The 56320-nt window shown below is 71.4% G+C and carries 52 protein-coding genes, 1 tRNA gene, 1 other RNA gene and 1 pseudogene (1 of these 55 cut by a window edge); 35 read left to right on the forward strand and 20 right to left on the reverse strand.

The window, feature by feature from the left end; genetic code table 11:
* The coding region (locus HG542_RS15810; protein WP_171081902.1) for a DNA polymerase III subunit gamma and tau at positions 1 to 1291 on the reverse strand (1291 nt) is incomplete at its 3' end.
* 84 nt (positions 1292 to 1375) lie between these two features.
* An RNA gene (ffs, locus tag HG542_RS15815) (signal recognition particle sRNA small type) lies at positions 1376 to 1470 on the reverse strand.
* A gap of 111 nt (positions 1471 to 1581) precedes the next feature.
* Between ffs and HG542_RS15820 the strand changes: the two genes are divergently transcribed.
* From HG542_RS15820 to rfbB, 4 genes are all read left to right on the forward strand, one after another.
* Positions 1582 to 1669 (forward strand) — tRNA-Ser (locus tag HG542_RS15820).
* 125 nt (positions 1670 to 1794) lie between these two features.
* Entirely contained in the window at positions 1795 to 2880 is a 1086-nt protein-coding gene (locus HG542_RS15825; protein WP_229922668.1) for a PP2C family protein-serine/threonine phosphatase, read from the forward strand.
* A gap of 150 nt (positions 2881 to 3030) precedes the next feature.
* Complete coding sequence (locus HG542_RS15830) at positions 3031 to 4098, forward strand: glucose-1-phosphate thymidylyltransferase (protein ID WP_171081906.1); 1068 nt, start codon at positions 3031 to 3033, stop codon at positions 4096 to 4098.
* Entirely contained in the window at positions 4095 to 5075 is a 981-nt protein-coding gene (rfbB, locus tag HG542_RS15835; RefSeq protein WP_171081907.1) for a dTDP-glucose 4,6-dehydratase, read from the forward strand. The genes HG542_RS15830 and rfbB overlap by 4 nt, the downstream gene beginning before the upstream one ends.
* Positions 5076 to 5121: 46 nt before the next feature.
* On the opposite strand, the gene HG542_RS15840 is transcribed toward rfbB, so the two are convergent.
* From HG542_RS15840 to HG542_RS15860, 5 genes are all read right to left on the reverse strand, one after another.
* Positions 5122 to 6513: an NDP-hexose 2,3-dehydratase family protein gene (locus tag HG542_RS15840; protein WP_229922667.1), complete on the reverse strand. Its 1392-nt coding sequence runs from the start codon at positions 6511 to 6513 to the stop codon at positions 5122 to 5124.
* 93 nt (positions 6514 to 6606) lie between these two features.
* Entirely contained in the window at positions 6607 to 7251 is a 645-nt protein-coding gene (locus HG542_RS15845; protein ID WP_171081909.1) for a response regulator, read from the reverse strand.
* Positions 7252 to 7294: 43 nt separating this feature from the next.
* On the reverse strand, positions 7295 to 8593 hold the full coding sequence (locus tag HG542_RS15850; RefSeq protein ID WP_171081910.1) for a sensor histidine kinase: 1299 nt from the start codon (positions 8591 to 8593) through the stop codon (positions 7295 to 7297).
* Positions 8551 to 9390, reverse strand: a complete 840-nt coding sequence (locus tag HG542_RS15855; RefSeq protein WP_171081911.1) for an ABC transporter permease — start codon at positions 9388 to 9390, stop codon at positions 8551 to 8553. The genes HG542_RS15850 and HG542_RS15855 overlap by 43 nt, the downstream gene beginning before the upstream one ends.
* Entirely contained in the window at positions 9387 to 10202 is an 816-nt protein-coding gene (locus HG542_RS15860) for an ABC transporter ATP-binding protein (RefSeq protein ID WP_229922666.1), read from the reverse strand. The genes HG542_RS15855 and HG542_RS15860 overlap by 4 nt, the downstream gene beginning before the upstream one ends.
* A 301-nt stretch (positions 10203 to 10503) precedes the next feature.
* Between HG542_RS15860 and HG542_RS15865 the strand changes: the two genes are divergently transcribed.
* Positions 10504 to 11262 (forward strand): NAD-dependent epimerase/dehydratase family protein, encoded by a 759-nt coding sequence (locus tag HG542_RS15865; protein ID WP_171081912.1) that lies wholly within the window; start codon positions 10504 to 10506, stop codon positions 11260 to 11262.
* Positions 11263 to 11283: 21 nt separating this feature from the next.
* Here HG542_RS15865 and HG542_RS15870 read toward each other — a convergent pair whose 3' ends face one another.
* Positions 11284 to 12438: a class I SAM-dependent methyltransferase gene (locus HG542_RS15870; protein WP_171081914.1), complete on the reverse strand. Its 1155-nt coding sequence runs from the start codon at positions 12436 to 12438 to the stop codon at positions 11284 to 11286.
* Positions 12435 to 15596 carry an AMP-binding protein gene (locus HG542_RS15875; RefSeq protein WP_171081916.1) on the reverse strand — a complete coding sequence of 1054 codons (3162 nt, stop codon included), beginning with the start codon at positions 15594 to 15596 and terminating at the stop codon, positions 12435 to 12437. The genes HG542_RS15870 and HG542_RS15875 overlap by 4 nt, the downstream gene beginning before the upstream one ends.
* A 283-nt stretch (positions 15597 to 15879) precedes the next feature.
* On the opposite strand from HG542_RS15875, the gene HG542_RS15880 reads away from it, so the two are divergent.
* Positions 15880 to 16326 (forward strand): enediyne antibiotic chromoprotein, encoded by a 447-nt coding sequence (locus HG542_RS15880; protein WP_171081918.1) that lies wholly within the window; start codon positions 15880 to 15882, stop codon positions 16324 to 16326.
* 227 nt (positions 16327 to 16553) lie between these two features.
* Entirely contained in the window at positions 16554 to 17291 is a 738-nt protein-coding gene (locus HG542_RS15885; protein WP_218039041.1) for a class I SAM-dependent methyltransferase, read from the forward strand.
* 60 nt (positions 17292 to 17351) lie between these two features.
* Here the strand turns inward: HG542_RS15885 and HG542_RS15890 are convergent, their stop codons facing one another.
* From HG542_RS15890 to HG542_RS15905, 4 genes are all read right to left on the reverse strand, one after another.
* Positions 17352 to 18320, reverse strand: a complete 969-nt coding sequence (locus tag HG542_RS15890) for a Gfo/Idh/MocA family protein (RefSeq protein WP_229922665.1) — start codon at positions 18318 to 18320, stop codon at positions 17352 to 17354.
* Positions 18317 to 19537 (reverse strand): cytochrome P450, encoded by a 1221-nt coding sequence (locus tag HG542_RS15895; protein WP_171081920.1) that lies wholly within the window; start codon positions 19535 to 19537, stop codon positions 18317 to 18319. Before HG542_RS15895 ends, HG542_RS15890 begins: the two co-directional genes overlap by 4 nt.
* A 132-nt stretch (positions 19538 to 19669) precedes the next feature.
* On the reverse strand, positions 19670 to 20350 hold the full coding sequence (locus HG542_RS15900; protein WP_171081922.1) for an SDR family NAD(P)-dependent oxidoreductase: 681 nt from the start codon (positions 20348 to 20350) through the stop codon (positions 19670 to 19672).
* Positions 20347 to 21225 carry an LLM class flavin-dependent oxidoreductase gene (locus tag HG542_RS15905; RefSeq protein WP_171081924.1) on the reverse strand — a complete coding sequence of 293 codons (879 nt, stop codon included), beginning with the start codon at positions 21223 to 21225 and terminating at the stop codon, positions 20347 to 20349. Before HG542_RS15905 ends, HG542_RS15900 begins: the two co-directional genes overlap by 4 nt.
* 292 nt (positions 21226 to 21517) lie before the next feature.
* On the opposite strand from HG542_RS15905, the gene HG542_RS15910 reads away from it, so the two are divergent.
* Complete coding sequence (locus HG542_RS15910) at positions 21518 to 22540, forward strand: tyrosine-protein phosphatase (protein WP_171081926.1); 1023 nt, start codon at positions 21518 to 21520, stop codon at positions 22538 to 22540.
* 10 nt (positions 22541 to 22550) lie between these two features.
* A complete protein-coding gene (locus HG542_RS15915) occupies positions 22551 to 24206 on the forward strand; it encodes an FAD-dependent monooxygenase (protein WP_171081927.1) in 1656 nt (551 codons plus the stop codon).
* Positions 24207 to 24270: 64 nt separating this feature from the next.
* Here the strand turns inward: HG542_RS15915 and HG542_RS15920 are convergent, their stop codons facing one another.
* Together HG542_RS15920 and HG542_RS15925 are read right to left on the reverse strand one after the other, a co-directional pair.
* Positions 24271 to 25908: an FAD-dependent oxidoreductase gene (locus HG542_RS15920; RefSeq protein WP_171081929.1), complete on the reverse strand. Its 1638-nt coding sequence runs from the start codon at positions 25906 to 25908 to the stop codon at positions 24271 to 24273.
* A 67-nt stretch (positions 25909 to 25975) separates the two neighbouring features.
* Positions 25976 to 27028: a methyltransferase gene (locus tag HG542_RS15925; protein ID WP_229922663.1), complete on the reverse strand. Its 1053-nt coding sequence runs from the start codon at positions 27026 to 27028 to the stop codon at positions 25976 to 25978.
* 191 nt (positions 27029 to 27219) lie between these two features.
* On the opposite strand from HG542_RS15925, the gene HG542_RS15930 reads away from it, so the two are divergent.
* The 18 genes and pseudogenes from HG542_RS15930 to HG542_RS16015 all read left to right on the forward strand — a co-directional run bounded on the left by HG542_RS15930 (position 27220) and on the right by HG542_RS16015 (position 41931).
* Entirely contained in the window at positions 27220 to 28749 is a 1530-nt protein-coding gene (locus HG542_RS15930) for a peptide MFS transporter (protein ID WP_171081931.1), read from the forward strand.
* A gap of 78 nt (positions 28750 to 28827) precedes the next feature.
* The gene (locus HG542_RS15935) at positions 28828 to 29406 is read left to right on the forward strand and encodes a PadR family transcriptional regulator (protein ID WP_171081933.1); all 579 of its coding nucleotides are present in this window, start codon (positions 28828 to 28830) and stop codon (positions 29404 to 29406) included.
* A gap of 132 nt (positions 29407 to 29538) precedes the next feature.
* Complete coding sequence (locus HG542_RS15940; RefSeq protein WP_171081936.1) at positions 29539 to 29862, forward strand: TcmI family type II polyketide cyclase; 324 nt, start codon at positions 29539 to 29541, stop codon at positions 29860 to 29862.
* A gap of 47 nt (positions 29863 to 29909) precedes the next feature.
* Positions 29910 to 30335 carry a cupin domain-containing protein gene (locus tag HG542_RS15945; RefSeq protein WP_171081938.1) on the forward strand — a complete coding sequence of 142 codons (426 nt, stop codon included), beginning with the start codon at positions 29910 to 29912 and terminating at the stop codon, positions 30333 to 30335.
* Entirely contained in the window at positions 30332 to 31600 is a 1269-nt protein-coding gene (locus HG542_RS15950) for a beta-ketoacyl-[acyl-carrier-protein] synthase family protein (RefSeq protein ID WP_171081940.1), read from the forward strand. Before HG542_RS15945 ends, HG542_RS15950 begins: the two co-directional genes overlap by 4 nt.
* Positions 31597 to 32877: a beta-ketoacyl synthase N-terminal-like domain-containing protein gene (locus HG542_RS15955; protein WP_171081942.1), complete on the forward strand. Its 1281-nt coding sequence runs from the start codon at positions 31597 to 31599 to the stop codon at positions 32875 to 32877. Before HG542_RS15950 ends, HG542_RS15955 begins: the two co-directional genes overlap by 4 nt.
* Positions 32878 to 32946: 69 nt before the next feature.
* Positions 32947 to 33189 carry an acyl carrier protein gene (locus HG542_RS15960; protein ID WP_171081944.1) on the forward strand — a complete coding sequence of 81 codons (243 nt, stop codon included), beginning with the start codon at positions 32947 to 32949 and terminating at the stop codon, positions 33187 to 33189.
* Positions 33190 to 33191: 2 nt separating this feature from the next.
* Positions 33192 to 33671 carry an SRPBCC family protein gene (locus tag HG542_RS15965; RefSeq protein WP_171081946.1) on the forward strand — a complete coding sequence of 160 codons (480 nt, stop codon included), beginning with the start codon at positions 33192 to 33194 and terminating at the stop codon, positions 33669 to 33671.
* A gap of 20 nt (positions 33672 to 33691) precedes the next feature.
* Positions 33692 to 34153 (forward strand): anthrone oxygenase family protein, encoded by a 462-nt coding sequence (locus HG542_RS15970; protein WP_171081947.1) that lies wholly within the window; start codon positions 33692 to 33694, stop codon positions 34151 to 34153.
* A 53-nt stretch (positions 34154 to 34206) separates the two neighbouring features.
* Entirely contained in the window at positions 34207 to 34935 is a 729-nt protein-coding gene (locus HG542_RS15975) for an SDR family NAD(P)-dependent oxidoreductase (protein ID WP_171081949.1), read from the forward strand.
* Between the two features lie 58 nt (positions 34936 to 34993).
* A complete protein-coding gene (locus HG542_RS15980; RefSeq protein WP_171081951.1) occupies positions 34994 to 35320 on the forward strand; it encodes an antibiotic biosynthesis monooxygenase family protein in 327 nt (108 codons plus the stop codon).
* Positions 35317 to 35634 carry an antibiotic biosynthesis monooxygenase family protein gene (locus HG542_RS15985; RefSeq protein WP_171081952.1) on the forward strand — a complete coding sequence of 106 codons (318 nt, stop codon included), beginning with the start codon at positions 35317 to 35319 and terminating at the stop codon, positions 35632 to 35634. Before HG542_RS15980 ends, HG542_RS15985 begins: the two co-directional genes overlap by 4 nt.
* Positions 35635 to 35671: 37 nt before the next feature.
* Positions 35672 to 36127, forward strand: coding sequence for an anthrone oxygenase family protein (locus tag HG542_RS15990; RefSeq protein ID WP_171081954.1), 456 nt, complete (start codon positions 35672 to 35674; stop codon positions 36125 to 36127).
* Between the two features lie 34 nt (positions 36128 to 36161).
* Positions 36162 to 36899, forward strand: a complete 738-nt coding sequence (locus HG542_RS15995; RefSeq protein ID WP_171081956.1) for an SDR family NAD(P)-dependent oxidoreductase — start codon at positions 36162 to 36164, stop codon at positions 36897 to 36899.
* Positions 36900 to 36956: 57 nt separating this feature from the next.
* Positions 36957 to 37337: a SchA/CurD-like domain-containing protein gene (locus HG542_RS16000; RefSeq protein WP_171081958.1), complete on the forward strand. Its 381-nt coding sequence runs from the start codon at positions 36957 to 36959 to the stop codon at positions 37335 to 37337.
* Positions 37338 to 37370: 33 nt separating this feature from the next.
* Positions 37371 to 38255, forward strand: a pseudogene (locus tag HG542_RS36035) (NAD(P)-dependent oxidoreductase); the annotation flags it as partial.
* A 5-nt stretch (positions 38256 to 38260) separates the two neighbouring features.
* Entirely contained in the window at positions 38261 to 40786 is a 2526-nt protein-coding gene (locus tag HG542_RS16010) for a PEP/pyruvate-binding domain-containing protein (RefSeq protein ID WP_218039042.1), read from the forward strand.
* Entirely contained in the window at positions 40783 to 41931 is a 1149-nt protein-coding gene (locus HG542_RS16015) for a nucleotide disphospho-sugar-binding domain-containing protein (RefSeq protein ID WP_171081960.1), read from the forward strand. Before HG542_RS16010 ends, HG542_RS16015 begins: the two co-directional genes overlap by 4 nt.
* A gap of 64 nt (positions 41932 to 41995) precedes the next feature.
* Here HG542_RS16015 and HG542_RS16020 read toward each other — a convergent pair whose 3' ends face one another.
* Positions 41996 to 43885 (reverse strand): AfsR/SARP family transcriptional regulator, encoded by a 1890-nt coding sequence (locus tag HG542_RS16020; protein ID WP_255315957.1) that lies wholly within the window; start codon positions 43883 to 43885, stop codon positions 41996 to 41998.
* Positions 43886 to 44166: 281 nt separating this feature from the next.
* Positions 44167 to 45225 carry an NAD-dependent epimerase/dehydratase family protein gene (locus HG542_RS16025; protein ID WP_171081962.1) on the reverse strand — a complete coding sequence of 353 codons (1059 nt, stop codon included), beginning with the start codon at positions 45223 to 45225 and terminating at the stop codon, positions 44167 to 44169.
* 223 nt (positions 45226 to 45448) lie between these two features.
* Between HG542_RS16025 and HG542_RS16030 the strand changes: the two genes are divergently transcribed.
* The 5 genes from HG542_RS16030 (at position 45449) to HG542_RS16050 (ending at position 50644) form a co-directional block, all read left to right on the forward strand.
* A complete protein-coding gene (locus tag HG542_RS16030; RefSeq protein ID WP_171081963.1) occupies positions 45449 to 46639 on the forward strand; it encodes a nucleotide disphospho-sugar-binding domain-containing protein in 1191 nt (396 codons plus the stop codon).
* Between the two features lie 158 nt (positions 46640 to 46797).
* Positions 46798 to 47994, forward strand: coding sequence for a nucleotide disphospho-sugar-binding domain-containing protein (locus HG542_RS16035; protein ID WP_171081965.1), 1197 nt, complete (start codon positions 46798 to 46800; stop codon positions 47992 to 47994).
* 24 nt (positions 47995 to 48018) lie between these two features.
* Complete coding sequence (locus tag HG542_RS16040; protein ID WP_171081967.1) at positions 48019 to 48852, forward strand: class I SAM-dependent methyltransferase; 834 nt, start codon at positions 48019 to 48021, stop codon at positions 48850 to 48852.
* Complete coding sequence (locus HG542_RS16045) at positions 48849 to 49802, forward strand: ABC transporter ATP-binding protein (protein ID WP_171081969.1); 954 nt, start codon at positions 48849 to 48851, stop codon at positions 49800 to 49802. The genes HG542_RS16040 and HG542_RS16045 overlap by 4 nt, the downstream gene beginning before the upstream one ends.
* Positions 49799 to 50644, forward strand: a complete 846-nt coding sequence (locus tag HG542_RS16050) for an ABC transporter permease (RefSeq protein ID WP_171081971.1) — start codon at positions 49799 to 49801, stop codon at positions 50642 to 50644. Before HG542_RS16045 ends, HG542_RS16050 begins: the two co-directional genes overlap by 4 nt.
* A 68-nt stretch (positions 50645 to 50712) precedes the next feature.
* Here HG542_RS16050 and HG542_RS16055 read toward each other — a convergent pair whose 3' ends face one another.
* From HG542_RS16055 to HG542_RS16065, 3 genes are all read right to left on the reverse strand, one after another.
* A complete protein-coding gene (locus tag HG542_RS16055; RefSeq protein ID WP_171081972.1) occupies positions 50713 to 52002 on the reverse strand; it encodes an ATP-grasp domain-containing protein in 1290 nt (429 codons plus the stop codon).
* 116 nt (positions 52003 to 52118) lie between these two features.
* Positions 52119 to 53264: a nucleotide disphospho-sugar-binding domain-containing protein gene (locus HG542_RS16060; RefSeq protein WP_171081974.1), complete on the reverse strand. Its 1146-nt coding sequence runs from the start codon at positions 53262 to 53264 to the stop codon at positions 52119 to 52121.
* Positions 53265 to 53363: 99 nt separating this feature from the next.
* On the reverse strand, positions 53364 to 53585 hold the full coding sequence (locus HG542_RS16065; RefSeq protein ID WP_171081976.1) for a hypothetical protein: 222 nt from the start codon (positions 53583 to 53585) through the stop codon (positions 53364 to 53366).
* Between the two features lie 189 nt (positions 53586 to 53774).
* Between HG542_RS16065 and HG542_RS16070 the strand changes: the two genes are divergently transcribed.
* The 3 genes in view from HG542_RS16070 to HG542_RS16080 are tightly spaced (at most 9 nt apart) and all read left to right on the forward strand, a layout consistent with a single transcriptional unit that may run on beyond the window.
* Complete coding sequence (locus HG542_RS16070) at positions 53775 to 54983, forward strand: nucleotide disphospho-sugar-binding domain-containing protein (protein WP_171081979.1); 1209 nt, start codon at positions 53775 to 53777, stop codon at positions 54981 to 54983.
* 6 nt (positions 54984 to 54989) lie between these two features.
* Positions 54990 to 56213 (forward strand): nucleotide disphospho-sugar-binding domain-containing protein, encoded by a 1224-nt coding sequence (locus tag HG542_RS16075; protein WP_171081982.1) that lies wholly within the window; start codon positions 54990 to 54992, stop codon positions 56211 to 56213.
* 9 nt (positions 56214 to 56222) lie between these two features.
* Positions 56223 to 56320, forward strand: the 5' portion of a protein-coding gene (locus tag HG542_RS16080; RefSeq protein WP_171081983.1) for a glycosyltransferase. The gene runs 1081 nt beyond the window's last position; 98 of the gene's 1179 nt are visible here — the first part of the coding sequence; its start codon is at positions 56223 to 56225; its stop codon lies off the right edge, out of view.

The raw sequence follows: 56320 nt of genomic DNA on the forward strand, positions 1-56320 counted from the left end.
GGGCTCCCCCGGCGACGGCAGCCCGCGCCGCAGCCGGGCCCGAGAGCCCGCCGGCCGGAGCCTGCGGCTCGTGGCCCTGCGGCCCGGGCACGTACCCCATGGCCGGCCCGCCGCCCGCGAGGGCACCGGAACCGGCGCCCCGCTCCAGCCGGTCGAGCCGGGCCCGCACCGACTGCTCGTCGTCGAAGGCCGCGGGCAGCAGCACCCGCGCGCAGATCAGCTCGAGCTGCAGCCGCGGCGAGGTGGCGCCGCGCATCTCGGTCAGCCCCTGGTTGACCAGGTCGGCGGCGCGGCTGAGCTCGCTCGCGCCGAAGACCGAGGCCTGGGCCTGCATCCGCTCCACGACGTCCGCGGGGGCGTCGATGAGCCCCTTCTCCGCCGCGTCCGGCACGGCGGCGAGGATCACGAGGTCGCGCAGCCGCTCCAGCAGGTCGGCGACGAAGCGCCGCGGGTCGTTGCCGCCCTCGACGACGCGGTCGACGACCTCGAAGGCCGCGGCGCCGTCGCCCGCGGCGAAGGCCTCGACGACGGCGTCGAGCAGCGAGCCGTCCGTGTACCCCAGGAGGGACGTCGCCATGGCATACGTCACACCGTCCTCGGCGGCACCGGCCAGCAACTGGTCCATGACGGACATCGAGTCACGCACGGACCCCGCGCCGGCCCGCACGACCAGCGGCAGCACGCCGTCCTCGACGGGGATGGCCTCGCGCCCGCACACCTCGGCCAGGTAGTCGCGCAGCGTGCCGGGCGGGACGAGCCGGAACGGGTAGTGGTGCGTACGCGACCGGATGGTGCCGATGACCTTCTCGGGCTCGGTCGTCGCGAAGATGAACTTCAGATGCTCCGGCGGCTCCTCGACCACCTTCAGCAGGGCGTTGAAGCCCGCCGAGGTGACCATGTGCGCCTCGTCGATGATGTAGATCTTGTACCGGCTGGAAGCGGGCCCGAAGAAGGCCTTCTCGCGCAGCTCACGGGCGTCGTCCACGCCACCGTGCGAGGCGGCGTCGATCTCGATGACGTCGATCGACCCGCGCCCGTTGCGCGCGAGGTCCTGACAGGACTGGCACTCGCCGCAGGGCGTGGGCGTCGGCCCCTGCTCGCAGTTCAGGCAGCGCGCGAGGATGCGCGCACTGGTCGTCTTGCCGCAGCCGCGCGGCCCGCTGAACAGGTACGCGTGGTTGACCCGGTTGTTCCGCAGGGCCTGCTGCAACGGGGTGGTGACATGCTCCTGCCCGATGACCTCGGCGAAGGACTCGGGACGGTAGCGGCGGTAGAGCGCGAGGGACGACACACCTACGACGATATCGGGCCCCACCGACAAGTGGTCTCCCTCACAGATTCCCGGCCCGCGGCCCCCGTCCGCACCCCCGGAAACACAAGGGCCCCCCACGCACCCGCCAGAGCCCACTTACCCTTGCTGCCTTCCGGCCCTGGGGGAGTTCGGTGAGATAGCGCCACGTGAGGGGCTTGCCTCCACCCTAGCGGATCCCAGGGGGTGCGGAACCACCCCTCGTGCCCGAAGATCGCCTCCTCGGGGAACGGGTTCGCGAGCACTCCTCCGAGTCTTGTATTGTTTGCCGCGGAGGATTCGCCTAGAGGCCTAGGGCGCACGCTTGGAAAGCGTGTTGGGGGCAACCCCTCACGAGTTCGAATCTCGTATCCTCCGCCAGTGCCTCACCGGGCACGATGTCGAAGGGCCCCGCTGCTTGCAGCGGGGCCCTTCGGCGTTCCCCGGTCCCCGCGACCGCGCCGGCCACCGACCCATGTCCGGATTGTGTCGATATGATATGCAGCGTGATCAAGCCTGGACGGCCGCATCCCCGCCGGCCCCACGGGCGGTGGCCCCCTGTGCTGCTGTCGCCGGTGCTCCTGACCGTGGTCATCGCCAGCGTGGCCTACACCACGCCCCGGAGCATGGCCTTCAGCCGCCTGCTGCCCGCGGCCCCCGCGCTCGCCGCCGCCATGTGGCCGGTGCTGCCCACCGTGCTGCTGGGGACGGTCTGTCTGCTGCTCATGATCGGGCTCGGCATCGTCTTCCCCGACCTGGGGGTCTGGTACACGGGCGCCGGCATCGTCGCGGTCACCGTGGCGGCCGCCTACGGCAGCCACGTCCGGCTCCAGCGGGAGCAGTCCCTCCTCCAGGTGCGGCTCGTCGCCGATGCGGCGCAGAAGGTGGTCCTCAGCCCGATGCCGCGCTGCTTCCGGGAGATCCGGGTCGAGGCGCTCTACGTGGCGGCCGCGGCGGAGGCCCGGATCGGCGGGGACTTCTACGAGGCGGCCGACACCCCGTACGGGGTCCGGCTGCTCATCGGCGACGTGCGCGGCAAGGGGCTGCCCGCGGTGGGGGCGGCAGCGGCGGTCGTCAACGCGTTCCGGGAGGCGGCCTACGACGAGGACGGGCTGAGCGGCATCGCGCGCCGCCTGGAGGCCAGCAGCACCCGGTACAGCACCACGTTCGCCCCCGAGGACCTGCTGGAGCGCTTCATCACCGCCCTCCTCGTCGAGATCCCGCACGAGGGCGGCCGGATCGGCATCCTCAACTGCGGGCATCCCCCGCCGCTGCTCCTCAACCGCGGGGGGCTGCGCGTGCTGACGCCCAAGGTGCCGTCCCCGCTGCTCAACCTCGCGGATCTGATCGGCGAGCAGTACAGCGTCGACGTGTTCGACTTCACCCCCGGCGACCAGCTGCTGCTCTACACCGACGGTGTCACCGAGACCCGCAACCGGAACGGCGACTTCTTCCCGCTGACGGACTGGATGCGGCAGCAGACGGCACCCGGGCCCCGGGACCTGCTCGACCGGCTGCACCGCGATCTTCTGCAGTACGGCAACGGCCTGCTCGACGACGACATCGCAGCTCTCGCGGTGAGCCTCCGATAAGGCCACCGCGGGGCGTCCCAATTTTTCTCAAGAAGGACTCGAAGGGCGACAGGGAGCATCAGGGCGTGGCGGCGTCGGTGGAAACCCTGGTGCAGGGAGGGGATGGCCGGCATGTGCCACACGTCGATCCCTCTCGCTCTAGGAGTATCCGTGAAGGCACTCGTCCTGTCCGGGGGCGCCGGAACCCGGTTGCGCCCCCTCACGCACACGTCGGCCAAGCAGTTGGTGCCCGTCGCCAACAAGCCCGTACTTTTCTACGGCCTGGAGTCGATCGCGGCGGCGGGCATCACCGAGGTGGGCATCATCACCGGCGACACCGATCAGGAGGTGCGTGCCGCCGTCGGAGACGGTTCCGCCTTCGGGATCACGGTGACGTATCTGCGCCAGGAGCAGCCTCTCGGTCTGGCGCACGCGGTACTGACCGCGCGTGAGTGGCTCGGCGAGGACGACTTCGTGATGTTCCTCGGCGACAACTTCCTCATCGACGGCATCGAGCCGGTCGTCGCGGAGTTCACGGGCGCCCGGCCCGATGCCCAGATCCTGCTGACGAAGGTGACCGACCCGTCGGCGTTCGGTGTGGGCGAGGTCGACGGCGACGGCAAGGTCGTGCGGCTGGAGGAGAAGCCCCGGGTTCCCCGGAGCGATCTGGCACTGGTCGGGATCTATCTGTTCACACCGGCGATCCACGAGGCGGTGTCGAGCATCACACCGTCGCGCCGGGGCGAGCTGGAGATCACCGATGCCATTCAGTGGCTGATCGAGCAGGGCCGCGACGTGCGCTCCACGCTCATCGACGGGTACTGGAAGGACACCGGCACCGTCGACGACCTGCTCGAGGTGAACCGGATCGTGCTGGAGAGACTGCCCGCGCGCCATGAGGGGACCGTCGACGAGAACAGCGAGATCCTCGGGCGGGTTTCCGTCGGACCGAACGCCGAGATCCGCAACTCGCGCATCATCGGCCCTGTCGTGATCGGCAGCGGGGCCCGGATCAACGGGTCGACGGTGGGACCGTTCACGTCGGTGGCCGAGGACTGCCAGATCATCGACAGCGAGATCGAGTACTCGATCGTCCTGCGGGACTCCCGCATCGAGGGGGTCCACGGCGTCGAGGCCTCCCTCATCGGCCGCAACACCCAGGTGACGTCGGCGCCCTGGACCCCCCGGGCGCACCGGCTGGTCCTCGGCGACCACAGCACGGCTCGGATCAGCGCATGAAGATTCTCGTCACCGGCGCGGCCGGATTCATAGGTTCGCACTTCGTGCGCATGCTGCTCGATCCGACGCGGACGGACGACAGCCATCTCGTCACCGCCGTGGACAGCCTCTCGTACGCGGGAAATCCGGCGAATCTCGCGGCGGTCCGCGACAGCGAGGGATTCCGCTTCGAGCTCGGGGACGTGACGGACGCCGCGCTCATGGAGCGGGTCGTCGCGGGGCAGGACGCCGTGGTGCATTTCGCGGCGGAGTCCCATGTGGACCGTTCCATCGACGGGGCACGGGACTTCGTGCACACCAACGTTCTGGGAACGCAGACGGTTCTGAACGCGGCGCTGCGCGCCGGAGTGGGCCGGGTGCTGCACATCTCGACGGACGAGGTCTACGGGTCGATCGCTTCCGGTTCCTGGCCGGAGGAGCACCCGCTGGAGCCCAACTCGCCCTATGCGGCCTCGAAAGCGGCCAGTGACCTGATCGCACTGGCATACCACCGCACCCACGGACTGGACGTGCGGATCACACGCTGCTCGAACAACTACGGGACGCACCAGTACCCCGAAAAGATCATCCCGTTGTTCGTGACCAACCTCCTGCAGGGGCGCAAGGTGCCGCTGTACGGAGACGGGCTCAGCATCCGGGACTGGCTGCACGTCGACGACCACTGCCGGGGCATCCTGCTCGCCCTCGAGCACGGACGGGCCGGCGAGATCTACAACATAGGCGGCGGTACGGAGCTCACGAACCGGGAGCTGACCGGGTTGCTGCTCGAGGCGTGCGGAGCCGGGCCGGACCGCATCGAGTACGTCGCGGACCGCAAGGGCCATGACCGCCGCTATTCGGTCGACTGGAGCAAGGCCCGGCGCGAGCTGGGTTACACACCGCGCTACGACTTCTCACGCGGCCTCGCCGAGACCGTGGCGTGGTACCGGGACAATCGGGCCTGGTGGGAGCCGTTGCTGCAGCGGAACGGCAGGTGAGGCCCGGCGCGCCCGGCGTTCGGTACGACGCGCCGGGCCCGCCCGCCTACACCATCGGCTGCAGGCAGGCCAGCAGACTGCGGGCCTCCACATTGAGGTAGCCGCCGTGCCGCACCAGCGCGTACAGCTGGCGCAGTGCCATCCACCGGAATCCGGGCGGTGGCGTGGACGACCGCACCTCGTCATCGACTCCGACGGCGAGGTAGCGATTCTCCGCCTGGTAGAACCGGCCGCCCTCCTCGGAGAGGAGGGTGTCGTAGAGGATGTCCCCGGGTGCCGCTTCGCGGACCAGATCCAGATAGCGGGGCTGCTGACCCGCCGGCAGGCCGTGGAAGTTGTCCGGCACGCACTGGACGGTGGGCCCCAGTTCGACGACGTCCGGAGTCCCGCCCTCGGCGCGGGCGTGGACGAGGACCTCCACGTCTCCGCGGGTGCGGCAGACGAGGAAGGCGACCACGCCCCTCCCCCGGGGGGCGATCAACGGCTGTCCCCAGGACGTCACTTCACGATTCGACGCACGCACCATGGTCCCGATGACCTGGAAGTAGCGGTTCTCCTCGTGGCTGATGGCGTCCTCGGAGCGCCGCCACCGGTCCACGGAGGCGAGCGGGACGAGCCGGGAGACGAGTGACGAGCGGCTCTTGGCGTTGTTGAGCCAGCTCTGGATGGCGGCGGTCTCCGACTGCGCCGCGTCGTCGAAGGCCGCCGCGGGCGCGCTCAGGGGCAGGCAGGACAACACGGTGCGGGCGTCCATGTTGACCATGTTGTCCTCGCGCAGCAGGGCGTGGAGCTGTCCGACCGTCACCCAGCGGTAGTCGTCGTGCACGACGACGTCCTCGTCGGTCTCCACGATGATGTTGCGGTTGCGCTTGCGGTAGAAGCTTCCGCCCTGTTCCGAGTGCAGTACGTCGGCGAGCACCCGGCCACGCCCCGGCTCGGTGAAATATTCCAGGTACCGGGTGGCCGCACCGCCGTGGAGGCGCAGGAAGTTGCTGCGCGTGGCCTGCACCGTGGGCGACAGCTGCAGCACATTGATGTTGCCCGGTTCCATCTTGGCCTGGACGAGCAGGCAGAGGACGCCGTCGATCTCCTTGGCGAGCATCCCGAGGACACCCACCTCGGGCTGGTCGATGACCGGCTGGGACCAGTGCGGCACGGGGCCGTCGGCGCCCGACACGTCGAGACCGCGGATGCGGAAGAAACCGCCGCTGCGGTGCACCAGGTCGCCGGTGTCGTCCGTGAAGCGCCAGCCGTCGAGCTGCGCGAACGGGACCGGGGTCGTGGTGAATTCATTGACCCGGGCCCGTTCCTCGAGCCACTGGCGTATCTCCGGAAGGCCGCCCGTGCCCGGAGTGGTCGACGTACGGGCGGACTCCAGGCACCGCTCCGCCGTGCCCCGGGGGGTAAGCGGCTCGTGAACCGCGGGAGGGAGAACCACTGTTGCTGCACCTCTCATCATCGTCATGGGAGGTTCAGCTTCTGTCGTCCGGTTCGAAGTGCGGCGGGGAACCGATCCACCGGGGAGGCGGGCCTACCCGCGCGCCTCGAAGACGTCGGTGAGCAGGCGGCGTTGCAGGGCGACCGTGACGGCGGCGGTGCGGTCGCCGACGTCGAGCTTGGCGAAGATGCGCACGAGATGGGTCTTGACGGTCGTCTCGCCGATGTTCAGCTGCCGGCCGATGGCGGCATTGGTCAGGCCTCTCGCCACCAGCCGCAGGACGTCGAGTTCGCGGGCGGTCAGCGTCTCCTGGACGGGGGCCCGCACGTGATTGACGAGTTTCGCGGCGATGAGCGGCGGCAGGACGGTGTCGCCCTCGGCAGCGGCCCGGATGGCCGCCGTCAGGGCGTCCGGCGTGGCGTCCTTGAGCAGGTAGCCCGCGGCACCGGCCTCGACCGCGCGCACGATGTTGGAGTCCGTGTCGTACGTGGTCAGGATCAGCACCCGGACGTCCGGGCACCGGACGGAGATCTGCGCGGTGGCCGCCACGCCGTCGAGCCCGGGCATCCGCAGGTCCATGAGGACGACGTCCGGGCGCAGTTCGTCCGCGAGGCGGATCGCGGCCGTCCCGCTGTCCGCCTCGCCGACGATCTCCAGGCCGTCCTCGCCGGCCAGCAGTCCCACCAGCCCGGCTCTCACCACCGGATGGTCATCGGCGATCAGCAACCTGATGGCCACGGCCACGCCCCCTCGCTCGCGCTCTTCCCTGGACGTCCCCCGCTCACTGCTTCCAGGCCACCTCGACCGTGACGCGTGTGCCTTCACCGAGGCGGCTTTCCACGTTCACCGTCCCGTTGACCTGTTCGGCACGGGACCGCATGCCCCGCAGGCCGAACCCCTGGGTCTGTTCGGGGTCGAAGCCCTTGCCGTCGTCGGTGATCTCCAGGAGGACCGATTTCGGATGGTAGCTCAGCCGGACCCGCACGTCGCCTGCGCCGGCGTGCTTGCGCACGTTCGCGAGGGCCTCCTGGGCACACCGCAGCAGGACGACCTGGACCGCGGAGTCCAGGGGAAGGGGGGTGCCGGCGATGTGCGCCTCGGCGACGATGCCGAGTTCGTCGCCCAGGCGGGCGGTGATGTTCTTGATCGCGGTGTCGAGGGGGGCGCTGCGCAGGTGCAGCGGGCCGGAGGAGGTGACCACGGCGCGGGCTTCGGCGAGGTTCTCGCTGACGGTCTTCTGGGCGAGTGCGAGGCGTTCACGAACCCTGCCGGGGTCGCTGAACGCGGCGGCGTCGGCCGCGCGGATGAGCATGAGGGTACTGGTCAGGCCCTGCCCGATGGTGTCGTGGATCTCCTGGGCCAAGCGGTGTCGCTCGGCCATGACGCCTGCCTCGTGGTAGGCGGAGGTGAGCAGGGCACGGCTTTCCTCGAGTTGGGCGATCAGCTCGCCACGGCGGCGGTTCTCGACCAGGAGCTGGGTGACGAAGAATCCGACGAGCAGTGCGAAAAGCCAGGTCGTGGCGTTCTGCAGAGCGGTTTCGCCGATCGCCTTCGCGGCGAAGCCATGGTGCCGCAGGTAGATCGCATCGCTCAGCAGCGTCACGCCCGCGCCACAGGCAGCAGCGAGGCTGATCGGCGAGAGCAGCGCGAAGCTGATGGGGAGGACCAGGTAGAGGGCGATGGGAGCCCGGTCGTCGATCGCCGTGAGGAACAGGGTTCCCGCATAGGCGATCGCGAGGAACACCCGGCCCGACCACGGGGGCCGGGTGCCCGAGAGGGCCGGGGCGCCCAGCGTGATGTACGAGGCGGCGAGGCCGGCCAGGGCCAGGTGGGCGAACCAGGGAGCGTCATCGGCCCACAGCAGCACCTCCAGGACGATGCCCATCAACGTGAAGGAAGCGTGCCAGCCCAGAATGATGCGCAGCAGCCACCCCTGGCCGCTGTCCTCCTCGGCGGCGGCGGTGGGGGGCTGCTGCAGGTTTCCGGGAGCGGGGCCGCCCGGCCGGCCGGCCCCGTTCTCCGCGTCGGTGGGGACGGTCACCCGTCGTTGCGGCTCTTCCAGCGAAACGTCTTCAGGCATACGAGCAATCCCACTACGGCGTAGGCACCGAGCGCCAATGCGATCTGTCCGTGCCCCCAGCTGTGGCCGGGCTCATAGGGCCGGAAGGTGTCGGGGAGGAACACCGACCGCATTCCCTGGCAGATCCACTTCATGGGGAAGAACGAGGCGATGATGCGCAGGACGTGGGGCAATTGGTTGAAGGGGATGAAAACACCGGAGATGAACTGCAGCACGATGACCGGCAGGAAGACCATGGCGCCTGCGCTCTGCGGGCGCACGTAGCTGCTGTAGGCGAGACCGAGCAGGGTGCAGCTGACGATGCCGAGGACGAAGACCCAGGCGAACGTCAGCCAACGGGCGGGATCCGTGGGCAGTTTCAGGCCGAAGAACGCGGTACCGAGACCCAGCAGGATGACGGCCTGTCCCAGGCTGGAGACCAGCACCACCGCGACCTTGCCCGCGAAGTAGGCGCTCTTGGGCATGGGCGTGGAGCGCAGACGCTTGAGGGTGCCGTTCGCCCGCTCACCGACGACCTGCAGGACCATGCTCTGGAAGCTGGTCGCCATGATGCCGACGCCCAGCATGCCGGTGACGTAGATCTGCTGGGCGTCGACGCCGGTGTCGGCGATGTGCTGTTTGAAGATCGAGGCCAGCAGGACGAGCATGAGCAAGGGCATCCCGAAGGTGAAGACGACCTGGCCCTTTTCGCGGAAGAACTGTTTGATCTCCAGGGTGCTGCGTGCGACGGCCACCTTCCACAACGGCAGCGCAAGCCGCGGGGCCGTGATGCTCTCCTTGGTCGCGGACGCGCTCACGCGTTGTCTCCGATCATGTGCAGGTAGATGTCTTCCAGGGTGGGGCGCGTCACCGTGAGCTGGGGAACGTCGCCGCCGTAGCGGCCGGCGAGCTCCAGCACGGCGCCGGTGGGGTCCTCGGTCTCCATCCGGTGGGCCCCGTGCTCGTCGTTCCAGCCGACGACCGCCTTGGCCAGGTGGCGGCCGCCGAGCCGCTGCGGGGTGTCCACATCGACGATGCGCCCGGCGGAGATGACCGCGACCCGGTCGGCGAGGTGCTCGGCCTCGTCGAGGTAGTGGGTCGTGAGCACGATGGTGGTGCCCTCGCGGCGGAGATCCAGGATCAATTCCCAGAACTGCCGGCGGACTTCGGGGTCGAAACCGGTGGTCGGTTCGTCGAGGAAAAGCACCTCGGGGCGGCCGACGAGGCCCAGTGCGACATCGAGGCGGCGGCGCTGACCGCCGGAGAGCTGACGGGCGAGCTGATCCCGCTGCTCGTGCAGACCGACCGCGTGCGTCAGTTCGGCGACGTCACGGGCTCCCGCATACAGCGATGCGAAGTGCTCCAGAATTTCCCGGACGGTCAACTGCGCATAGTCCTGGGAATCCTGGAGCACCACACCGACCCGGGTGCGCCAGGCCGCCGTTGCGCGGCGGGGGTCCTCACCGAGCACGCTGAGCTCGCCGCTGTCGTGCGAGCGCAGACCCTCCAGGATTTCGGTGAACGTGGTCTTGCCGGCTCCATTGGGGCCGAGCAGCGCGAATATTTCGCCCTTTTCCACGCTGAGTTCGTCCACATCCAGGACGACACGCTCGCCATAGCTCTTTCGCACGTTTCGTGCCTGAATCACTCGGTCAGTCAACACATCAATGGACCTTAATCTTCGGTTCGGTTCGGCACAGCGTGCGGTCGAAGGAGTACCCGTGTCCTTCGATCGATGGACACGGGGCGGGGCAGGCGGGTCGTCCGGTGCGTCCCAACCGACTTGGACAAGGCTTCGAGTGCGGGGAGCCAGCATGCTGCCGAGCGCCGCCGGGTGGCGGCGCGTGCGACCGCAGGGCCGCCTCGGTGCCCGGAGGCGGCTTCCGCCCGAAGCACCCTGGCACGCCGACCTGACAGTGAGGAGCGGATCGATGGAGATCATCGGCCGGGGTTTCGTCGCCCAGAACTTTCGCACCATCGCGCACCGGCACCCGGACGTGGTGGTGTACGCCACCGGAGTCGCGTCCACCACGGCGACCTCGTCCGCCGACTTCGGCCGGGACGCGGAACAGCTCTACGAGACAATTCGCGCCTGCCGGAGTTCGGGCCGGCGGCTGGTGTTCCTCTCGACCGCCTCGTCCGCCATGTACGGAGCGGTCGAGGGCGCAGCCGTGGAGGACGGGCCCGTCTTCCCCTCGATGCCGTACGGCCGGCACAAGCTGGCCATGGAAGTGGCGGTGGCCCGTTCCGGCGTCGATTTCCTCATCTGCCGGATGACGAACCTCGTGGGTCCGTCGCAGAGGCCCCACCAGCTGCTGCCGTCCTTGGTCGCCCAGGTCCGTTCGGGACGGGTGCGCGTCCACAGCGGGGCGCACCGTGACCTGCTCGACGTCGCTCACGCCCGCGCGGCCATGGACGGTCTGCTGGAGGCGGGAGTCAGCGGGGAGACCGTCAATCTCGCCTCGGGTTTCTCCGTTCCGGTGGAGGACGTCGTGGCGTACATCGAGCAGCAGCTGGGGATGAAGGCCCGCCGGGAGACCGTTGCACCGGCGGGCCAGGGCTCTGCCGCGCCGGTGTCGATCGCGAAGCTCGCACGCCTGCTGCCGGGCATAGAGCAGCGCTTCGGGCTCGGTCCGCGGTACTTCGAGAACGTCATCAGCCGCTACCTGGACTCTCCCGTTCCCGCCTGACCGGCCCGTTCCGGCGCCGCATCACCAGTGCGGCGCACGCGGCATCCACCGTGGGATGCCGCCTTCGGCGTTGACGCCCTTCTCCAGGAACGCGATGTTGTGGTAGACGTGCATGCCCGTCAGGAACGCCTCGGTCTGGCTGAGGGCGCGGTCGGGGGCGCTCTCGCGCTCCTCGTGGTGCAGATCGTCGATGAGGGACTTCAGGAGTCCCATCATGGTGTGGGGAGCGTTCAGGTCGCGGTCGTCGCCCCCGTAGCCGGGCAGGTACGACGTCCACAGGTCCTCGATGACGTAGAAGCCGCCGGGCCGCAGGTGCGGGAAGAGCGCCGTGAACGAGGTGCGCACGTGCTCGTTGATGTGGCTGCCGTCGTCGATGATGATGTCGAAGGGACCGTGCTCCCGGGCCAGCGCGTCCAGTCCCGCGGGGTCGTTCTGGTCGCCCTGCAGGATCTGGAGGCGCGGCCCGTTGAGTGCGGACTTGTCGAAGTAGTCGAGTCCGAAGACCGTGCCGCGGCGGAAGTAGCGGCGCCACATCTTCAGCGATCCGCCACCGGACTCCTCGTCCGCGTAGCCGCCGACGCCTATTTCGAGGATGCGCACCGGAGTGTCGCGCAGGGGGGCGAAGTGCCGCTCGTAGTGCGGCGTGAACCAGTGCACCTGGCCCCACTTGTCGGAACCGTGCCGCAGCGCGAGGGTGCCGAGGTCGGGGGTGCGCGGTGACAGGGCGTCGATGACGGTCGACGTGGCGGAGGCGATCGAGGGCTGCAGTTCGCGGGGCGGGAAGTCCGTGTCATGCGCCGTGGCCAGCTCGATGCGCCGGGTCCCGGCGGTGCGGGCGAGGTCCGGACCCCACAGTTCGCGCACCAGGTCCTTGAGCCGGTAGACGATGCGCACCTCGCAGCTCTCCTGCATGCCCTCGTCCACGCGCACGGGGCGGCCTGCGGTGAGGGTCAGGGTGCGGTCGGTGGCCGTGTCGTAACCGTCGTGCTCGATGCGCAGTCCGACGCGGATCTCGTGGGGGTTGACCGGCACGTCGATGCGCGTCCGGATCTCCTCCACGGCCAGTTCGGCGGCGCGCGCCGGGCCGACGTGGTCGACGGCCCGGCGCAGTGCCCGGGGGGTGTCACCGGCGCCGGCGATGAGTTGCTGGATGTCGGCGGTCGACGTATCCGTCACCGCTCCTCCTTCAGATGGGTGTTGTCCGCTGATGTGCGGGATTCGGTGTGCTGCGGGGAGCGCTCAAGCTCTTCGCAGATGCTCAGGACCTCCGCGAGGAGACGCTCGGCGAGTCCGGCCGCCTCTGCCTCGGGGACGGCGTCCGTGCGGTACCTGAGGACTCCGCCGTCCGCCGGGGGCAGCCACAGTTCCACGGTGAGTTCCGGCAGCGCCCTCTCCGGCGCCAGGTACAGGTAGTCGGCGCTGCCGTTCCCCAACGCGAGGCGGCGGGAGGGCAGTTCGACCTGCAGCAGGTAGGCCTGCAGCAGAGGGTGGCGGTGGGAGCCCTGGGGCAGCTCGGGCATGATCGCCTCGAGCGGCACCAAGGGTGGGTGCATCGCTTCGCGCAGCTGCTCGGCCGCGCTCAGGACGAGCTCGCGGGCCGATTGCGCCGTACCGGGTGCACGCAGCGGCAGCATACTGGCGAAGCAGCCCACCACGGCTGTCGTCTCCTCGGTGAAGCGACCGGTGGACGGCACCGCCACCACGGGCTCCGGGGAGCCGGTGAAGGAGCGCAACAGCCGTGTGTACGCGGCGTGGTAGACCGCCATGCCGGTGGCGCCGACGGCGGCGGCCGCCCGGTCGACGCGGTCGCGCAGGTCCTCGGTGATCTTCAGAGGGAGTTCCGCCGCGGGACCGCTCCACGGCCGTTGCGCGCCGAGCGGGAACCGCAGTTCACCGGCTCCGCGGACGCGGTTCATCCAGGACCACACCGCCTGCGGGTAGTTCTCCCGGAAGCGGTCCCACTGGTCGGCGGCCGCGCGGTAGTAGGACGCCGGGGTGTCGGTGAAGGCGGGCAGTCCGGCGGCCAGTGCCGTGTAGGCCCGTTCCAGGTCGCGGAGAAGGAGTGCACACGACCATCCGTCGAATGCGATGTGGTGCACCGCGATCGCCAGCAGTGACTCGCCGTTCGCAACAGGGAACAGGGCGGCCCTGACGGGCAGTTCCGACGTCAGGTCGAAGGGCCGCAGCACCCACCCACGGGCGTCGGCCTCCGCCTCCGGCGATGTCGCCACCGCGGGCCGGGTGTCCAGAAGCGGTCCCGTCCGGTCGGCGGGCACGATGTGTACATCGGGCAGTCGCGGCCCGTCGGAGAAACGGGCGCGCAGCGCCTCGTGGCGTGCGACGACCGCGTCGACCGCGGCACCGAGCAGGGCCGGATCGACCTCCGCCGACAGCCGGTAGACCATGGGGATGATGTCCTCGTCGAGGTGCCCGGCGTCTCGGGACGCGGCCCAGAAGCCGCCTTGCACGAGGGGGACGCGCCGTGGCCGGCCGTCCCGTTCCGCATCGTCGGGCGCCGTGCGGGCCGTGTCCGGCGGGCATGTGTCGAGCAGGTCGGCGATGTTCCGCGGCGTGCGGGCCGTGAGCACGTCGGACGCTCCGATGCGCCGCGCGAGCCGCGAGCCCAGCCTGGTGGCCAGACGGATGGCGGTCAGGGACGTCGCCCCGCAGCGGAAGATGTCCGTGGACGGCGAGACGGGGTGGCCGAGGAGTTCGGCGACCGTCTCGAGGACGACGCCGGTCACCGTGCCGTCGCCGGACTCCCGCTCGTCCGCGTCGCCCTGACCGCCGCCCGCACCCTGCGCCACGGCTTCCAGGGCGCGCTGGTCGATCTTGCCGTTGACGCCCAGAGGCAACTCGGCAAGAGGCATCAGCAGGTCCGGCACGAATGCCGCGGGCAGGCTGATGCGGAGTGCACGGCGCACGTCGTCGGCGGGAACGGCCGCGGGTGCGCCGACGTAGAAGACGGCGAGTTGCGTCTTCGCAGGAGCGTCCAGCGGAAGTGCCAGCGCACAGGCACGGACGACACCCGGCACGGCCTCGGTCAGCCGCTCGATCTCCTCGGCCTCGATGCGCAGGCCGCGCACCTTGAACTGGCGGTCGCGGCGGCCGAGGAAGAACAGCCGGCCGTCGTCGTCCATGCGGGCGATGTCACCGGTGAGGTAGACCCGTCGGGGTCCGCCGGGGAGGGGGACGACGGGGAACCGCCGTTGCGTCTCCGCGTCGTCACCGAGGTAGCCGAGGCTCAGCCCGTCGCCGGAGACCGCCAACTGCCCTCGTTCCCCACGGGGCACGACTGCGTGCTGTTCGTCCAGGAGGTGGACGGACGTGTTCGCCACCGGGGTGCCGATGGGAACCTCGTCGGGGATGTCGCCCTCCGCGACCCACGCCGCCGTGCTGATGGTGTTCTCCACCGGTCCGTAGTCGTTGACCACCCTCAGCCGGGGGTGGGCGTCGCGGCAGCGTCCGATGTGCTCCGCAGAGGCGCGGGCACCGCCGGTCAGCAGCAGCCGGAGTCCCGTGAACGCGTCGAGGTCGTCCTCGACGAGCGCGTTGAACAACGTCGCCGGCAGGGCAACCGTGTTGACCCCGCGCCGTACATGGGCCCGCAGGTCGGCGCCGGTCAGATGGCTGCCTTCATGGATGACGCAGGTGCCGCCTCCGAGCAGCGGCACCCACAGTTCCAGGGCGAAGACGTCCCACGCGGGCGAGGCGATCTGCAGCGACACCATGGGCCCGGGCAGGACGTGGGCCGGGTCCAGTGCGGTGCGCACGATGCCCCGATGCGGGGCGAGGGCGGCCTTGGGCTCGCCCGTGGTTCCGGAGGTGAAGAACACACAGCACGCGTCGCCCTCCGCACGACGCCGTGGCGCGGTCGGCCCGAGGTCCTCCGCCGACGGGAGGAAGAGGCCGGCGATGCCCACGACGGGCACGTCGGACGGCGCCTCCGCCGGCTCGTCCGCCAGGCACAGCACCGCCCCGGTCCGGCGGAGGAGGGCGTGGTGGCGGCGCTGCGGCCAGTCCACGGGGACGCATGCGTAGGCCGCGCCCGTCATGAGGACGCCGAGCAGCACGCTCACCAGGCGCGGAGAGCGTGCTGCGCGCACGGCCACCACGTCACCGGCGCCCACCCCCAGGTCCGTGAGCCGGGCCGCAACGGTGTGGGCCTCGGCGAGGAGTTCGGCATAGGTGACGTCGGTGTCGCGCATCCGCAGCGCCACCGCGTGGGGAAGCTCCGCGGCCCGGCGTGCGACGACCTCCTCGACACGGACGCCGTCCGGATAGGCGACACGCGGCCCGTGGGACGTCGAAAGGGGTCGGTTGCCCGTCAGCATGTGGCTCCTTTCACGGGGCGCGTCCTCACCATGGGTCCGGTTGCGCCCGCATCGAGCCGACCGGGCTGCGCCGAAGCCGATGTTCGTGCGGTCACTTCAAGTTCCATTCGAAACGCCGTCTCGCAGGCCGTGCGGGCTCGGGAATCCGTGCCGACCGGAGGACACCCACGTCCTCCGGTCGATGGACCTGCGAATTCGTCCGTTGGAACCTCGTGACGCCTCCCGGTCCCGGGACAGACTCGGTTCCGCAACGCAGCACCGTCGCAGAACAGGAGTCCTTCACATGAAGCACCGCATCAAGGCCCGCACGGTCGGCAAGGGGATCGCCCTGGCGAGCGCCGGATTCGCCGCCGCCCTGGCACTCAGCACCTCGGCCTCCGCGGCGCCCTCGCTCAGCGTGAGCCCGAACTCGTCGCTGTCGGACGGCCAGTCGGTCACCGTCTCCGGAAGCGGCTACAAGCCCGGCTCGACGATCGTGCTTCTCCAGTGCGACGGGGACAAGCCCCAGGGAACGGCCTGCGACAAGCAGGCCCTGGTCGCCGCGGCGGCGGACGCCAAGGGCGGCATAAAGGCGACCTTCACCGTGCACAAGCAGTTCACCGGCAGCAACATGGCCGGCGGCAGCGGCACGTCCAAGGTCGACTGCTCTTCCGGCCACTGCTACATCGGCGCCACCGACGCGTCCCACCCCGGCGCCCAGGGTGCGGGCGTGGTGCTCACCTTCTCCTGAGGCACCACGCCCCCGTCTCCGGGGCCCCTCACCGGTTTTGCCGCCCCGACCCCCGCGGGGCGGCAAAACCCGTATACGGGCGAAAGGCCGACTCATCGAATCCCAAAGGATTTTCGAGTCCGGGTCCTCAGGATGGGCGGCGATGACAGTTGGCGGTGAGGCAACGCCCCGAGCGGCCCTCCCCGGCGTGTCAGAAGTCCACTCCACTTCGCAGAACGAGGACGATCATGCTCGCCGAGTTGCTCGCCAGGTCCGGTAAGTCGCTGCTCAAGGACGTTCCGCCGGACGGCCGCCGCTACTGGGCGGCCCGGTTCTGGGACCGGGCCGCCGCGGAGCAGCACCCACTGCTCCGCGATCACTTCCTGGAGCAGAAGGACACGATCGCCGGCTACCTCAAGCGCTACGGGACCGAGACCGGCAGAGTCCTCGAATTCGCCTGTGGCACCGGCGAGTTCACCGGGCTGGCCGCGGAGAACACCGCCGCCAAGGCCATCACGGCGCTGGACATCTCCGCTCAGGGCCTCGAGATCGTCCGCAAGCGCGTCACGCACGAGGGCCTCGAGCTCGTCTACGGCGATTTCTGGGCGGAGAACAAGGTCGGCACGGCCGACCTCGTGATGTGCGTGGACGCCATCCACCACCTCGGCGACGTGCGCCAGGTGCTGGAACGCATGAAGACCTTCGTGGCACCGGGCGGCGTGCTCGTCGGCAACCTGTGGACCGGCGATCACTTCCACGACTTCGAGCGCCGGCGGTACGGAACGCTCAACCACCTCGCTCGCACGGCCGGCTTCTTCGGCACGGCCGCGGCCATCCGGCTGTCCGGCGGGAAGCTGCGCACCGGCGCCTACCGCACCCAGCTGATCACGAGCTGGGAGGGCGCCGCGATCCTGCGCGAGGTGTTCGGCGACGTGCTGGAGCTCGATGTCCACCGTCACTTCATGTCGTTCGTCGTCAAGCCGTAGCGCAGGAAGGGCTGTGCACCATGCCACGGGGCATGGTGCACAGCCCTGTTCGCCGTCCGGTCAGCGCGCGCAGCGGGCAACGGCCTCCATGAGGGCGGCCTGCCGGACCAGTTGGCCGTGCTCGCGCTCGTGCTCGGCCGGCCGCGTCGTCAGGTCGGCGAACTTCCTGATCGTGTTGACCCACTGGTCGTCCGCCGGCAGGACGCGTTCCTCGACGTGGTCCTGCCGTTCGATCCTGAGGACGGGACGCGTCGTGGCGGGCGGGGTGAAGGCCCAGCCCAGCTGAATACGTCCCGTTTCACCCCATATCGCATAGGTGTTGCGATAGGAGTGGACGAACCCGAACGAGCACTGCGCCGCCATCCCGTTCCCATCGCCGAGCAACGCGCTGCCCGCGACATCCACTTGCGCGCACTCGTCGATGTCGAGTGTCGAGCCGAGCACGTTCGTGCTGCCGCCGAGGAAGAGCTGGGCCGCTCGAACGGGATAGCAGCCGGCATCCAGCAGGGAACCGCCGCCGAGTTCCGGGTGGTGCCGGATGGTGGAGCGGTCCGTGAGCGGGAACCCGAACTCCCCCGTGAACAGGCGGGGCCGGCCGATGGCGCCCTCCGCGACGAGCCGCCCGACCTCCGCGTGCTGGGAGTGCTGCAGAAACGTGAAGTTCTCCATGAGCAGCAGTCCGCGCTCGGCGGCCAGGCCCACCAGGCGCCGGGCGGCCCGCGGGTCCGCCGTCGCGGCCTTCTCGACCAGGACGTGCTTGCCGGCCTCCAGCGCCGCCGCCGCCCACTCCTCGTGCATGCCGATGGGCAACGGGATGTAGACGGCGTCCACGTCGTCGCGTTCCAGCAGCCGCCGGTAGCCGGCGATCGCCACGCCGCCGAACCGGTCGGCGAAGGCACGGGCCTTGTCGCCGGAGCGGCTCGCCACGGCGGCCAGACGCATGCCCGCGCCCAGGATGGCCGGGATCGTGCGCCGGGCCGCGATGTCGGCGCAGCCGAGCACGCCGATGCCGATGCCGTCCGCCGTCACCAGCGGACATCCAGTCGCTCGGGGCGCGGGAAGGCGGTCGCCAGCTGCCAGGTGAGGTTCTGGGCCGAATCGGCCAGGCGCAGGACGGCACCGCGCTGGACCAGGGCCTCCAGGAGCACCTGCAGTTCGATGCGGGCGAGCGGTGCGCCGAGGCAGAAGTGGATGCCCGCGCCGAAGGCGAGGTGCTGGTTGTGCTCGCGGTCCAGCTGCATACGGTCGGGGTCGGGGAAGACCGAGGCGTCCCGGTTGGCCGAGTTCATCAGGGGGATGACGGCCTCCCCGGCGGACACGGTCACCCCGCCCAGCTTCACATCGCCGGTCGCGATGCGCAACGAACCGAATCCCGAGGCGACTTGGCTGTAGCGCAGGGCCTCCTCGACCGCGGCGGGAATCCCCTCGGGCGCCGCCAGCAGCGCCGCGTAGCGGCTCGGGTCGTCCAGCAGGTGCAGGAGCAGGTGGGAGATCGCGGCGGTCGTGGTGTGGTAGCCGGCCACCAGCAGCGTCATGGCGAACGTGAGCAGCTCCTCGACGCTCAGGGCGTCGTCCTCCTCCTGGGCACGGAGGAGACGGGTGAGCAGGTCGTCGCCGGGGACCTCCCGCTTCGTCGCGATCAGCCTGCCGAGGTACGCCATGAGGTTGCGGGCCGCCTCCTGGGCGCCCGCGGCGTCCGCGGCGGCCGTGGGTCCGCCGCCGGCCACCAGCAGGATGCCGTCGCTCCACCGGCGGAACCGGTCCTGCTCGTGGACCGGAATGCCGAGCAGCTCGCAGATGACCCGGATGGGCAGCGGCAGGGCGAGCGCGGTCAGGGCATCGGCGGTCCCGCCCTCGGACGCCAGCATGTCGTCGACGAGTTCCGCGGCGATCTCCCGCACCCGGGGGCGGAGGGGAGCCATACGGCGCTGGGTGAACTCTCCCGACACCAGGCGGCGCAGCCGCGTATGGTCCGGCGGGTCCATGGTCACCAACGAGTTGGAGCCGCGGTGGATGGGCAGCAGACGGGGCGCGTCGGGCGCCGTGGCGGCCTGCTTGCTGAACCGGGGGTCGGTCAGGGCCGTGCGCACGTCCTCGTAGCGGGTGAGCAGCCAGGCCGTGTGGCCGCCGGGCAGCCGGACGCGGGCCACGGGCTCCTCCGATCGCAGCTGCGCGTAGACCTCCAGCGCCTCGCCGGGCGTGGCGACGTGGAAGGGGAACGCGCGGGGGGTGTCGGCTCCGGCCATGGGTCCTCCGTAACGGGTTGGGCGGGCCTGGTCACGGCCCGGCGAGCGCCATGGTCCGGTGGGCCGATCCGGATCCGTTGGAGGGCCGCTGTGGTGCCGCACCCGGCCCGGAAGCGCGCCGGGGACGCGCGTTCACCAGTCGACGCGGCGCCGTCCGCGCAGGAAGGCGCCGTGGGGTCCCGAGTCCGGCAGGGTCGCCGCCCACACGATGTCGGCGGCGGCTTCCTCGGGGTCCGTGGTCGCGGCGGGCATCATGCGCGTGCGGACCCGCCCGGGGTTGACGGCGTTGACCAGGACGCCGCTGTCGCGCGTGGCGGCGGCCAGCAGCACGGTCACCGCGTTCAGCGCGGCTTTGGAGATCGAGTAGGCGGGGGTGCCGGCGTGCAGGCCGTGGCTGAACGCACCGGTACCGCTGGAGAGCATCACGATCCGGCCCCAGCCCCGGTCGAGCATGCCGGGCAGAAACGCCTGCGACACCCGCAGCGCGCCAAGGGTGTTGACGGCCAGGGTGTCGGCGACGAGACGCGGCTGCACCCGGTGCGGCGGGGTGCCGTCGTCGAGGAGGACGCCTGCGTTGTTGACGAGGATGTCGACGGGACCGATGTGCTCGTGCGCGGCCCGCACCGACCGGTCGTCGGCGACGTCGAGCACCACGGGCACGGCACGGGGGCCCAGCCGGCGGGCGGTTTCCTCCGCGGCCGCGTGCGAGCGCGCGGCCGTGACGACGGTGTGCCCCTCCGCCAGCAGCCGGCGGCTGACGGCAAGCCCGAGACCGCGGTTGGCCCCGGTGACCAGGGCGGTACGCGGCGTCACAGGATCTCCAGGCGGTCCCGCAGCGCCTCCGTGAGCAGCGTCAGCTGTCGGAGGTCCGCGTCGCAGGGCAGGAGGATCAGCTCGTCGCAGCCCGCCGCGGCGTGCGCGGCCGCGGCGGATGCCACGGCCTGGGGCGTGGTCAGGGCCTCGGCGACGACACGGCGCAGATAGGGACCCGTACCGCTGTAGCAGGCACCGAGATAGCGCTCCACGGACGCGACGGCCCCGGCTCCCAGGGCGAAGTAGGCGAGGGCGACCACACGCGGGCGGTCGGCACGCCCCTCCTCGCGCCAGGCATGATGGAGACGGGCCAGGCGGTCGGCGAACGGTTCGGCCGATCCGCTTCCCGAGATCCAGCCCTGGGCATGGCGGGCCGACCGGCGCATGGCCGCATCGGAATGCCCCCCGATCAGCAAGGGCGGTGCACCGTCCGGCAGCGGCGGCCCGATGGGTCCGGCCCCGGCGCCCGTACCGCCCTGCCAGACGTCGCGCAGGGAGCCGATGAGCGCGTCCAGATCCCGGCCGCGCGAGCGGAACGACGTGCCGGTCGCCGTGTAGTCGTCCTCGCGTCCGCCCACGGCGAGTCCCAGCGTCAGCCGGCCGCCTGCCATCCGTTGCAGCGTCGCGGCCTGCTTCGCCAGCACCGCGCCGCTGCCGCGGGTGGCCCCCAGCAGGACGGTCGTGGTCAGCCGGATCCTGCTGGTCACAGCCGCGGCCGAGGCCAGCGTGATCAGGGGTTCGTAGTTCCCGTAGACGATCCGGTCGAGCACGCCCAGGCCGGCGAAGCCGGACTCCTCAGCCTGCATGGCCCACCCGAGGATGTGTTCCGGGCCTGCACCGGGAATCATCGCGGGCAAGCCGACACCGATCTGCATACCGAAGCTCCCGGCACTCGACGACGACGTCCGCACATCGTGCTCCCGGGGCTTCGAGTGCGCGTCGGATGCCGATCGCGGCCGCTCGCACCGGCGGGCGGACGACGACGGCGACGGCTTGACCGAGCGTGGAACCATCCTCCAAGCGCGGGAGCGATGCTGCCCCGGGCGCTGTGCGCCCTTCTCGCCGCCGCGGCATCGCCGCAACCGTGCGGCCGCGCACCCGTGCCGGACCGCACGTGTTCTGACATGTTCGGAAAGGAAAAGCACCCTCCTCATGAGGAACAGAACTGTGCCGTTCTTGAGGCGCGCCCTCGCCTCCGGAGCCGCCCTCGCCGCGCTTGCCGGCGGAGTCGCCCTGGGAGGCGCCCCGGCAGTGGCCCAGCCCCGGGCCGCCCTCGCCCACGCATCGATCCACACCGCGATCGCCGATGCCCAGGTGGTCCGTGACGCGGACGGCGTCTACCGATTGACGTGGACCGCCGACGGCCCGTCCCGCGTCACGCGGGTGTACGCGTCCACCGACCCGGCACCGCGCCCCGCCCACCGCCGGCTGGTGGAGACGACGAAGGGGACGTCCGCGACGGTCCGCGGCCTCGACCCCATTGCCCGCTGGTACTTCACCCTCGCCTCCGGCGGGCGGTCGGAGACCACGGCCGCACGCACCGTGACCCTGGACGGTGTCGCCAACTCACGTGATCTGGGCGGCTACCCGGCGGACGGCGGACGCCGGATCAGGTGGGGAGCCGTCTTCCGGTCGGCCCGGCTGACGCCCGCCACCGACACCGGCAAGCAGCAGCTGGCCGCACTCGGCCTCCGTGAGGTCGTCGACTTCCGCAGCACCGCCGAGGCGACCCGCGAGGGTCTCGATCCGCTGCCGCCGGAGGTCTCCCGCATCGCGGACCCGATCGGCGACCCGGACCAGGCCGTCGAGCCGCCGCCGGCGCCCTCGGGGGACCCGATCGCCGACAACTACCGTCTCTTCGTGTCCAATCCGAACCTGCGCAAGCAGTTCGCCGACGGCCTGCTGCGCGCGGCCGACCGAGGGCAGCGGCCGTTGATGTTCCACTGCACGGGCGGGAACCACCGCACGGGCTGGATGACGGTCGTCCTGCTCAAGGCCCTCGGCGTCCCCGACTCCGTCGTGCGCCAGGACTACCTGCTGTCGCCCAACACCAGCGACGCCTACCTGAACGCGGCGTACGACCAGATCCAGCGCGATTTCGGCTCCTTCTCCGCGTACCTGGACTCGGGGCTCGGCATCCCGCCCGAGAAGCTGTCCGCCCTCCGCGCCTCCCTGCTCGTCCGTGCGTGAGGAGAGCCGCATGACCACTCGCACGACACAAGCCGCGGACACCGCGCACGAAACGGAAGTCCTCGTGGCCGGCGGCGGGCTCACCGGACTCTCGGCAGCCGTCTTCCTCGCCTGGCACGGGGTCGCGGTCACCGTGGTCGAGCGTCACCCGGGCACGCTCGTGCACCCTCGCGCACGCAGCATCAATCCCCGTACGGCCGAGCTCCTGCGCCAGGTGGGGCTGGACGACGTGGTGGGCCGCGCAGACGGGTACGAGAGCCAGCTCCCCTCCGTGCACATGCTGCGCGCGGAGACGCTGGCCGGGCCCGAGACGAGCCGGGTGGAGCAACGGCCGCCCGCCGGCGCCCGCGACGGACAGCGGGTCAGCCCCGCGTCCTGGGGCATGATCGACCAGGACCGGCTGGAAGGAGTGCTCCGCGCGCACGCCGAACACCTCGGCGCGACGGTCCGCTTCGGCCACGAGCTGGTCTCGCTCGACGAGGACGCCACAGGCGTCAGGGCCCGGGTGCGAGACGGCGACGGCCGCCCGTACGAGCTGCGTGCCTCCTACGCGATCGGTGCGGACGGACACGCCAGCCGGGTCCGGGAGGCCGCCGGCATACCGCTGCACGGGCCCGGAGCGCTGAGCCACATCGTCAGCATGGTCTTCGACGCCGACCTGACCGGACCGCTGCGCGGGCGCCACGACCCCGGACAGGGCGCCTTCATCGCCTCGTGCCACCTGAGCACCCCTGCCGAAGGCACGGTCCTGTTCCCGCACGGCAGACCGCACCGCTGGGTGTTCAACACCCCGATGTTCCCCGAACGCGGCGACACGCTCGGCGACTTCGACGACGCGCGGTGCACCGGGATCATCCGGGCGGCGATCGGCGTGCCCGGCCTTCCGGTCACGCTCGTCCCGCAACTGCCGGACGGGACAAAGGTGCTGGCCTACCGGATCGGCGCGGCCGTGGCCGGGTCGTTCCGGTCGGGCCGGATCTTCCTCGCCGGTGACGCCGCCCATGTGATGCCGCCGACCGGGGCGTTCGGAGCCGGGACGGGTATCCAGGACGCGCACAACCTGGCCTGGAAGCTTGCGGCCGTGCTGCGCGGCAGGGCGGGGCAGGACCTGCTGGAGACGTACGACACCGAGCGCCGGCCCGTGGCCGACTTCACGCTCGGGCAGGCGCTGTTGCTGATGCACCAGCGGGGGGCACTGCCCATCCCGCTCCCCTCCGGGCACCGGCCGGCCGAGTACGACGCGGTGGTCTTCGGCCACCGGTACCGTTCCTCCGCCGTCGTGGCCGACGAGGGCGACGACGAGGACACCGGGGCGGTCCCGCCGGCCCTGCTGAGGGGGCAGCCCGGTACGCGCGCACCGCACGTGCCGGTTCCGGGCTCCGCGCCGGCGTCCTCGCTCGACTGGTTCGGGCGCGGTTTCGCGCTGCTGGTCCCCGACGGCGACGGAGCCTGGGCGGCTGCCGCGCGCACGCTCGGCGACCGTGACCTTTTGGTGCACGTGCTCGGGGAGGAGGGTGCGGAGCTGCACGGAGTCTCCGGGTCCGGGGCGGTCCTGGTGCGGCCGGACGGCTTCGTGGCCTGGCGCTGCCATGGCTCCTCCGAGGAACCTGCGCAGGTCCTGGCCGGAGTCCTCGACCGTGTGGGGTGCCGCGCTCCGTCGATGTGAACCGGTCCGTGAAACGGGTGGGGCCCGGGCGATCGCCCGGGCCCCGCTGTTCTTCCCGCCCCGTTCAGGAGACCAGCCGGGTCAGCACCTCCAGGAGAGCCGCCTCCGGGTCGTCCTCGCCGCCGTCGGGCGAACGCCAGGCGACGAAGCCGTCGGGCCTCACCAGGACAGCGCCCTTGCGGGAGACCCCGTAGCAGGCGGCCCAGTCGGCACCGTCCTCGACCAGACCGTCCCGGCCCACGAGATGGCTCCGCAGCGGGACGGGCGTCCGCGCGGCGACGGCGTCACCCACGTCGCACCAGCGCCTGTCCGCCGTGAGGAGCGTGAAGGCGTCGGAGAACAGGTCGAGCGTCGAGATGCGTTCGTCCCCCCGGCGCAGCCACACGTGCGGGGCCCGGGTGCCGGGCGCCCCCGAGAGGTCGAGGCCCGGCAGCAGGGGCGCCGCATGCGCGGGACCGGCCACGGCCGAGGAGGTGTAGCGGTATCCGAGGGTCACGACGATGTCGTCGACCATGCGGTCCTGGTCGCCGTCCGGGGCCAGCCCGTGGCGGATGCGGTTGCGCAGCAGGGCCTGCTCGGCCATGGCCGAGCCCAGGGGCCGGCGTTCCGCGTCGTAGCTGTCGAGCAGTCCGTCGTGGGCCCAGCCCCGGAGAACGGCCGCCAGCTTCCAGGCCAGGTTGTGCCCGTCGTGAATACCGGTGTTGGCGCCGAAGCCCCCGGCCGGCGGGTGCACATGGCCCGCGTCGCCCGCGAGGAAGACCCGGCCCACGCGGAAGGTGTCGGCAACCCGCTGAGCGCCTTCCCACGGAACGGTGGCGACGATCTCGACGTCCAGGTCGGGGACACCACTGGCGTCCCTGACGACCTGGACACAGCGTTCCGTGGTGAAGTCGGCCGGCGACTCCCGCTCCGGGTCGTACAGGGCCGCGCCGGCCCAGGGGTCGCACCCGTGCAGCCGCGAGAGGGTCATCGTCGTCGGCCCGCCGGTGGCGTAGCAGAGGATGAACTTCCGGCCGTGCATGACCTCTTCGAGGCGGGGAGCACGGAAGTAGATGCTCAGCGCATGGAAGACGGTGCCGCGGCCGTGCTGGGAGATGCCGAGCCTGCGACGTATGGGGCTGCTCGCGCCGTCGGCCGCGACCACGTAATCGGCGCGGACGCGGCGTTCGGAGCCGTCGTCGAGCGAGCGCAGCAGTGCGGTGACGCCCTCGGCGTCCTGTTCGAGGTCCACCAGCTCGGTGCGGAACAGGGCGGTGGCGCCCGCGTCCCGGGCGTGCTCCAGGAGGACGCGCTCGTACCGGTCCTGCCCGCAGCCCATGATGGTGACGGGGCTGATGTCCGGCCCGTCGAGCGACGGCGCCTCCACCACCTCGGCCCGGTCGATCTCCGCCAGGGTGCGGGTGCGCAGAATGCCGCCCTCGAAGTACGGGCGGGTGTTCCCCATCTCCAGGGCCCGGATCTCGCGCTCCAGCCCGGCGGAGCGGAACAGCTCCAGGGTGCGGGCCTGGATGCCGGGGGCCCGGGGCAGCCGCGAGGTGGCCTCGCGGCGCTCGACCAGCAAGGGCTTGATGCCGTGCCGGGTGAGGAACAGTGCGGTGGACAGGCCGACCGGGCCGCCACCGACCACCAGCACGGGCACGTGCTCGATCGTGTCGTCGGCGGCCGCGGAGGCTGTCGCCGCGACCGTGGTCTTCTCCGTCATTTCGCTCTCTTCGGTGGGACGACGGGGCGACGCGGGCACACGCTGTGCGGCGCGGTCGGCCGGTGCATCACGCGGACTTCTTCGGCTCTGCGGGCTTGCGGGCGATGACGAGCGTGTCGTGTTCGCCGAGCGGCACGGTCTGCACCGACTCCAGGCCCGCGTCGGCGAGCCACGCGGTGCACTCGGCCAGGGTGTACTCGGAACCACCGTTGGTGATCAGCTGCATGTTGAGGCTGATGAGCGTGTTCCACGGATCGTCCGGGGCCTCCTCGAGCAACTGGTCGTAGATGAGGAGCGCACCGCCCGGGCGCACGGCGTCCGCCATCTTCCTGACGAGCCGGGCCCGTTCGTCGGGCGTCCAGTCGTGCAGCACGTGGCCCGTGACGACGATGTCGGCGCTCGGCAGGTCGTCGACGAAGAAGTCGCCGCCGGTGAAGGCCGCCCGGTCGGTGAGGCCGAAGCCGGCGATGTGCTCGTCGAACATCGGCGCAATGGCCGGAAGGTCGAAGACGCCGCCGGTGAGGTGCGGTTGTGCCATCAGCACCTGGGCGAGGAGATTGCCGCGGGCACCGCCGACGTCGAGAACCGTGCGGTGCTCGCTCCAGTCGAAGGCAGCGGCGAGGTGCGGACCGAGAGGGCCGCTGACGGCGTCCATCATCCGCAGGAAGTTCCGCAGGTGGCCGGGGTCCGCCATCATGCGCTCGAAGGCGGCCGCCTGGTCCTCGCGGCCCGCAAGCTGCGGATCTCCCGTGCGCAGCAGGCCGGTCAGCCCGGACCAGGCCGGGTACATCATCCGGTTGGCCCGCTCGAGGAACGCACCGGAGTACTCCGGCTTCGCCTTGTCGAGGAAGCGGTCGGCGGCCGGCGCATTGGTGTAGGTGTCGCCGTCCTTGCGCAGCAGCCCGAAGCACACGAGAGCGGTCAGGAAGTCCCGGGCGCCGCGCGGGTGCAGGCCGATCTTCTCGCACAACTGCTGCTCGGTGGCCGGTCCGGCTGCGAGGGTGCTGAACAGGTCGAGTTCGATGGCACTGAGGACCACTTTCGCCTGGGCGAAGGCGATGCCGATGCGGTTGATGTCGTCCAGCGTGGACGGCTCTGCGGTCAGTGGAATGTGCGTCACGTGGTCTGAGCCCCTTTCCCGGCGTTGACGCCGATCACACGGCACACGCTGGCACCGGGCGTTCGAGCACAGATCCAGGACGCGTCGGCGCACCGTGCCGGATCCCACCGCCCCAACTGCACCCCAACCGGCCCCGAAGGGTGCCGGAGAGGCTGGACGGAGGCCGTGTCGAGGTGAAAGAGGAGAGGCCGATGTCTGGTTCGGGTGGCGGTACCGTCCATACGCCGCGGGGGGTGCTGGGCCAGCCGAGATGGTTCGTCACCCTGTTCCTCACGGACATGTGGGAACGGTTCAGCTTCTTCGGGATGCACGCCATTCTCGTGCTGTTCGCCGTGGCAGCGCCGCAGGACGGGGGGCTCGGGCTGCCCAGGACGCAGGCGCTGGCACTGTTCGGTGCCTATGTGGGCGTGGTGTTCATCGCGGCCATGCCGGGCGGCTGGGTGGGCGACCGGATCCTGGGCGAGCGGCGGTCCACGCTCGTCGGCGGTGTCGTGATCGCGACGGGGCACTACACCATGCTGCTGCCGTCGGCGGCCGCAGCCTATGCGGGCCTCGCCCTGATCGCCTGTGGCACGGGCCTGTTGAAGCCCAACATGCTGGCCCTGCTCGGGAGGTTCTTCGGCCCGGGCCGGAGCGCCGAACGGGAAGCCACACTGTCGGTGTTCTACGTCAGCATCCAGATCAGCGCCCTGGCCGCTCCGTTGGTGACGGGCTTCCTGGGGGAAACGGTCGACTGGCACCTGGGCTTCGGTGCCGCGGGTGTCGGCATGACCTTCGGAGTGATCCAATTCGCCTGGGGCAGCCGCTCCTTCGGCGACGTGGGGCGGGAGCCGGGCCACCGGGCGACGCCGGCGGAAGTGCGCCGGGCGGCTCGTGCCACGGCGCTCGCGGTCCTGGTCGTCGCCGCCCTGGTCTGCGCCGACGTGGCGAGCGGCGCGTTCGGGCTGATGCACGTGGTGGCGGCCATGGGTCTGCTCACCATGGTCGCGCCGGTGTTGTGCTTCCTCGGGCTGCGGAGGAACGCCGCGCTCGGCACCGCGGATCGCGCACGGGTGACGGCCTTCGGCTGGGTGCTCGCGGCGACGGCGCTGTTCTGGATGTACGTGATCCAGGCGAGCTCCTTGCTCGGCCTGTTCGCGAAGCGCTCCGTCGACCGGCATCTGGCCGGGTTCGAGCTTCCTGCGAGCTGGTTCCAGTCGGCGACACCGCTGTTCATGCTGCTGATCGCACCCGTGGCGGCGTGGCTGTGGACGAGGTCGGGCGACCGGGTGTCGCTGCCGGTGAAAATGGCGCTCGGGCTCGGCGCGGCAGCGGCCGGCATGGCCGTCATGAGCGGGGCCGCCGTCTGCGCCTCGGACGGCAGCCTGGTGTCGCCTCTGTGGCTTGTCGCGGTCTTCTTCCTGCTGGCGTGCGGCGAGGTGGTCCTGGCACCGGTCGGGCTGAGCGCCTCCGCGGACATCGCCCCGGGCTCCTTCGCCGGCCGGACGATGGGCCTGTACTGGATGTGTTCCGCGCTGGGCGCGGGCGTGGGCAGCCAGTTGGTGCACCTCGTGGACGTGCTGCCGCAGTCCGTCTATTTCCTGGTGCTCTCGGCGGTCGGCGCGGGTGCGGCCGCGGCCCTGCTGGCGGGACGCCGCGCACTGACCGCCCGGCTCACGGTGGACGCCGGGCGGCCGGAGGCGGCGGAGCGCGTCACCGCGGAGGCGGCCGCCGGCCGGTAGACCGCTCGGACCCGCCTTCGTGAAATTGCCGGGAAGAACACCGGAAATACTGTCCGGGAAAATAATTCGGGAACTTCGATGAGCCGTCTGGAACTCTCCTGCGACACACCTTCTCTCGTCGCCCTGTGTTTTCTGGGTGAACGGGACATGCATCCGTACGAGATGCTCCGCCTTCTCCATGAGCGGCACAAGGAGAAGGTGGTCAGAGGACTGCCTCGCAGCATCTACCGAGCCGTCGAGAGACTCTGTGGAGCGGGTCTCGTCGAGCCGGTGGGAACGACACGGTCGGGGCGGCGCCCGGAGCGGACCGTGTACCGGATCACGGAGGACGGCAGGGAGGTCATGGTCGCGGAACTGGCGGCACGGACCTCCACGCCCGACAGTGAACTCCCGTCCTTCGCCGCCACGTTGTCGCTGATCGGCAGCCTTCCCGACGAGCTGCTCGCCCCGGCGCTGCGGGATCGCTGCATACGGCTGGAGGGCGCCCTCGCCGACCTCGGGAAGCAGGCCGATCTCGCCGCTCCGTACGTGACCCGGGACCGCCTGGTCGAACTCCACTATCTGCAGGCCGTTCGTTCCGCGGAGTTGAGCTGGGTGAAATCCCTGCTCGCCGAAGTCGGATCACGGACGGCGAATACCGCGGTGGAGTGTTTCTAGATCTGTTCTCTAAGGCCGGCCGGAACGATGTGAGAACTTCCGCTCGCCGGCCCCGTAAATGGCCCTGGCGAGCAGCCTGTTGCGGCAGCGACGGCGGGCAGAGGGAAAACGAGCGAACGGAGGGACAGCACGGTGGAACGCAGGCTCATCGTGGCACGGATGGATCCAGGAGACGCGCAGTCGGTGGCCGAGGTGTTCGCCGAGTCGGACGCGGGGGCACTGCCCGGGCTCATCGGTGTGACCGGACGCTCGCTCTTCCACTACAACGGCCTGTACTTCCACCTCATCGAGGCGGAGACATCCGTGCGGGAGCGCATCGACGCGAAGAAGACGGACCCGCTGTTCCAGGACGTCAGCAGGAAGCTCGAGCCGTACATCGCGCCGTACGACCCGCAGACCTGGCAGGGCCCGGCCGACGCCATGGCCACCCGCTTCTACAGCTGGCGGGCCAAGTGACCGCCGGCCGGACCCCCACGCCCGAACCCCAGAGGAAGGCAGCCACCATGGCCGAGACCCCGCGTGCAGTCGCCTTGGCGGACGTCGAGCCCAACCGCCGCCGGGGCGGCGAACTCCGCGTCGTCCTGGGCCCGAAGACGGCAGGGGCGACGACCGGGTTCATGGGTGTCCTGACGCTGCAGCCCGGCGAGTTCGTCAGCGAGCACTACCACCCCTACTCGGAGGAGTTCCTGTACGTCGTGCGGGGCACGGCAACCGCACGCCTGGACGGCGAGGAAGTCTCCGTGTCCGCGGGCGAGGGCCTGCTGGTGCCTCGCTCGATGCGCCACCGCGTCGAGAACAACGGCACCGAAACGGTCGAGGCGGTCTTCCATCTGGGCCCGCTGGCTCCCCGCCCGGAGCTCGGCCACGTGGACACCGAGCCGCTGCCCGCGCCGGAGGAGCCCCAGCCGCAGGTGGGAGGCGCCGAATGAGTGCCCGTCGGGCCGTCATCACCGGCATCGGCGTCGTGGCACCCGGAGGCATCGGAACCAAGGCGTTCTGGTCGCTGCTGACCGATGGCAGGACCGCCACCCGGCCCATATCGCTGTTCGACGCCTCGGACTTCCGCTCCCGCGTCGCAGCCGAGTGCGACTTCGACGCCGAGGCCGAGGGGCTGACCGCCCTGGAGGCCCGCACCCTGGACCGCGCCGCCCAGTTCGCGGCGGTCTGCGCCGACCAGGCGCTGGCCGACAGCGGCCTCGACGTGACGACCGTGCGTCCGCATCGCTTCGGCGTGACCATCGGCAGCGCCGTGGGCGCCTCCACCGGCCTCGAGAACGAATACCTCGCCCTCTCGCAGCACGGCCGCAACTGGGTGGTCGACTCCGCCCCGGCAGCGGAACGGCTGCGGGAGCACCTGGTGCCCAGCAGCTTCGCCGCCCACGTGGCGCGGCGCAGCGGCGCGCAGGGCCCGGTCGCCACCGTCTCGACCGGCTGCACGTCGGGGCTCGACGCCGTCGGGCACGCCGTGGCGCTGATCGAGGAGGGCACCACCGACGTGATGCTGGCCGGTGCCTCCGACGCACCGATCACACCGATCACGGTGGCCTGCTTCGACAGCATCAAGGCCACCACGCCGGAGAACGACGACCCCGAGCACGCCTCCCGGCCGTTCGACCGGGACCGCAAGGGGTTCGTCCTGGGCGAAGGCGCCGCGGTCTTCGTGCTGGAGGAGTACGGGAGCGCGCTGCGGCGCGGCGCGCACATCTACGGCGAGATCGCCGGCTTCGCCACCCGCAGCAACGCCTACCACATGACCGGTCTGCGCCCGGACGGCCGCGAACTGGCGGAGGCGGCACGCGTGGCGCTGAGCCGCGCCCGCATGGCCGCCACCGGCGTCGACTACGTCAACGCCCACGGCTCGGGAACCAAGCAGAACGACCGGCACGAGACCGCCGCGGTCAAGGCGGCGCTGGGACGGCACGCCTACGACGTTCCGGTGAGCTCCATCAAGTCGATGATCGGGCACTCGCTCGGCGCCATCGGATCACTGGAGATCGCGGCCTGCGCACTGGCGCTGGAACACCAGGTGGTGCCGCCCACGGCGAACCTGCGGACGGCCGATCCCGAGTGCGACCTGGACTACGTGCCGGTGACCGCACGCGAGGCGCGCCTGGACGGCGTGCTCACCCTCGGCAGCGGTTTCGGCGGCTTCCAGAGCGCCATGGTCCTCTCGAAGCCCGGGAGGGCCGCATGAGCACGACCGTATCCGAGTCCACGGTGCAGGCCGGGAGCGGTTGTCCGGAGCAGCCGGCGGCCGAAGCGCTGATCACCGGCATCGGCATGCTCGCGCCCAACGGCGCGCATACCGAGGAGATCTGGGCGAACGTCCTGGCAGGCCGGACCGGAATCCGGCCCGTCAGCCGCTTCCGGCCCAAGGGACCGGTGCGGCTGGCCGGTGAGGTCGCGGACGACGCGTTCCTCCAGGCCGTCCCCAGCCGCCTGCGCGCGCAGACCGACCGCTGGACGCAGATGGCCGTGGCGGCGTCCGACGCAGCCCTGGAGGACGCCGGGCTGGCGGACGCCGGCACCCGGCCGTACGACCCCTTCGACATGGCCGTCATCACGGCCAGTTCCTCCGGTGGCAACGAGTTCGGGCAGCGAGAGCTGAGCCGCCTGTGGACCGAGGGACCGCAGCGCGTGTCGGTCTACCAGTCCATCGCATGGTTCTACGCCGCGACGACGGGCCAGCTCTCGATCCGGCACGGGATGCAGGGACCGTGCGGCGTCGTGGTCGCGGACCAGGCCGGCGGGCTCGACGCCCTCGCACAGGCCCGGCGCGTGCTGCGCTCCGGCACGGGGCTGGTCCTCACCGGGGGGATGGAGGCCCCTCTGTCGCCGTACGCCCTCACCTGCCTCGATTCGGACGGGACCGTCAGCCACGCGACCGATCCGGCCCGTGCCTACCTCCCCTTCCACGAGGGCGCCACGGGCTGGGTGCCCGGCGAGGGCGGTGCGATCCTCGTCGTCGAGGAATCCACGGCCGCGCGCAGCCGCGCGGTGCCGCACGTGTACGGCCGGCTGGCCGGCCACGCGGCGACGTTCGACTCGCCCTCGGCACCCCCCGGCAGCGGGCTGCTGGCCGCAGCCGGCGCCGCGCTGGAGGACGCGGGGGTCGAACCGTCCCGGGTCGACGTCGTGTTCGCCGATGCGGCAGGGGTGCGAAGCCAGGACGAGGCCGAAATCCGCGTGCTGACCGAGCTGTTCGGACCGCGGGGCGTACCGGTGACCGCGCCCAAGACGATGACGGGCCGCCTCAATGCCGGCGGCGGACCGCTGGACGTCGCCCTGGCGGTGCTGGCGATGCGCGACGGCGTCATCCCGCCGACCGTGCTGCCCGCGGAGCCGGCTCCCACGCACCCGCTCGACCTCGTCACAGGCCGCCCCCGCACCGCCGCGATCCGCACCGCCCTGGTGCTGGCCCGGGGCGCGGGCGGATTCAACTCCGCCGTCGTACTGACCCAGGCGTACTGACCCGGGCGTACTGACCCAAGGGCACCACACGCCCACAGCACTTCGTTTCCGGAAAGGGACCATCTCATCATGACGCTCGACGAGTTGAGGACGATCATGCGCCAGTGCGGCGTGGAGGACGGCGTCGACCTGGACGGCGACATCCTCGACCGGACGTGGGCCGAGCTGGGCTACGACTCGCTGGCGGTCCTGGAGATCACCACGGCGGTCCAGCACCAGGCGCAGAACCGCATCCCCGAGGACGAGTTGGGGGACCTCCACACCCCCCGCCTGCTCCTGTCCCGCGCCGGCGAGCAGAACCGGGCGGCCTGACCATGGCCATGCACACCGACAACAGTGTCTACGTCGAGGCGCCCATGGAGCTGGTGTGGGAGCGCACCAACGACATCGCCTCGTGGACCGAACTCTTCGACGAGTACGCCGAGTCCTCCGTGCTCTCGCAGGACGGTGACACGGTCACCTTCCGTCTCGCCCTGCACCCGGACGCCGAGGGGCGGGTGTGGAGCTGGGTCTCGCAGCGGTCGATGGACCCGGTCACGCGCACCACGCGCTCGCACCGCGTGGAGACGGGACCGTTCAAGTACATGAGCATCTTCTGGGAGTACGTACCGGACGGCGAAGGCGTCCGCATGCGCTGGGTGCAGGACTTCGAGATGAAGCCGACGGCCCCCCTGGGCGACGCGGCCATGGCCGAGCGCATCAACCGCAACACCCGTCATCAGCAAGCGCGCATCAAGCGACTGCTGGAGGAGGCCGCACAGGAAGCGCGCGTCCTCGTCGGCAGCCCCGAGTAGGTGCGGACACGGAGGCCGAGATGTTCCCGACACTGATCACGGTGCTTCTGGTGTGCACCGGAGTCGCCGCAGGAGACATGTTCTGCACGGCCGTCGGCCTGGCCCCGCTGATGCGTTCCCTGACCTACCGGCAGTACGTGACGACCGTCCAGTTCCTGCAGCCGCGTTACGACCCGGCCATGCCGGTCATCAACACGACGGCGCTGCTGTCCGGCGTGCTGGCCGCGATATGGGCGCCCTCGCCCACCGTGACGGTGCTGCTGGTCTGCGCGGCCGTCCTGGTAACGGGCGTCATCGCGGTGTCGGTCGCCAAGGCCGTGCCCATCAACAGGTTCGTGCTGCGTCTGGACCCGGACGAGGAGCCCGCGGACTGGCGGCGGACGGACCCCCGCACACCGTGGCGGCGGTGGCACCTGGCACGCACGGCGGCGATGACGGGTGCGCTCGTCCTGGACGCCCTCGCCGTGGCGTGCCTGCTGTAGCCGCGGCAGCGCCGTCCCCCATCCCCGTATTTTCGAGCAGAGAGTGAAGTGAGATGCGACTCGACGGAAAGCGCGTCCTGGTCACCGGTGGCACCCGCGGCATCGGGCGCAGCCTGTCCCTGGCCTTCGCCGACGCGGGAGCGAACCTGGTCGCCTGCGGCCGGTCCGACCAGGAGGCCGCCCGGAGCCTGGCCGAGGAACTCCGGGAACGCGGCGGCGACCACCATGTGCTGCACGCCGACGTCACCGAACCGGAGCAGATCGACACCCTCGTCGACGAGTGCCGCACCCGGCTGGGCGGTCTCGACGTGCTGGTCAGCAACGCCGGCGCCATCAGCCACGTGCCCTTCTCCGAGCTGACGCTGGACGAGTGGCGGCGGGTCATCGACACCAACCTGACCGCGGCATACCTGCTGGTCTCCCGGGCCCTGCCCCTGCTGTCCGAGGGCGCTTCGATCGTCTTCGTCGGTTCCCGGTCCGCCCAGGTCGGCATCCCGCTGCGTGCCCACTACACCGCGTCGAAGTCGGGGCTGATCGGCCTGTCGCGCTCGCTGGCCAAGGAGCTGGGGCCGCAGGGCATCCGCGTCAACGTCGTGGCACCCGGCGTGATCGAGACCGCGGACAAGCCGCTGACCGAAGAGATCCGTGCCCGCTACGAGCGGCTCACCGCGCTGGGACGCCTCGGCCAGGGGGAGGAGATCGCCGGCCCCGTGCTGTTCCTGGCCAGCAGCATGTCCGCGTACATGACGGGCGAGACCCTCCACGTCGACGGCGGCATCTGACCCACCCCCACCCGCGGTCCCCGGACGGGGACCGGCCGAAGAAGAGAGCGAAGAGTCCATGTCCGAACAGCAGATCTTCCGCGTGACCCTGCGCATGCAGGTGCACCCCGGCAAGGGCGCAGATTTCGAGCGGGTCTGGCACGACAGCGCCGACACCATCACCGGCCAGCCGGCCAACCTGGGTCAGTGGCTGTCCAAGAGCCTCGACGAGGACGACGTCTACTACATCGTCAGCGACTGGACCGACGAGGAGCGGTTCCGGGAGTACGAGCAGAGCGCGGAGCACCTGGAGCACCGCGGACGGCTGCACCCCTACCGCAGCGCGGGAACCATGGCCACCATGCGCGTCGTGCACCACTTCACGGGCGCGGCGGCGCGGGCATGACCTCGCCCCGGGTACGCGTCCTGGTCTACGCGCGCACGCCGGAGGAGGCTCCGGGACCGGACGCCGTCACCGAGGCGTACCACCGCATCAGCGAGGCCCTGCACGGCACGCCCGGACTGCTCGGCAACGAACTGCTGCACTCCCGTCTCGACCCGCGCCGCTTCGTCGTGATGAGCGAGTGGGAGTCCCTGGACGCCTTCCGGCGCTGGGAGCAGGGCCCCGGCCACCGGGGGACGACCGCTCCGCTGCGCCCCTATCAAGACGCCTCGCAGGGACGTCCGTTCGACGTTCTGACCGTCAGCGCACACTACTGACCAGGAGCACGCACGTGGAACACGCCGGAGGCAACACATGGTTGCCGTCCTGAAAGTCCTCGTCCTCCTCGGCAGCGGCATCACGGCCGGTGTGCTGTTCTGCGTCGCGCTCAGCGTCGTGCCGACGTTCCTGCGGCTCCCACCGCACCGGTACATCGAGGTGCACCGGCTCATCGGTCGCAACTACGACCCGACGATGCCGATCACCGTGCTCTCCGGCACGGTGATCGACATCGCCCTCGCCGTCGCCGAACACCGCGGCACCCCAAGGGTGTTGTTCGGAATCGCCGCGGGGCTGCTGCTCGGCGTATCGGCCGTGTCGCACCTCGCGAACGTGCCCATCAACCGCACGGTCAAGTCGCTTCCGGACGGCGCGGTACCGGACGGCTGGCCCGATCCGCGCAGGCGCTGGCGCAACTGGAACCTGTTGCGGACCGGTTGCGCGGTGGCCGCGCTCGGCACGAACGCGGCAGCCGTCGTACTCGCGGGCTGACGCCCGCCCCCCAATGATCAAGGACGAAGGAATCATGACTCTGGGCCTCGAGGGCAAGCGCATCCTGGTGACGGGCGGCAGCCGCGGCATCGGCAGGGCGACGGCCCTGGCACTCGCCGAGGCGGGGGCATCCCTGGTCGTCACGTACCGCGACGACACCACGGCCGCGGCGGCCGTCGCCGACCGCCTCCGGGAGACCGGCACCCCGCACCGGATGGTGCGTGCCGACCTGACCGACACGGACGCGGTCGCGGGCCTCGCCCGCACCTGCCGCGAAGCCTTCGGCGGCCTGGACGTCCTCGTCAACAACGCCGGCGTGCACGGCCACGCGCCACTCGGCACGCTGGACCTCGCCGAGTGGCGACGCCTGGTGGACACCGATCTGACCTCGATGTTCCTCGTCACCCAGGCGTGTCTGCCGCTGCTCGCCGACAGTGCTTCGGTCATCAACATCGGTGCCTCCGCCGCCCTGCGCGGACGCGCGGGCGCGGCGCACTACACGGCGGCCAAGGCCGGCGTCATCGGTCTGACCCGCTCCCTGTGCAAGGAACTCGGCCCCCGGCGCGGCATTCGTGTGAACACCGTCGCGCCCGGAGTCATCAGCGCGGGAGAGGCGGACCTTCCCCCGCAGGTGGAGCAGCAGGTCCGGGGGATGACCGCCCTCGGCCGGCTCGGCACCCCCGCCGACGTCGCCGGCGCCGTGCTCTATCTGGCCGGCGATCTCTCGCGCTACGTCAGCGGCGTCACCCTGAACGTCGACGGCGGCATGTGACACGCCCTCGCCGTTCCCGACGCCCCTCCCCACGACCAGGAAGAAAAGGAAACATCCATGCCGTACGCAGCCATCACCTATGACGTCAAGCCCGGTTACGACGAGGAGATCGCAGAACTCTTCGCCAACTTCAAGCGGGCCGACACCCCCGTACTGACCGACGAGGCGGGCGAGGAGGTGGGCCGGCTGCTGGGCACCGCCGTGTTCATCAAGGACGGGCTGCTCGTCCGCGTCATCCACTACGAGGGCGACATCAAGGACGTGGGCCGGCACATGTCCCGGCAGCGCGGTGTGCACATCCTCGAGGAGAAGCTCAAGCCCTACCTGGCCTCGCCGCGGGACACCGCGACTCCGGAGCGCTTCCGGCAGCACTTCGCCAACAGCCTGATGCGCTGCATCGCCCAGCTCTCCGTGCCCGCGCCGGCCGCGGCCGGCTGACCCGACGTCTCCAGGAACCGCAAGGGGGAAACCGGCATGGCCGGCAAGGCAATCACTGTCATCGGACTCGGGGCGATGGGCGCGGGCATGGCCTCGCGGCTGCTCGCCTCGGGCTTCGAGGTCACGGTCCACAACCGCACTGCGAGCAAGGCCGAGGAGCTCGCCCGGGCCGGAGCAAAGGTGGCCGGTTCCGTGCGCGAAGCGGTACACGGCGCCGACCGGGTGCTGCTGAGCCTGAGCGACGAGAACGCGGTCGACGCGGTCCTCGCGGAGGCCGAGGGCGCGTGGCATCCGGGCGCGCACCTGCTGGACACCTCCACGGTGTCCGCGGAGCATTCCCGTCGCGTCACCGGGATGCTCGCCGACCGCGGTGTGCACCGTGTGGAGGCATGTCTGCTGGGCAATCCGCAGCAGGCCGGCGCGGGAGAACTCCGCGTGATCACCGCGGGGCCGAAGCACACGGTCGACGGCATCGCCGACATCCTCGACGCCATCGGCCGGGACATCTCCTATCTGGGCCCGACCGGCAACGCGACCACCACGAAGCTGGTCTTCAACCTGCTCCTCGGCGGCCAGCTCGCCGCACTGGCCGAAGCGGTCAACTACGGCATCGCCGCGGGCCTCGACCGCGACCGGCTGCTGAGCGCCATCGGCGCCAGCGGGTTCAGCTCCAAGGTGCTGTCCTTCCGGGCCGACCTCATGCGCCGGCACACCTACCACCCGGCGGCTTTCAAGGCGTCCCTGATGGCCAAGGATCTCGGCCTGGGCACGGACGCGGCACAGGCCGCAGGCGTGCCCACCCCCGTGCTGACCGCCGCGGCGCAGAGCTTCGAGGCCGTCGTCGCCGCCGGATCCGGTGACGCCGACGCCGCGATCGTCCTCGACGTCCTCGGCTCCGCGCCGGATCACAGAAAGTGAACGAAGTGGCCGCTCGACCCATCCCCCAGCCCGAGGACGCCGGACACCCGGCCGGTGGTGCTTCGCCGCTGCTGCGGTCACTGGACGCCGTGAGCACGGGCGACGCCTCCCTCGTCGGCCGCAAAGCAGCCCAGTTGGGGGCCTTGCGGCGCGAGGGCTTCCCCGTGCCGCCCGGTTTGGTCCTCACCGTCGAGGCGTTCGACGCGGTGCTGGACGAGCTGCGCCGGGCCGCGCGTGCACCCGAGGGAGTCGCCGCCGCCGACCTGCCGCTCCCCCCGGAAGTGCTGCACGCCGTCGAGGACATCGCCGCGCGATTCCCCGACACGGAGCTCGCGGTGCGCTCGTCGGGCGTGGCCGAGGACGCACCCGACCGCTCGTACGCCGGCCAGTACACGACCGTGCTCGGCGTCCGTGGCCACGAGGCGCTCGCCGAAGCCGTGCGCACCTGCCTGGCCTCGGCGTTCTCCCGGCAGGTGACGGCCTATCAGGATCCGTCCGGGACGTACCCGGGACTGGCCGTCCTGGTCCAGCCCATGGTCGAGGCCGTGGCCGCCGGGGTCGCCTTCAGCGTGAACCCCGTCGACGGTTCGCGCGACGAGACGGTCGTCAACGCCGTCCGCGGTCTGGGCGAACGGCTGGTGTCGGGACACGCCGCGCCCGACGAGTGGTCGGTCCGCGGCGGTTCGGCCCCGCAGCGCACGGCGGGGGCGGAGGACGCCCTCACCGCCGGCCAGATCGCGCGCGTCGCGCTCCTCACACGCGAGGTGGCCGACTGGGCGGGCTGCCCCCAGGACGTCGAGTGGGCCTGGGCCGACGGCGCCCCCGTCCTCCTCCAGGCCCGCCCGGTCACGGCTCTGCCGAAGGCGCCGGAGCAGATACCCGTCGACGTGGAGATACCGCCGGGGCGCTGGCTGCGCGGCGGCTACACCCTCAAGCCGCTCACGCCCATGAACGTCAGCACCTTGATCCGTGCCGTGAACAAGGGCAGCGAGGGACTGTTCCGGTACGCGTTCGCCGAACGCATCGACGTGCGCAGCCTCGGCGGCTGGTCGTACCTTCGCATCGTGCCCCTGCCGGACGATGCGGCCGTGCGGGAACGCGCGGAGCGCGTCGCGACCGCGGTGCGCGCCGACGAGCCCTTCTCCCTGGTCGAGAGCTGGCACGGAGAGTGGCACCCGCAGCTGGCCCGCCGCACCGCCGAGGCGACGGGCACCGACCTGGGCGCGCTGCCGGACCCGGCACTCCTCGACGAGCTGGGTGAGCGGATCGCCCTGGCCGACCACGCCCAGCATCTGCACTTCCTCGTCGGCGGGGCGTCCAGCCTCGTGTGGGGAGAACTCGGCGTCCTCTGCCGCGACCTCCTCGGGTGGGAGGCCTCCGACGTCCTCCCGCTGCTGACCGGGCTGCCGGGCAAGTCCTCCGAACCCGCCCTGGCCCTGGCGCGGCTCGCCGATCTGGCACGCGAGCGCCCGGGCGTCCGCGCCGAACTCGAGGCGCCCACCGGGGAATCGGTGTCCCGGCTGGAGGAGCACGAGCCCGAATTCGCCGCGGCGTTCGGCCGCTATCTGGAGGACTACGGCCAGCGGTGCCTGGGGGCGGACGTCGCCGAGCCGTCCATGCGGGAGCAGCCGGTCACCGTGCTGCGCCTGATCGCCGGGCAGCTGTCGGCGGGCAGCGATCCGCAGCAGGCCATGCGCCGGACCGTGCGCGAGCGCGAGGCCGCCGCGGACCGGGCGCGTGCCGCACTGGCGTCGGGCCCGGCCGGTGCCGCGGAGCGGTTCGAGCGTTCGCTGGCCCGTGCCGAGCAGGCGTTCCCGCTGCGGGACGACACGGGCTTCTACGCGCATGTGTGCTGGGGCCAGGTGCGCTACGCCCTGCTCGAGCTGGCGGCGCGGCTGGTGCGGCAGGGCCTGCTCCGGACGGCCGACGAGATCTTCCTGCTGACCGTCGAGGAAGCGTGCGACGCCCTGCGGAACGGGACCGGCCTCCAGGACCTGGCCCATCGCCGGGCCGGCGAGCAGAACTGGTCGGCAGCCCACCTGGGGCCCTTGACCTACGGTGAGCCGGAAGCCTCCGTGTCCCTGGACGACGCCCTCGAACCGCTGCCCCCGCACAGCAGGGAGCTTCTCGAGCCCGTCCGGTGGATCGACTCCGTCTCCCACATGGGCGCGCGCGGCTCGGCGGCGGAGGGCGACACACTGCTGAGCGGGACCGGGGTGTCCGCGGGCCGCTACACGGGTACCGTCCGCGTGATCCTCAGCGAGGACGGGTTCGACCGGCTGCGCCCCGGCGACGTACTGGTGTGCCCCGAGACGACACCGCAGTGGTCGGTGCTGTTCGGCTCCATCGGTGCGCTGGTCACCGACACGGGCGGGCTGCTGTCCCATCCGTCGATCCTGGCCCGGGAGCACGGGATCCCCGCCGTGGTCGCCACCGGGAACGCGACCGAGATCCTGCGTGACGGCCAGGTCGTGGAGGTCGACGGCCGAGCGGGCACGGTCAGGGTGCTGGACGCCGGACAGGCCCGATGAGCCGGCGCGGTGCACGGGTGCTCGTGACGGTCTTCCCGGCGGCCTCCCATCTGTATCCCGTGGTGCCCACGGCGTGGGCACTGCGGGCCGCGGGGCACGAGGTCAGGCTGGCGGTCCCCCCGTCGTTCCGGCCCGTGGCCGTCCGCACCGGGCTGCCCGTCGTGCAGGTGGGCCGGGACGCGGACACCGGAGCCGCCTGGCGCGGTTTCGCACCGCCGGCCGATCCGGACGAGGCGGCCGCGGACCGGGCGGCCCGGACCGTGGCCATGTTCGGGTCGGTCGCCGAGGCCGCCGCCGAGGATCTGACGGCCCTCGCCCGCCGTTGGGCGGACGTGGTGGTCTTCGACCCCCGGGCCTACGCCGGGCCGCTGGCGGCCGCACTGGCCGGCCGGCCGGCGGTGCGTTTCCTGTACGGGGTCGACCACACGTATGCGCAACGCTCCCGTGAGGAACCGCTGTTGGAGCCGCTGTGGCGCCGGTGGGGACCGGACACCGTGGACCCGGCCGGTTCCCTGACACTGGACCCGTGCCCGGACGCCCTGCAGACGGACACGCCTCCGGGCAGCCGTGCCGTACGGTACGTGCCCTTCAACGGCGCCTCCCGGGTCCCTGTGCCACTCCACGCACCGGCGGACGTCCCACGGGTGTGTGTCACCTGGGGCACCTCCTCGGGAGCCTCCGCAGGACACCTGGAGCCGCTGCTCCGGGTGCTGGCGGCGCTGGCCCCGCTGCACTGCGAAACGGTGGTGCTGGTCGCGGGCGACCAGCGCGGACTCCTCGGGGACGTTCCCCCCGGCGTGCAGGTGCTGGAGTCCGTCCCGCTGCATGCCGTGCTGCCGGCATGCGACCTGGTGGTGCATCAGGGCGGGGCGGGTACGACGATGACGGCTGCCGCCTGCGGCACCCCCCAGCTGGTCGTGCCGGCCAAGGGGGACCAGCTGGTCCACGCCGGCCGAGTCGTCGCGGCGGGCGTCGGGCGCCGGATCCCGGCCTCGGAACTGTCCGTGCCGGCGGTCCGCACCGCCGTGACGGAGATGCTGCAGGACGGCGGCCTGCGTTCCGCCGCGGCGGACGTGGCCCGTGAAAACCGCGGGCGTCCCTCTCCCGCCGCTGCGGCGGAGGTCCTGGCCGGCCTGATCGCCTGACCCCGGACGAGCCCGGCGCGGGCCGCTCCCCGTCGGGGGGCGGCCCGCGCCGATGTCACACCCGTCAGGCGACCTTGCCCACGTAGGCGCCGACCGGCAGGGCCCGCATGGCGACGTTGAGCCGCCGGGCCGGCAGGATGTGAGGCGGCCTGCGCGCCGGCTGGGGCCGGGTGGGGGCGAGCACGGCCCGCAGCAGGGGGTGCAGCACATAGTGCGGGTCGCCCGGGGTGTTCTCCGGTGCGGCGCGCAGCAGATGACGTGCCGCCAGCCGGTCCAGACTGTCCTCGGTCGCACGAAGGTCCAGGCCCAGCAGCGATGCGACGTATGCGGTGTCGAAGCGGTCGGCTTCGGCCCGGCCCAGTGCGAACAGCGCCTTGCGGTCCTGCGGGGCGAGATCCCCGAAGCCGCGCCGCAGGTAGTCGCACAAGTCGAGGTCCGCCGCCCGGAATTCGGCCAGCATGCCCTCCTGCTCGGCGACCCGCGCGGCCAGCTTGCGCAGGGACCAGTGGCGGTTGACCGCGAGGCGCTCGCCGAGAGCCCGCAAGGCGATGGGCAGTCCGCCGCACCGCTGCACCAGGCCCGCGAGGACGGAGCGCTCCTGGAGGGCCCGGCTCTCGCCGACCATGCCGGCCAGCATGGCGATCCCGTCGCCGGTGTCCATGGACTCGACGACGATGTCGTGGGAGCCGGGCAGCCATCCGGACAACGACCGGCCGGTCACCAGGACGGACCATTGCGGGCCTCCCGGCAGCAACGGACGGATCTGGTCGGCCGTCCGGGCGTCGTCGATGACGAGCAGGCCCTTCATCTGGGCCACCCGGGTGCGGAACATCCGGGCCATCCCCTCCTGTTCGGCGGGAATGTCGTCCGCGGCGGCACCGAGGTCGCGCAGGAATCCGTGCAGGACCTCGGCCGGATCGACCGGCTTTTCCGTGCTGCTCGCGAGACATGCGTACAACTGCGCGTCGGGGAAGCGGGATCGGGCGGCGTGGGCGGCATGCAGGGCCAGGGCGGTCTTGCCGACTCCCGGCATACCGGTGACCGTGACCACCTGGGGCGACCCGCTGTCCGGTACGAGCAGCCGGTCGAGCTCGGCGAGTTCCTGGCCGCGTCCGCAGAAGTCCGAGAGATCTGCGGGGAGTTGTGCGGGCGGCACGGCAACGCGCCGGTTGACGACGGCCCTTGGGGCGGGTTCGAAGCGGAGCCACGTGGCGTCGCTGAGCACCGCCTGGTAGAGCTGCTGGAGATTGGGGGACGGATCGATGCCGAGCTCGTCGTCCAGTCCGCGGCGGACTTCGTGATAGACCTCGAGGGCCTGGGAGCGGCGCTCGCAGCGGTAAAGGGCGACAATGAGCTTGGCGTAGAGCCCCTCGTGCCACGGATGCTTGGCCACGAGCCCGCGCAACTCACCGACGAGTTCCTGATGCCGGCCTATTCGCAGGTCCGCTTCGGCCTGCATGACCAGCGCCTCGAGTCCGGCCTCGTCCAGACGCGCGGCGTGCGCTTCGAGCAGCGGACCGCGGTGGACATCGCACAGCGCCTTGCCGCTCCACACACCGGTCGCCTGGTGGAGTATCTCGGACGCCTTCTTTGCATTCCCGGCCGCAAGTTCCCGTTTCCCGGACTCGACAAGCCGCTCGAAACGGTAGACGTCGATGTTTTCCGGTGCGATGTTCGCCACATAGCCGAGAGGCTTGGTGACAAGTATTTCTTTGCTCGGGCCCACGGCTTCGGAAAGCACCCGGCGCAGCTGATAGACGTACGTCTGCAGCGTGGTGACCGCACTGGCCGGCGGGTCGGACGGCCAGATCTCCTCGATCAGCGAGCTGATCGGCACCAGGCCCCCGTGATGCAGGGCCAGCAGGGCCAGCACACTGCGTTGTTTCGGGGCCGTTGGCGTGAGAATGCGCCCCTCGTGTTCGACTTCGAATGTCCCCAATGCGCGAAAATGCATTATTTACCCCCGTACATAACACTCGCGTGCTGACGATGAAATCGACAGCAGGACCTCGCGAATTCCGACCGGGACCTACCTCCCGGGTTCCCCTGAAGAACTCGCGCGGCAGCCCGGCGCAGGCGGGGCACATAAAGCCCCCTCCCCCGGCACCGAGCTTCAAAGAAAACCTATCGATGCACCATCAGACTGTCAATTGACGGGTTTGTCAGAAACTTCCCCAAACGGACACCGCCCAAGATCCTTTGCGGTTTCATGACCTGCCGTGCACACACCGTCGGTCAGTCGCCCAGTTCCGTCCCGGCCGGCAGCGCCTCGTGGACGAACTCGCGAATTCCCTCTTCGAAAGGAACCGCCGGTCGCCAGCCGAGTTCGTCGCGCAGCCGGGCAGGAGAGGCAACGATATGCCGTACGTCGTCGAAGCGGTACTGCCCGGTAACACGGGGCTCGGGCAAACCGCCGAACCGCGAAATAAGACGGGCGAGTTCCCCCACGCTGCGCGGCGTGCCGCTCGCGACGTTGTACACCCGCCAACCGGGCTCCTCGCGGCGCAGCGCGGCCGCATTGGCGGCGGCGATGTCGCGCACGTGGATGAAGTCCCGCACCATCCTGCCGTCCTCGTACAGGTCGATGGGGGTCCGGCTGCGCACGTGCGACTGGAACGTGCACGTCACACCCGAGTAGCCGGAGTCCTGGCGCATACCCGGTCCGTAGACATGGTGGTAGCGCAGCGCCGTGGCCGTCGCACCGGTCTCGGCCGCCCACGCGGCCGCCAGGTGCTCCTGGGCCAGCTTGGTCGCCCCGTAGACATTGCGCGGGTCGAGCCGGACGTCCTCCCCGACGGTCTCCGGGGTGAGCCGGGCGGCACAGCGCGGGCAGCGCGGCTCGAAACGGCCGGCATCGAGGTCCTGGCGCACCCGGGGGCCCGGCGAGACCGCGCCGTGTTCCGCACAGCGCCACTGGCCCTCCCCGTAGACGATGACCGAGCTGGCCATCGTCAGCCGGCCTATCCCCTGCCGCTGCATCTCCTTGAGGAGCACGGCGGTGCCCAGGTCGTTGCACCCCGCATAGAGCGGAGCGTCGGCGAAGTCGTTGCCGCGCCCGACCGCGGCGGCCTGATGGCACACCGCATCCACACCGCGCAGCGCCGCTTGCACATCGGCCTGCTCACGCACGTCCCCCTGGATGTTCTCGGCGCCCTCGGGCCACGTCACCGACCTGCCGGCGTACACCTGGGGCAACAGGGCGTCGAGGACACGCACGCGGTGCCCCTCTGCGAGCAGCGCGGAGACCACCTGCCGGCCGATGAAGCCGGCGCCTCCGGTGACGAGCACGTGCATGACGATCCTCCGTAATCATGACCCTCGATACACGGACGAGTCTCCATGGAGCTGTTCGAGCACGGATCGACTCTGCTTCGACTCATAGTCCACCGGCCCTCCTCCACCGCCCACGACCTGGGCTTTCGAGTGGGGCAGGGCTCGAACGCGAATCCAATGGGTGCGGTCACAGTGGGGCGTACGCCTGCGCCGTCGTCATGACGGCCCACCCCCGAGGAGACCCATGACCCGCTTCCCGCCGGACGCCGTCCGCGAGCCCAAGCGCATCCTGTTCGTCAGCTGGGGCTGGCGCACCCACCTGTATCCGATGGCCCCCTGGGCCTGGGCACTGCGCGCCGCCGGGCACGACGTCCAGGTGGCGTGCCAGCCCTCCCTCACCGCGGACGCGGCAGCGCTCGGCCTGCCCGCCGTGCCGGCGGGCCCGGACGTCGACGTTCTGCCCGACTTCCGGGGACTCGTCATCGGGAACCGGCCCGGACCGGCGCCGGAGAAGGGCCGGACGCCCCGGGCGCTCGCCCTGTTCGCCCGTCTCGCCGACCTGATGGCCGACGACCTCGTCCACTACGCCCGCGCGTGGCGGCCGGACCTGGTCGTCTTCGACCCGACGGCGTTCGCCGGCCCCCTCGTCGCGGCGGCGGTCGGCGTGCCCGCAGTGCGCTGCCTGTACGGTCCCGATCTGCTCTTCGGCTTCCGGCATCTGCTGCCGGAGCTGCTCGAGCCCACCTGCCGACGGCTCGGCATCGCGGACACGGACGCGATGGGCGACCTGACCCTGGACCCCAACCCGAGCTGCCTGGCGCTGCCCACGGCTCCCGCGCGCATGACCGCGCGGTACGTCCCGTACAACGGGCCGGAGGCCGCCCGGGCCGTACTCGGCCGGACCGAGCGGCGGCGGGTGTGCGTGACATGGGGGCACACCATGTCCGCGCTCGGCGAACGGCACTTCCTGACCGGCGAAGTGGCCAGGACCGTGGCCGAGTTGGACGTCGACGTCGTCGCCATGGTCTCCGGCCGGCAGTTCCCGCTGCTGGGCCGCACCCCCCGCAACGTCCAGGTGCTCGTCGACACCCCCCTGCACCACGTCCTGCCGCACTGCGACCTGCTCGTCTCCCAGGGCGGCGCGGGATCGGTGCTCACGGGGCTCGCCGCGGGCGTGCCGCAGGTGGCCGTGGGCCAGCTCCCCGACCACCTGGCGATCGCCCGGCAACTGGCCGCCGGCGGCGCGGGGAAGGCCCTGGCCCCGGCCGAGGCCGGACCGGAGGCCATCGCCGCCGCCGCGTTCGACGTGCTGGAACGCCCGTCGTTCGCCGTGCAGGCGCGCGGGGCCCGGCAGGAGAACATGGCCCGGCCCGCGCCCACCGAGCTCGTCCGCGAGCTGCTGCGGGTCACGGCAGTGTCCGCGGACGGCGTCTGACGGCCCGGACGGCCCGGCCGATCGATCCTCCAACCGCTCCCCAAGGTGCGGTGCGACGGTGGGTCCGCCGGGCGACGGCCGACGCCTGCGGGCGGGCCGCGGCGCCCCCTTCCCCTCCGCGCCGCCTGCACCGAGGCGGATGAAAGGACGAAGAACGCATGCGCGTGCTGTTCACCGCGTGGGCATGGCCCCCGCACTACTACCCTCTGGTCCCCCTGGCCTGGGCGATGCGGAACGCGGGGCACGAGATCCGGGTGGCGGGTCCGCCCGCACTCGCCGACACCATCACCCACTCCGGCCAGCCCGCCGTGGAGGTCGGCCAGGACTCCGACTTCAGCGAGCTGACACGCGGCACGATGAGCATCGACCGCAACGCCCCCGCGACCCCCGAGCTGTGGCGTGAGCTGCGCAAGCCCAAGGGCGAGCGGGCACTGAAGATGTTCGCGTCCATCGCGGAGACGATGGTCGACGGCCTGGTGGACTTCGCACGGGCCTGGCAGCCCGACCTCGTCGTGCACAGCCCCACCAGCTACGCCGGTGCCATCGCGGCGGCGGCCGTGGGCGTGCCGAACGTGCGCGTGCTGATGGCACCCGACATCGCCTACCGCGGCCGGCACGCCGAGCCTGCGCTGCTCGCCGACATGTGCCGCCGCTTCGGCGTCGACGAGGTGTCGCCGCTGGGCGCGCTCACGGTCGACCCGTGCCCGCCGCGCATCCAGATCCCGTCGGACTATCCGCGCCAGCTGATGCGCTACGTCCCCTACAACGGCCCGGCCGAGATGCCGCACTGGCTGCTCGAGCCGCCGACCCGGCGGCGTGTGTGCATCACCTGGGGCACCACCCTGGCCGCCGTCAACCCGAACCTGGTCCTGGCCGGCCGGATGCTGGAGGCGGTGGCCGATCTGGATGCCGAGGTCATCGTGACCGTGGCACCCAGCCACCGCGAGTTCCTGGGCCCCGTGCCGGAGAACATCCGGGTGGTCGAGGGCCTGCCGCTGCATCTGCTGCTGCCCAGCTGCGATCTGATGATCCATCAGGGCGGCAACGGCACCACCATGACCGGAATGGTCTGCGGGGTGCCGCAGCTGATCGTGCCGCAGTTCCCCGACCAGGCGTTCGTGGCCGAGCGCATGGCGGCCGCGGGCGCGGCCGACGTGCTGCTGCCCGAGGACGCCGAACCCGCCGAAGTGCGCGCACGCGTCACGGACATGCTGGAGAACCCGCGCTGGAAGCGCGACGCCGGCCGGCTGCGCGACGAGGCCGAGGCCCAGCCCGCGCCCACCGACATCGTGCCCGTGCTGGAGAAGCTCGCCCAGGACGGCCGCGCCCGGCACTCGACAGCCCCGACCCTCTGATACCGCGAAGGAAGGCAGACACGCATGCTGGCACGTAAGGAACTTCCGCCCGAGTTCGTCGAGTGGAACAAGCAGTGGGGCGCGCCCTACGGCCACCGCTCGGCACGGCTGATCGAAGAGGGCAAGCGCCCGGTGCAGCGCCCCGCCCAGGCGGTGGCGGACCCCGCGAACCCGGACTACGGACCGTTCGCCTTCCAGCACGCGAGCGGCACCCGGGTGCACGAGTACCCGTGGATGTTCGCCGCAGCCGGCCTGGAACCGGGGATGCGGGTCCTGGACGTCGGCGGCGGACTCAGCGGCCAGCAGTTCGTGGCCGCCAAGGCGGGCTGCGAAGTGGTCAACGTCGACCCGTCCGCACGCGACGACTACAACGTGTGGACCGACCCCGGCTATCTCCCGCTGAGCCCCGAGCTGCACCAGCGGATCAACGACACGTTCGACACCGACGTACGGCTGATCGCCGAGCGGATCCAGGACGCGGACCTGGAGCCGGAGAGCTTCGACCGCGTGCTCTGCCTGTCGGTCCTCGAGCACCTCGACCCCGCGGAGGCCAAGGAGGTCATCGAGGTCTGTGCGCGCCTGCTGCGCCCGGGCGGTCTGATGGTGCTGACCGTCGACCTGTTCCTGGACCTGAAGCCCTTCGGCGTCCTGGAGGAGAACATGTGGGGCATCAACCAGGACGTCGGCGCCGCGATCGCCGACAGCGGCCTGGTCTTGGAGACCGGCGACCCGCGGGAGCTGCTGGGCTTCCCCGAGTTCGACCTCGACCACGTCGTCGCCTCGCTGCCCGAGATCCTGATCGCCCCGCTCTACCCCGTGATGAGCCAGTCGCTGACCCTGCGCAAGCCGCAGACGTGAGCGAAGCGGTGATCGCGGCCACGGGGCTGCGCAAGACGTACCGGACCCGGCAGGGGGAGCGCGAGGCCGTCCGCTCGGTCACCCTGCAGGTCCGGTCCGGCGAGTTCTTCGGACTGCTCGGCCCCAACGGGGCCGGCAAGTCCACGACCATCGGCATGCTCACCACCCTGGTGCAACCCACCGGTGGCAGCGCGCACATCGCCGGCTTCGACGTCGTGCGCCAGTCCCGGGAGGTGCGCCGCCGCATCAGCCTGGTCCACCAGTCCAACGCCGTGGACCGTGAACTGTCGGTGCGGGAGAACCTCGAATTCCGCGGCCGCTACTGGGGCATGGGCAGCCGCGGCGCCCGGGCACGCGCCGACGCCCTGCTGGAGCAGTTCGGCCTGGGCGACCGCCGCGACGCGCTGTTCTACCAGCTTTCCGGCGGCCAGCTGCGGCGCATGCTGATCGCCAGGGCCCTGGTGCACCACCCGGAGGTGCTGTTCCTGGACGAACCGACCGTGGGCATCGACCCGCACAGCCGTGCCCACCTGTGGGACGTCCTCCGGGAACTGCACGGCCGGGGCCAGACGATCCTGATGACCACGCACAACCTCGACGAGGCCGAGCGTTTCTGCCGGCGCGCAGCGATCATCGACGCCGGGCAGGTGCTGGCCTGCGACACCGTCGGTGCGCTGGTCGCCCGGGCGGGCGGCAGGGTGACGGTGAGTGCCACCTACGACGGGCCCGTCGACCTCGCGGCACTGCCCGCGGGCAGCTCGGCCGAGCTGCGCCGGGCCGATGTCCGGGAGGCGACGGTCCATGTGGTCACCGAGAAGCCCGAGGGGCTGCTCGGCGAACTCATCGCCCTCGGCTCCGCGACCGGGCGGCAGCTGCTGGACATGACGACCTCGCGGCCCAGCCTGGAGAACGCATTCCTCGAGCTGACAGGAAGGACCTACCGAGCATGAGTGCCTCCTCGGCCACGCACGCGGTGGCCCGGGCCGCCCCGCCCGTGCGCACCGGCCGGGTCTTCGTCGCCTTCGTGGCACGGGACCTCCGGGTGGTCTTCCGCAAGCAACCGACGGCATTTCTGACCCGGGTGCTGGTGGAGCCGCTGACCCGGATCTTCGTCTTCTCGTACGTGCTGCCGTCCGTCTCCGGCAGGGGACAGCAGCCCGGCGGCTCCTCGTTCAGCACGGTGCTCGCACCGGGGATGCTGGCGACCTCCATGCTGTTCGCCGGAGTGCTGGGCGTGGCCATGCCCATGATCGGCGAGTTGACGTACCCGAAGACAGTCCAGGACCGGCTGCTCACCCCCGCCCCCGTCTGGGCGGTGGGAGCGGCGCGAGCGGTCAGCGGTGCGGTGCAGGCGCTGGTCTCCGTCCTGCTCGTGCTGCCCATCGTGATGTTCGTGCACGCCCCGGGCCAGGCTCCCGACATCCACGTGGCGAACTGGCCGCTGCTGGCGGTCGTCGTGCTCTTCGGTTCGGTGCTGTCGGGCGTGATCGGTCTGTGGCTGGGCACCGCCATCCAGCCGGCCCATGTCAGCGCCCTGTTCGGCCTGGTCATGATGCCCGCGATGATGCTGGGCTGCGTCTACTACCCGTGGGCCTCGCTGGCGGCGATCCCCTGGCTGCACATGCTGGTGCTGCTCAACCCGGTGATGTACCTGAGCGAGGGGCTGCGCGCAGTGCTGACCCCGGGGGCGGCGCATCTGCCCCTGTGGGCCGTTCTGCTGGCTCTCGTCGGCGGCTCCGCCGTGGTCGGCGCCCTGAGCCTCAGGTCGTTCCGGCGTGCGGCGATGGACTGAATCCCGCAACCGCAGTGCCCCGGGCGGGGTCGGCCGTACGAACGGGCCGGCGCCGCCCGGGCGCGTCGTCACGCTCCCACGGCGGCGTTCCCGGTGCGGTACTCGATATGGACGCGATCGGCGACCCGGTCGGCCAGGTCCAGCACGGTCTGCAGTTCCCGTGCCCGTGCCCCGAGCAGGTAGGCGACGCTCTCGGCCGGACGCAGCGGGTCCGGGCGCTGCCCGACGGCCAGCAACGGGACCAGGTAGAGCACACCGTCCATCCGGGCCGCGTCCCTCAGCCCGCTCATCGCGGTCACCTCGCGGGCGTCCGACGGAGCGTACCTGCGCAGCACCATCGAATAGCCGGTCAGGCGGGCGGGCAGCTGCGGCCGTTCGCCGAGGGCCACCCTGGCCGCGTCGGTGAGGTAGTCGTACCCGAGCGGCTGCAGTGCCAGGGGAAGGGCGAAGCCGAAACGGCCGTTGACCTCGATCACACGGGGACCGTCCGCTGTCAGTTTCACCTCGACGTGCATCGCTCCGTGGTGTCCGCCCACGGCACGGATCGCCCGCTCGGCCATCTCGACCACCGCACCGTGCAGTTCGGCGGGCAGGGCCGACGGCACGATGTGGCCGGCGTCCCGGAAGGGAGGCGCCATCGGCGGTTTGGCACCGACCACCACGTGGTGGATCTCTCCCTCGAACATCAGGCACTCGACGGAGAACATGTCGTCCAGCCGCGGGTCCGCGGGGTGCGGATGGTCGCCGCCGAGGTACTCCTCGAGCTGGAAGACCGGAGCCTCCCCCGGCTGGGGCGGGTTCGCCGAGTAGGCGCGCTGCCCCTCCCGCAGGCAGTCCTCGAGTTCGGCACGCGTGCCGACGGCGAAGGTGGTCATGCTGCCCATGCCGCGCACCGGTTTGAGCACGGCCGGCAGCGGGACCGCGCGGAGCGCCGCCGCGATGTCGTCCTGGCCGCGCAGGGTGGCCCAGGCGGGAGTCGGCACCCCGGCGGCCCGCAGTCGCTCGCGCTGCACGTCCTTGCGCAGCAGGGCGGGAACGGCGTCGACCGGATGATGCGGCAGGCCGAGTGCCCCCGCCACCGCGGCCCCCTCGGCGAGCACCAGCTCGCTGCTGGCCAGCACGCCGTCCACCCGGTTCGCCGCTGCGAATTCCAATGCGGCAGGGACCAGCTCCGCAGCCTCCGTGACCCCGACCACCGGGCCGAGGGCCGCCAGCCGGTCCAGCGCCTCCGGACCGCCCGTTATCTGCGACGTCAGGGCCACGAAGGCGATCTCCACGTCCAACGTCCGCACCAAACGCTCGGCCTCGTCCGGACCGAGCGGCGAGACGGCGTGCAGGACCAACAGCCGCTTCCGCATTCCCTCATCTCCTTCGTGTGACGCCCTCCCGGGCCAGCCCATGCTGCAAGCCGGCTGTCGAGCGAGGTTCGAGCGCCACTGAGGGCTTCCTTCCGCAGGACCTGTCACAGCCCGCGCTACGCGGACGCCAACGCTCCTGCGCGTGTGAGGGTACGCACCACCTCGGCCGGGGCGAGCAGCCGGCGGCTCTCGTCCTGCAGCCGGCGGGCGGACTCACGGTGGTCGGGGGTCGCCAGAATGCGCTGTGCGGCGGCGCGGATCGTCTCGACGGTCGCGTCGCCGAGCTCCAGGCGTTCCCCCGCCCCCGCCCCCGCGACCAGGGCGGAAATGAGCTTCTGGTCGGGCAGTTGCGGAATCATCAGCTGCGGGGTGCCGCAGGAGACAGCGGTCAGCGCGGTGCTGGGGCCGGCCTGCGACACCAGCAGGTCGCAGTGGGGCAGCAGCGTGTGCAGCGGCATCCGCTCGACCACGCGCACATTGCCGGCGGCCCCGGTGAGCCGGTGGAGGTCGCTGCCCGCCACCGTGGCGACCACCTCGACGGGCAGGTCCGCGACGGCCGCGACGATGCGGTCCAGGACGAAGGCGTAGTGGCTCAGGCGCGAACTGGTGGTCCCGTAGGTCACACAGATCCGCGGCATCCGCGGTGCCGCGCCCGACCAGGCGGGGAGCGTACCGGAGCCGTTGAACGGCACGTAGCGCATCGGCAGCCGGTCGAACGCGCCCGGCACCTGCAGGGCGGGCGGGCAGTGGTCGACGGTGACGAGGCCCGTCGTGTCCAGGACGTCGAGCCCCAGCCGCTCGGCGAGGGGGGCGAGCGCCGCGGGCTCGAAGGACCGTACGTACGACAGGATGTCGACGCCCCAGAGATGGCGGACGGCCGGGATGCCCAGCAGCCGGGCGACCATCGGCGCCGCATAGGTGCTCTCCTCGAACACGACCAGGTCGGGCCGCCAGCGCTCCATGAGATCCCGCAACGGATCGGCCATGACCTCGGCGATGGCCGCATAGCCGGAGACGATCCGCGAGGTGCGCCCGTCGCCGCGCACCGCGGGGTCCACGGCCAGCAGCGCGTCCACGACGGGCGTCAGCTGCCGGTCGGACCCGATGGGAACACCCGTGAGGCCCGAGGCGCGGACCGTGGGCATGAGCGAGGGCTGGCTGGCGACGCGCACGTCGTGGCCCGCCGCCCTGAACGCCCACGCCAGGGTGACCATCGGCTGGTAATGAGTGGGCCAGGCCCACGTGGTGAACAGCACCCGCATGCGTTCCCGCCTTCCTCGTCACTCACGATCCCGGTGTCGCGAGGACAGTGGCAGAGGGCATTCGAGGCGGCTACGAGGATGGGTGAGGACGGTGCGCGGTCAACGCCCGCGCCGTATGCGCACCGTGGCGGCGATGCCGATCCACAGGACGAGGACGACGATGGCGATGGCGAGGGAAATCAGCACGCCCGTGGACACCGCGTGGGTCACGAGGAGGGCGACCCACACCATGGCCAGCGGACAGGCCGAACCTATCCACGCGCCCAGCGGGAACCGCTTGGCCGGGGGCGCGGCATTCGTACGGGAAGCATCTGAGGACACGAGTTCTCTCCTTGGCAGCTGTGAGGAAGTGGAGCCGAAGCCCGTCCCGCATCCTGCCGGTATCCGGCTGCCCGCTACAACCGGGGGGCGGCGCCGCCACACCGATCCTCGACGTGTTTTCCAATGCCGCGTCACAGCCTTGAGGGGCAGGACGGAGCAGGAACCGAAAAGGCGGAGGTGGAGAACAACATGCGTGTCTTGTTCGTCTCCTGGGCCTGGCCCTCGCACCTCCTCCCGCTCGTCCCGCTCGCCTGGGCCTTCCGTGCCGCGGGCCACGAGGTCGTCGTCGCGACCCAGCCCCCGCTGCTCGGAACGGTGACCGGGGCCGGCCTGACCGCTGCACCCGTCGGCTCCGCGCTGGACCACGCGCACCTGCTCGGCAATGCCCTGCGCCCGCTGCACCCGTCGGACGGCGCCGAAGCCCCGGCCGGCACCCCCGCGGCGCAGCGTCCCGGCAGAAGACGCCGCCTGGGACTCTCCGTCCGGCTCGCGGAGGACATGACGGACGATGTGGTGCGGCTGTGCACCTCGTGGCGGCCGGACCTCGTCCTGCACGAACCGACCACGTATGCGGCCCCGTTGGCCGCCGCGGCCCTGGGCATCCCGCACGCTCCCGTGCTGTGGGGCGTGAACTTCCACGCAGCGGCCCAGGCGTTCGAACGCGAAGCCTTCGCAGACCTGTGCGCGCAGCTCGGCATCGAGGACTTCGACTCGCGCGGAATGGCCGCCGTCGACCCGTGCCCGCCGTCGCTGCAAGTACCGTCGCAGCACCCGAGACTGGGCCTGCGGCACGTCCCGTACAACGGGTCATGTGTGGTGCCGGACTGGCTGAACGACCGGCCGCACAGCCCCCGGATCTGCCTGAGCTGGGGCGTGACCCCCCAGTGGGCCGGCACCGACGACCATGCGCAGGCGAGTGCGCGACAGCGGGAGCTCATCACGACCCTGGCCGGGCTCGATGCCGAGATCGTCGTGGCGGTGGCATCGCGCGAGCTCCTCGGCGGGGAACCGCTGCCGGACAACGTCCGCGTCGTCGAGCGTCTGCCCCTGCATCTCGTCCTGCCGAGCTGCCAGTTGCTGGTCTCGCGGGGCGGGGCGGGTTCGATGATGGCGGCCGTCGCCGCCGGCGTGCCCCAACTGTGCCTCCCCCAGTACCCCTCCGACCTGATGCCGGCCGAACGACTCGCCGGGACCGGCGCCGCCGTCTCCTTCGGGGACACCCCACCGGCCCCGGCGGCGGTCCGCGACACCGTGGAACTCATGCTGCGCACGCCGTCCTTCCGCGCCGCCGCCACCCGGCTGCGGGCCGAGGCGGAACGCCAGCCGGCGGCCGCCGCCGTGGTGTCGCAACTGGCGGACATGGCCCGGGACTTCGGGCGCCGACCGACGGACAGGTGATACGTGATGCGCATCTTGTTCACAGCATGGGGCTGGAACACGTGCTACTACCCGATGGTTCCGCTGGCCTGGTCGGCGCGGGCCGCCGGGCACGAGGTGATGGTCGCCACCCAGCCCGGGCTGGTCCCCACCGTGCGGCGTTCGGGCCTTCCCGTCGCGGCGGTCGGTCACGATCTGGACGTGGCCGCCATGATGGGCGGCTTTCTCCAGCGCCTGACCGACCGCGACGGTCTCAACCCCTCCGACTGGCCGGTGATGCGCGAGTTCGGCGCACGCAACTGCTGGCTGAACGTGGCGGTGTGCGGGGCCATGGCCGAGGGGCTGTGGGAGTTCGCGTCGCGCTGGCGCCCCGACCTGATCGTGTTCGAGGCCACCACCTACGCCGGCCCCCTCGTCGCCGCCCGCCTGGGCGTCCCCGCCGTCCGGCACACCTGGGGCATCGACTACGCCTATCTCCTGCGCGAGTTCGACGAGGAAGCCCTCGCCCCGATGCGGGACGCATGGGGCCTGGACACCGTCGAGACCCTCGGCGCCCTCACCGTCGACCCCTGCCCGCCCGGCCTCCAGCTGCCGCCCAGCCCCCACGTCCCCGTCGACGTCCACCGCCTGCCGATGCGGTACGTCCCGTACAACGGTCCGGGCCGGCTCCCCGCCTGGCTCCTGCAGCGGCCCCGCCGCCCGCGCGTGTGCGTGACCTGGGGCATGTCGTCCGGCCGCTTCGACCCGGCGCAGGTCGTCATCGACCGCGTCGTCCGTGCCGTCGCCGCCCTCGACGTCGAGGTCGTCGCCGCCGTCTCGCCCGCCGACCGTCACCTTCTCGACGCGATGCCGCCGAACGTCCGTGTCGTGGAGAACGTCCCGCTCCACGCCCTCCTGCCCACGTGCGACGCCCTCGTCTCCCAAGGGGGCCTCGGCACCGTGATGACCGCCGTCACCACCGGCACCCCCCAGCTCCTCGTCCCGCAGACCACCGACCGGCTGGTCAACGCCCGGCAGCTCACCGCCTCCGGCAGTGCTCTCCATCTCCTTCCCGACGACAACACTCCCGCACGTCTGCAAAGCCTCCTCACTCGTCTCCTCGACCGTCCCGGACCTGCCGCCGACGCCGCGCACCGTCTCAAGGCCGAACACGACGCGCTCGCCACGCCGGGCGAGGTCGTCGCCTCGCTCGCGTCGCTGGCCGCCGGCGGCTCCGGAGGGACTGCTCCGGTGACGAACCGACCCTTGTGAAAGAGCCCCATGCGCACGCTGTTCGTCTGCTGGGCCTGGCCCTCCCACCTCTACCCCATGGTCCCGATCGCCGCCGCGATGCGCGCGTCCGGGCACGACGTGCTGAT

This window comes from Streptomyces morookaense, from assembly GCF_013030945.1.
GTDB classification, from domain to species: Bacteria; Actinomycetota; Actinomycetes; order Streptomycetales; family Streptomycetaceae; genus Streptomyces; species Streptomyces morookaensis.

Bases quoted from the DNA above. Each gene is read 5' to 3' on its own strand.
- HG542_RS15930 (WP_171081931.1), top strand. From the start codon at position 27,220: ATGTCTGGTTCGGGTGGCGGTACCGTCCATACGCCGCGGGGGGTGCTG.
- HG542_RS15915 (WP_171081927.1), top strand. From the start codon at position 22,551: ATGACCACTCGCACGACACAAGCCGCGGACACCGCGCACGAAACGGAA.
- HG542_RS16055 (WP_171081972.1), bottom strand. From the start codon at position 52,002: ATGCGGAAGCGGCTGTTGGTCCTGCACGCCGTCTCGCCGCTCGGTCCG.
- HG542_RS15990 (WP_171081954.1), top strand. From the start codon at position 35,672: ATGGTTGCCGTCCTGAAAGTCCTCGTCCTCCTCGGCAGCGGCATCACG.
- HG542_RS16015 (WP_171081960.1), top strand. From the start codon at position 40,783: ATGAGCCGGCGCGGTGCACGGGTGCTCGTGACGGTCTTCCCGGCGGCC.
- HG542_RS15875 (WP_171081916.1), bottom strand. From the start codon at position 15,596: ATGCTGACGGGCAACCGACCCCTTTCGACGTCCCACGGGCCGCGTGTC.
- HG542_RS16060 (WP_171081974.1), bottom strand. From the start codon at position 53,264: ATGCGGGTGCTGTTCACCACGTGGGCCTGGCCCACTCATTACCAGCCG.
- HG542_RS15950 (WP_171081940.1), top strand. From the start codon at position 30,332: ATGAGTGCCCGTCGGGCCGTCATCACCGGCATCGGCGTCGTGGCACCC.
- HG542_RS16025 (WP_171081962.1), bottom strand. From the start codon at position 45,225: ATGCACGTGCTCGTCACCGGAGGCGCCGGCTTCATCGGCCGGCAGGTG.
- HG542_RS15895 (WP_171081920.1), bottom strand. From the start codon at position 19,537: ATGGCCGGAGCCGACACCCCCCGCGCGTTCCCCTTCCACGTCGCCACG.
- HG542_RS15880 (WP_171081918.1), top strand. From the start codon at position 15,880: ATGAAGCACCGCATCAAGGCCCGCACGGTCGGCAAGGGGATCGCCCTG.
- HG542_RS15935 (WP_171081933.1), top strand. From the start codon at position 28,828: ATGAGCCGTCTGGAACTCTCCTGCGACACACCTTCTCTCGTCGCCCTG.
- HG542_RS15985 (WP_171081952.1), top strand. From the start codon at position 35,317: ATGACCTCGCCCCGGGTACGCGTCCTGGTCTACGCGCGCACGCCGGAG.
- HG542_RS16000 (WP_171081958.1), top strand. From the start codon at position 36,957: ATGCCGTACGCAGCCATCACCTATGACGTCAAGCCCGGTTACGACGAG.
- rfbB (WP_171081907.1), top strand. From the start codon at position 4,095: ATGAAGATTCTCGTCACCGGCGCGGCCGGATTCATAGGTTCGCACTTC.
- HG542_RS15960 (WP_171081944.1), top strand. From the start codon at position 32,947: ATGACGCTCGACGAGTTGAGGACGATCATGCGCCAGTGCGGCGTGGAG.
- HG542_RS15945 (WP_171081938.1), top strand. From the start codon at position 29,910: ATGGCCGAGACCCCGCGTGCAGTCGCCTTGGCGGACGTCGAGCCCAAC.
- HG542_RS16050 (WP_171081971.1), top strand. From the start codon at position 49,799: ATGAGTGCCTCCTCGGCCACGCACGCGGTGGCCCGGGCCGCCCCGCCC.
- HG542_RS15975 (WP_171081949.1), top strand. From the start codon at position 34,207: ATGCGACTCGACGGAAAGCGCGTCCTGGTCACCGGTGGCACCCGCGGC.
- HG542_RS15995 (WP_171081956.1), top strand. From the start codon at position 36,162: ATGACTCTGGGCCTCGAGGGCAAGCGCATCCTGGTGACGGGCGGCAGC.
- HG542_RS15850 (WP_171081910.1), bottom strand. From the start codon at position 8,593: ATGCCTGAAGACGTTTCGCTGGAAGAGCCGCAACGACGGGTGACCGTC.
- HG542_RS16020 (WP_255315957.1), bottom strand. From the start codon at position 43,885: ATGCATTTTCGCGCATTGGGGACATTCGAAGTCGAACACGAGGGGCGC.
- HG542_RS16030 (WP_171081963.1), top strand. From the start codon at position 45,449: ATGACCCGCTTCCCGCCGGACGCCGTCCGCGAGCCCAAGCGCATCCTG.
- HG542_RS15905 (WP_171081924.1), bottom strand. From the start codon at position 21,225: ATGCAGATCGGTGTCGGCTTGCCCGCGATGATTCCCGGTGCAGGCCCG.
- HG542_RS16075 (WP_171081982.1), top strand. From the start codon at position 54,990: ATGCGCATCTTGTTCACAGCATGGGGCTGGAACACGTGCTACTACCCG.
- HG542_RS16040 (WP_171081967.1), top strand. From the start codon at position 48,019: ATGCTGGCACGTAAGGAACTTCCGCCCGAGTTCGTCGAGTGGAACAAG.
- HG542_RS15980 (WP_171081951.1), top strand. From the start codon at position 34,994: ATGTCCGAACAGCAGATCTTCCGCGTGACCCTGCGCATGCAGGTGCAC.
- HG542_RS15965 (WP_171081946.1), top strand. From the start codon at position 33,192: ATGGCCATGCACACCGACAACAGTGTCTACGTCGAGGCGCCCATGGAG.
- HG542_RS15955 (WP_171081942.1), top strand. From the start codon at position 31,597: ATGAGCACGACCGTATCCGAGTCCACGGTGCAGGCCGGGAGCGGTTGT.
- HG542_RS15970 (WP_171081947.1), top strand. From the start codon at position 33,692: ATGTTCCCGACACTGATCACGGTGCTTCTGGTGTGCACCGGAGTCGCC.
- HG542_RS16035 (WP_171081965.1), top strand. From the start codon at position 46,798: ATGCGCGTGCTGTTCACCGCGTGGGCATGGCCCCCGCACTACTACCCT.
- HG542_RS15865 (WP_171081912.1), top strand. From the start codon at position 10,504: ATGGAGATCATCGGCCGGGGTTTCGTCGCCCAGAACTTTCGCACCATC.
- HG542_RS15885 (WP_218039041.1), top strand. From the start codon at position 16,554: ATGCTCGCCGAGTTGCTCGCCAGGTCCGGTAAGTCGCTGCTCAAGGAC.
- HG542_RS16070 (WP_171081979.1), top strand. From the start codon at position 53,775: ATGCGTGTCTTGTTCGTCTCCTGGGCCTGGCCCTCGCACCTCCTCCCG.
- HG542_RS15920 (WP_171081929.1), bottom strand. From the start codon at position 25,908: ATGACGGAGAAGACCACGGTCGCGGCGACAGCCTCCGCGGCCGCCGAC.